Genomic DNA, 57,088 nt, shown 5'->3' on the forward strand with positions numbered 1-57,088 from the left:
GGCTGCTCGGGGTGGCCGAACCCACGCTGGCCGCCCTCGGCGTCTATCCCCTTCTCATGGGTCTGTACGTGGTGATCACGTCGGTGAAGGCCTCGGTGACCGTGCTCCTCATCGGATTGGGGCACAACCGCACCGTCCTGGTGCTGAGCCTGGTCACCACCGCCCTCGCCGTCGTCCTCACCCCTGCCCTGGTCCTGGGGGCCGGCCCCCTGCCCGCCATGGGCCTGAACGGCGCCGGTGTCGCGGCGCTGATCGACGGGTCCGTCACGGTCTGCCTCTCCCTGTACCTCTCCCGCCGAAGGACCGTCCTGCGTGGGCACCGGGTCGGCCTCGGCGCGCCCCGGCCCGGTGGTGTCCGGGCGATCGCCCGGGTGGGTCTGCCCACCGGATCCACACTGTTGATCAAGTTCGCGACGCTGAGCGTGCTGGCGCTGGCCGTGGCCCGAACCGGCCCGGCCGACGCCGCCGCCCACCAGCTGCTCGTGGTCGTCTCCACCTTCGCCTTCCTCGCGGCGACGGCCACCGGACAGTCGTCGATCCCCTTCACCGCCCGCGCCGCCGCCAGGGGTGACCGCGCCGGGGCCCGCCGGTCCGTCCTGGCCGCCCACCTGGTGGCCCTTCCCGTGGTCGTGACGAGCGCGGCGCTGGTGTGGGCCGTCCCCGGGCCGATCATCGGACTGCTCACCGACGACCCGGAGGTGGCGAGGACGGTGACCGCGCTGCTTCCGGTGCTCTTCGCGGTGGTCGTGGCCGACGCCACCCAGGCCCTGTCCGGTATGGGCCTGCTGGGCGTCAAGAACGCCAGGCCCTCGATGTACGCGTTCGCGGTCTGCTACGGGCTGCTGACCCTGGTGGCGGTGCCCGCCGTGGAGGCCGGAGGGCTGCCCTTGCTGTGGACCGCCTACGCCGTGGCCACGGCGGGGCTGGTGTTCGCCCAAGGCCTGGCGTTCTGGCGCACGTCCGCGCGGATCTGAGGCGGCGCCTCCCTCCCCGGGGTTCGGGGCGGCACCACGTATGTGGCACCGCCCCGAGGGCATGGGTGGGGTCTCAGCGGTGGGTGGCCAGCCAGGTCCTCACCAGGCCGGCCAGCTCATCGAACTCCCCCGGCCCGGCCGGCACCTGTTCCCCGGAGTGAGGTGCCTGTCCTGGACGGTGGAACAGGTAGGGGCGTACTCCGCGCACCCCGTCGTCATCGACACACCAGCCCTGTTCGGAGGGGTGGGGCTCACGCGGTCGCGGTACCCGCACCGGCCGGGGAACCGGGCGTGGGTGTCGGGCTGCGGCCAGAGCGCTTCCCGAACGTAGCCTCTGCACTCCAGGCACAGCGGTCCCGGTGCCAGGCAAGGACCTGGGGTGCTCCCGTACTCCCGAGCGAGACGCTGGCAGTGGGCGCCGTTCTTGTCGCCGGGCGTCCACGGAGCTGCACAGCACCGCGGCGAGCACCGCCCCGAACAGCCACTGCACCTGCTGTGCCCATCCTCGGACGGGTTTGCGGTGCCGACCGCTAGGCTTCTCCACGATCTCCTCCTGCTTGCTTCAGGTGGAGATTCAGCCCTGGCCCGGTGGTGCGAACACCGGGCCGGGGCGCCTCCACTTTCTCTGTCATCTGTTGTGTGCTGCGCGGATGGGTGTCATTGGCCCCGGGTTCGTACGCCACCCGAAACCGCGCTTCCCACCTCGGCGGCACGTAGGGGTAAGGTCAGTCGCTGCCGAGGGCTCGGTGGGGGTCGATCAACGCCCACATGGTCAACGGGCCTCCCCAGGCCCCGGTCCACCACCACTTCTCTGACAATGCGGCCACCAGGTGCAGCCCTCGCCCATGCACTCTCGGTTCCTCGGGGTGGCCGGTCAGGTGGGGCCTGGTGATCTGCTGTCCGGCCTTCGGGCCGTCATCGGTCACCCCCAGCAGTACGACCTCGCCGGGCATCGTCTCCACTGACACCCGCACCCGCCCGCACCGGTCGCCCGAAGCCGTGTGCTGTATGGCGTTGGAGACGAGTTCACTGAGGGCCAGCATGACCGGCGCGGCGGTCTCCTCATCCAGCCCAGTGGCCCCCGTACACCAGGCCCGCACACTCCCGACCTGCTCTGGCCTCCCATCGAAGTAGGCGATGGATACTCCCAGCCGCTTGCTTCGTCCCCGTACCGGCAATCCACCCGCCGGCCGCCGTTCCTGGTTCCGGCCGTACCTCGGTTTTGGGATTTCGCGCCCATCGGGCGGCTGTCCCGGCGGTGGGATATTCGAGCAGCTCATAGCCAGTTCCCCTCAGTCACGCAAGTGTCGAACGCGAGGAGCCGGGTCCCGGCAGTGGCCATGGGCTGGGCACATGCGGCAGGGCACCGAACGTGATCCCTGGGGCGCGGCTCGTCACCACCGACGATGCACTACAGGAAATTTCCCGGCAACAACTTTCCAGAAATTTCCTGTAGACTTTTGAACCTGTCCATGGTGGGACCATCCGGCCGGGATACTGAGGGAGACGAGCGCCGCATGACCGTGGAAGGGATCCGCCCGATGCCCCAAGAGCAGCACGGCCCCATCGCCAGCCGCCTCCTGCTCGGCAAAGCACTTCAGCAGCTCAGGGACGAGGCCGGGATGAGCGGGGCCGAAGTCGCCGAGCAGATGGGCTTCGGTGCGGCCAAGCTGTCGAAGATCGAACGAGGTCAGGCCCCCGTCTCCAAAGCCGACCTCCACCTGTTCTTCCAGGTCCTGAAGGTCAGCGAGGACGTACAACCCACCCTGCTCGAACTCGGAGCCCAGTCACGTCGGCCACGACGCAACCGCACCACTACGTTCGAACAGGAACTCCCCGGCAAGAACTTCGAGAAGTACCTGGGGCTCGAAGAGATCGCGATCGGCATCAAGGACTGGCATCCCTACCTGATCCCAGGTCTCCTGCAGACCCCTGAGTACGCCCGCACCCTGATCTCCGCCAACCCGCTGTTGCTCCCCGACCAGGTGGACCACCTCGTTCGGCTCCGCATGGAACGCCAACGAACCCTGCACCGGGAAACGGATCCTCTGCGCCTGTGGTCGATCGTGGAGGAGTACGCGCTGCGACGTGTCCTCGGCAGCAAGCAGATCCGCGACGACCAACTACGCCACCTGCTGAAGATGGGACAAAAACCCAACATCAACATCCAGGTCATCCCCGACTCCGCCGGCGCACACGCCGGCCTCGACGGAGCCTTCGCGATCCTCGACGCCGGGAACCACCTGCCTCCGGTGGTCTACATCGACAGTCGGGGCATGAACACCTATGTCGAAGCCATGAGCGAACTGGCCGCCTACAAGGCGAGCTATGACCAGATCCAATCCGCGGCGCTCTCACCGGTACAGTCAGCCGAAGTCATCACGGCGCTTCTGGAGGGCACCCGATGAGATGGACAAAGTCCAGCTACAGCAGTACCGGGGCGACATGCGTCCAGGTGCGGGTACCGCGTGTGGGGGTGACCGAGATCGGCGACACGAAACATCCCGACGGCCCCACCCTCACCGTTCCCGACAACGACTGGGAACACTTCCTCGATCAGGTCGCGAACGCCACCGCCGACTTCGAACGCCTACGTGCCCAATTCCTCCCAGGCGGTGGCTTCACCCTCACCGACACCGCCACCCCGCACTCCCCCGTGCTCACCTACACGAAAGCCGAGTGGGACGCCTTCAAACTCGGCGTCGACGCCGGGGAACTCCGCAGCGGTGACCCGCGTGGAGTTCCCGTCAGTCTCGTTTGAGCTGATCCAGGATGTGCGGCAAGGGCAGGTCCTGGTCGTCCTTGTCCTGTGCCCAAAGGTCGAACACCGTGGCGGCCGCCTCGGCCATCTCTGGGGGGAGGCCGGCGGCGACCAGGCTGTGGGACACCTCCCGCATCTCCGGGGCCCAACGCCATGCTTTTGCCGCCACGCCCTTCAGATACTCCGGCGTGGCCAGAGGGGACTTGGCCAGACGGCGCGCCTCTGCGGTCAGGTGCTCGTCCACCCCATGGGCACGACCCAACGCCTGCGCGACACCAGCCAGAGCGCAGGCAGCCTTTTGATAGGAGCCGTAGGCCATCTTCAGCGCCGAAGCGGCTCCTACCGGTCCCTCCAGCTGGAGCGGGACGACGGCCGTATCAGCGAACAGTTCCGCGACCGCGGCCACCTTCCCTTCTTCTCCGGAGAGGTAGAGGTGGGTGGAGACGGAGCCCCCTGGCGGCGGGCCGATGACGCACCCGTCCACAGCACGTGCGCCGTGAGCGGACATGTCGGTCGCGATCCGTTCCGCGCGTTCGGGGCTGATGGCGTTGGCTTCGACGAAGACACCGGAGAAACCCGCCTCCCTCACCGCATCAGCCGTCTGCTCCGCGGCTGTCGGCGGGCACAGGGAGATGAGCACGGAGGAGCGCTCCAGGAGCTGTCCCAGTGCGGGAACAGCGTCGAGTCCGGCTTGTTCGGCTCGCCGGACGCTCGCTTCACTTCGTCCGGCGGGACACCACAGGACACGGACGCCGGCCTTGGTGAGCTCGTGCCCGACGGCAGCACCCATCTGGCCGGGGTGCAGCAGACCGACAGTGACCGGGCTGGTCATGGCGTATGCCCTCCGGGAAGAGCAGGGGGTGGCGGTGCGCAGAACTCGATGATCTCATCACGCAACGCGGTGGCCAGGGGCGAGGTCCTCACCCGAGGCCGTATCTGTTGGAGTCTGCGTCTCACACTGTCCGTCACGGCAGCTGTAGTTCGTGATCGCGTAGATGTCAGGTCACCTCGGCCACGGTGACGTTGTCTCATCGTCGGTGCACCCGAGCAGCCAACCTCGGGCGGTTCACGCAACGGCCGAGGATGTCGAAGAACAAGGCACCAGCGGCTACCCCCGGTCGTGAGAAGGATTCTGTGGGATCAGAGGCCATGACCCGACACCAATGACCTCGGAGCGGCCACGCCCTCGCTACGTTAAACCGATCCGTCTCCGTGGCCGTTTCCCCGGTCGGTCACAGCGGCGCCTCGGCCACGGTCAAGTCCAGGTCGCGGACCATGACCTCGTTGAGCTGGCGCAGCTGCATCGCGGTCACCTTGGCCCCGCGCAACGACGACAGGCCCGACAGCCCGGACAGGTCGCTCTCCCGCAGGTCCGCACCCGCCAGGGAGGTGTCTTGCAGATCCACACCGAAGGCGCAGTCGTCGAAGACCGCCTTCCGCAGGTCGCACCCCTCGAAGGCGGCCTCCCTGAACGAGCAGCCCACGAACGCCACGTCACCCACGACCCTGACCTGAGCCCAGGTGGCGTAGTCGAACTGGCAGCCCTCGAAGAGCACATCCCGAAGGGACACCCGTACCAGTGACACACCCATCAGCCTCGACGTGCGAAACCGGCACCGGTCGATGGTGACGTCCACCAGGCGGTGAGAGGACAGGTCCACCGACCGGAAGTCGGCGTTGGCGACCCTCTCCTCCTCCAGAGGGTTCGTATGCGGCCACGAGGCAACCGGTGTCTCGTCGTCGCTGGGCAGAAGCACGTTCGCGCCCCGGATCCGGGTTGTCTCCACGGAACCTTCCCCGTTCTACTTACTCCAGTTGTCCCAGGTGGAACGGTTGTCCCAGGGACCACCGTTCTTGTTGTCCCAGGTGTCGCGGTTGTCGAATCGCCCCACAGGGGTACTCGGCCGGAGCCGTTTGATCAGATCGGCGACCCCAGAAGATCGCTCAAGCACGGTCATGACGCTGCTCATCGTTCACACTCCCATCTTCTCGCCCAGCGCACGGGCGAGTTCGATCTTCGAATTGCGGCAGTAGGCGGTCTCGGTGACGGTGAAGTCCCCGTGTTCGAAGTACTTGTTCGAGGCCTGGCCTCCCTGGCAGAACGCGAAGAACTCGCATTCCTGACGGCATCGCCGCGGGCACTGCCCCAGCAAGCCCGGCTGTACCGGGCACTCACCCGCACTGAGATCGACCACGAACCACCTCCCACACAGGCCGAAGAGGCATGGCAGTGGCTGAACGCCTGGTCACACAGCACGGCGAAGAGCCCGCCCTCCCACAACCGGTGCACTGGGTACCCACCGGACAGCGGGACGGGCCCTCATCGTCGGAACTCCTGGAGGTCTTCCCCCAAGAGCTGGCGGGCCTCCGGTTGACTTCGGCCCGTCAGGCGTTGAGCCGCTCCAGCGTGCGCTCCCGGCCCAGCAGTTCCAGCGACTCGACCAACGGCAAACCGACCGTGCGTCCGGTCACCGCGGGGCGACGCCGAGATCAGACCGACCGGTTCCTGAGGGTCGGCGGTCGCGTCCAGGGAGGGGGCGCGACCGCCTCTCGGTCTCAGTCCCCGGCCCGGACACGCTCGAAGACCCCGGTGAGGCCGTCCAGGAAGGCCGACAGCGCCAGTTCGAAGCTCGCCTCGTCGATCTCGGCGGCGTGCTCGGCCAGGCGGTGGGCCTGGGACAGGTTGGGGTAGCGGTCCCGGTAGACGCGCACGTCGTCGTCGAATCCGCGCGCGAAGGAGTTCGTGGCGGCCCCCACGATCAGGTACTTGGTGGACGCGCCGATCATCGTCGCGTAGCGGGGCGGCCATCCTGCGCCCACCAGTCCCCCGTGGACGGCGTCGGCGCGGCGCAGTGCCTCCTCCCGGCGTCCGGGCCCGGCGGCGATCACCGGCAGCAGGTGGGGGTGGGCGGCGAGGGCGTCGCGGTAGGACCGGGCCCAGACGGTGAGCCCCTCGCGCCAGTCACCACCCTCGAACCCCGAGACGTCGATGTGCGAGGTGACCTCGTTGGCGACGTCGCTGAGCAGCTCCTCCTTGGTGCGGTAGTGGCTGTAGAGGGAGGCCGCCTGGACGGCGAGTTCCTGGGCGAGTTTGCGCATGGACAGCCCGTCCAGCCCGTCCCGGTCGATGAGCGTGAGCGCGGCACGGCGGATGGCCGGTTTACTCAGGATCGGTGTCTTGGGTCGGGCCACGGAAGGGTCTCCTCCTGCGCTGCGGCGGACGGGCCGGTCCCTCCGGCGTCCGGCCCGATCATCGCATGCCGGTCCGTCGTGTGCTCCTTCGGTCGCCTCGGCGGATCCGGTGGGCCCGCTCTCCACCTGCCGGACGACCTCTTGCGTGCATGGGTCCTGACACCGTACTCTCAAATAACCGAACACCGTTAGGTTACTGGGGAGGCAAGACCGTGATCGACTTCTCGTTGAGCGAAGAGCAGCGCGCAGTCCGCGACTGGGTGCGGACCTTCGTCGAGCGTGAGCTGATGCCGCTGGAGAACGAGGTGCTGCGCCGCGAGCGCGAGGGGCACCCTCCCGGTCTCAACTCCGAAGAGCGCACCCGGCTACGTGAACTGGCCCGCAAGTCCGACTTCTGGGGCGTGGAGACCCCCGTGGAGTACGGCGGCATGGGACTGGACCCCGTCACCGCCGCGATCATCGAGATCGAGCTGGGCAGGACCTTCCTGACCTTCAAGTTCGGCGGCGAGGCCGACAACATCCTCTACCACGCCAACGAGGACCAGAAGAAGCGCTACCTGCTGCCCACCATCGCCGGTGAACGTCGTTCCTGCTTCGCCATCACCGAGCCCGGCGCGGGCTCCGACGCCAAGGCCATCCGCACCCGCGCGGTCCGCGACGGCGACGAGTGGGTCATCAACGGTGAGAAGACCTTCATCACCGGTGGCAACGAGGCAGACTTCGCCATGGTCTTCGCCGTCACCGACCCCGAGAAGGGCGCCAACGGGGGCGTGACCTGCTTCCTGGTCGACCGCGAGGCCGGCTGGACCTCCGAGCCCATCGACACCATGGGCGAGCGCCGCCCCGCCGCGCTGATCTTCCAGGACGTGCGGGTGCCGCACGAGAACATCCTGGGCGAGGAGGGCAAGGGCTTCGCGCTGGCCATGCAGTGGATCGGCAAGGGTCGCTACCTGCTGCCCGCCCGTGCGCTCGGCGGCTGCGAGCGGCTGCTGGACATGGCGATCGAGTACTCCAAGACGCGTGAGACCTTCGGCGCGCCCATCGCCGACCGGCAGGCCATCCAGTGGATGATCGCCGACTCCCAGACCGAGATCGAGGCGTTGCGTCTGCTGGTGCTGCACGCCGCCTGGCAGGTGTCGGTGGGGCGGGACTCCCGTCACGCGCAGTCCATCGCCAAGCTGTTCGGCGGTGTGAAGGCCAACGAGATCGTCGACCGCGTCATGCAGATCCACGGCGGCATGGGCTACACCCGTGAGCTGCCCATCGAACGCTTCTACCGTGATGTGCGCCTGCTGCGCATCTTCGAGGGCACGGACGAGATCCAGCGCCGCACGATCGCCCGCGACCTGCTCAAGGGCCACGTGAAGGTGGGCGCAACCTTGGGCTGAGAGCGGGAGAAGGGGCTCGTGCCTCGCGCGAGAGCGCGGCACGGGCCCCTTCACACGTCCGGTACCGGCGAGAACGCCCTCTAGCGGACGCCGACCAGGTCGCAGACGAAGATCAGGGTCTCGTTCGGCTTGATGGCGCCGGGCGCGCCACGCTGGCCGTAGGCCAGGTGCGGAGGGATGACCAGCTTGCGACGGCCGCCCACGCGCATGCCCATGACGCCCTGGTCCCAGCCCTGGATGACCTGGCCCGCACCGAGACGGAAGCTCAGCGGAGCGCCGCGGTTCCAGCTGGCGTCGAACTCCTCACCGCTGGAGAAGGCCACGCCGACGTAGTGGACGTCGACCGTGCTGCCGTGTCCGGCCTGCGCGCCCTCACCGATCTCGATGTCGGTGACCTCCAGTTCGGCGGGCGGCGGTCCCTCGATGAAGTCGATCTCCGGACGCTCAAGCGCCATGGTGTTACCCCTTGCGTTGTCTACGGGAACAGAGGGGCCCAGGCTATCGGCGCGCCGAGGCCGAACGCGCCCGAGCCCGGCGCGGCGGTCTGCCTCCGGCCCCTCACAGGTCCCCCACGGTCGCGGCCACGACGTGCCCGTGGCCCTCGACCTTGACCGGCCCGCTGTCGGCCTGGACGAACACCGACTCCCCTTGACCCAGGGTCATCCCCTGACCGACCTCGGCGATCAGTTCCACCCGCCCCTGAAGGACCAGGAGCACCGCGGGTCCGTCCCCGGGGATGTGCGCGGTGAGGCGTCCCGGCCCGATCTCGTGCAGGGCGAACTCGGGCGCCGCCGAACGGAACTCCCGACGCCCGTCCAGGTGCTCGGGGCGGGCGTAGGGGATGGGCAACACGGAGAAGTCGACCACGTCCAACAGTTCGACCGCGTCCACGTGCTTGCGGGTCAGTCCGGCGCGTAGCACGTTGTCGGAGCCGGCCATCACCTCGATGGCGGTGCCCTGGAGGTAGGCGTGCATGTTCCCCGCGGGGAGGAAGAGCGCCTGGCCCGGCCACAGGGTGACGTGGTTGAGCAGCAGGGCGGCGACCGCGCCGGGGTCGCCCGGGTAGCGGGAGGCCAGGTCCGCGACGATGGCGCGGTGGGAGCCCCCCGTTCCGACGGTCGACCACTCGCGTACGAAGTCGCCGATGAGCCGTTCGCGCTCCTGCTCGGGGAGGGTGAGCAGACGGGTCAGTGCGGTGCGCAGGGCCTCGCCCTCCTCGGGCAGGGCCAGATCCTCGCGCAGCCGGACCGCCAGGTCACAGGCGAGACCGCACAGGTCGGCGTGGGCCGCGGCGGGTTCGCGGAAACCGCACAGGGCCTCGAAGGGTTCCAGGGCCAGGAGGAGTTCGGGTTTGTGGTGGGGGTCACGGTAGTTGCGGTGGGGGGCGTCCAAGGGGATCCCCGCGCGCTCCTCGGCCTCGAAACCGCTGCGGGCACGGGCGGCGTCGGGGTGCACCTGGAGGGACAGGGGCGCCTCCGCCGCCAGGATCTTGAGCAGGAAGGGCAGTCGTCCACCGAAACGCTCGACGGTGCGCCGCCCCAACACCCGGTGGGGGTTGTCGGAGATCAGCCCCGGAAGGGAACGGGGGCCGTCCTCACAGTGGACCGTGCTCGGCGCAGCGTGGTGGGCGCCGAGCCACAGTTCGGCCTGGGGCGTGCCGTCGGGCTCCACGCCCAGCAGCCGGGGAATGGCCGTGCGAGCTCCCCAGGCGTAGGGTCTTACCTGGTTGGTGAGCCTGTGCATCCACCCTCCGCTTTCCCGTCTGCGTGTTCTCACCCCGTGGACGCTCCGCCGAGGTGACGACAGTCTCGCGAAGAGTCTCTTCGCGGTCGACATGGAGCGCCCCGCTCCTTGCGGTAGTGCACACTTCACCTCGCGGGGGTGGGCGGGCGCCCTGAGCGCGTGGAGCCCGACTACGGCAACGAAGTTACCGGGAAGTAAACCATGATCGGGCGCACCTGAACAGCACCGCCCGATCACCTTCCCACGCGCGGCCGCCGAAAGCGGAATTCGCCGCCGCCCGGTCGCGCGCCTCTGCGGCCGGGGCGTCCTCCTTCCGGACGCACCGGGCCGGTACGCGGTACGCCGACGACCGGCTAACGTGCATAGTCCCCCTCCCCCTATGTGCGAGGAGCACACATGAGACTGCGTCAGGGTGGACCTGCGGACCTGCCGGAGTTGTTGAAGACGTTCGACTCCACCGTGGAGTGGCTGGCCGCGCACGGCCGCGCCGGACAGTGGGGAGACCGCCCCTGGTCGCACGACCCCGCACGGGTCGCCCTGGTGGAGGGACTGGCCTCCGACGGCCTGTGGGTGGCCGAGGTCGGCGGTGAGGCCGCCGGATTCCTCACCATCCGGGAACAGGCCCCCGACTTCGCTCCGCCGGTGGACGAGCGCGAGCTCTACGTTCGCCTGTTGTTGGTCCCGCGCGAGTACGCCGGGCGCGACGTGGGCGCCAGACTGCTCGCCTTCACCCTCAGGCAGGCCCGCGCCGCGGGCATCCCACTGGTGCGGGTGGACTGCTGGTCGGGCGGGGACGGAGCCCTCGTCCGGTACTACGAGAGCCAGGGGTTCACCGCCACCGAGCGGGTTCCCGCAGGGGACAAGGAGGTCCAGGTCCTGGAGCGGCGCGTCTGAACACGGCTCCGTCCGCGCCCTGGGGGTGCGGGCGGAGGCAGGGGCGCCTCATCCACGGCGGCGCGCCCCGTCGGCGGCCTCGATGAGACGGTCGATCATCCGCCGGGTCAGCTCGGGGTCGGGTTGGGGGAGTCCGGCGATCGCCGACATGTACAGACCGTCGCCCGCACGCAGGATCACCTCGGCCAGGACGGGGTCGGCGAGTTCCTCGTGCAGGAGTTCGCCCCAGCGGCCGAAGAGGTACTGGACCTTGCGGGTGGCCTCCTCCGGCAGGTCCTCCTGACCGCGCAGCGCGGCGATGACCGCCCAGTACAGCTCGCGTTCCTCCGGGCTGCTCGGTAGCGAGGTGCGCAGGAAGACACGGACCACGCCCTCGTCCCCCTCCACCGCCTCGCGGAACTCCTCCTCCGCCAGGGCGCTCAGGCGTTCGATGAGCCCGCTGAGCATGGCGGCCTTGGACGGGAAGTGGTACAGGAGTCCGCCTTTGGACACCGAGGCCTCACGTGCCACGGCCTCCAGGGTCACTCCGGAATAACCTTCGCGGATCAGGATGTCCTGAAGAGAGTCGAGGATGCGATCGCGGGTGTTCGAAGCATTCACGATTGACACTGTACCGTCTGGACGGTACTGTACCGTCCGGACGGTCGAAGAGTCCCGGCATGTGCCCGGTCGACCACGCTTCCCGTCCTCTTTCCGCCCGGAATCCTCCGCCGGGTCCTTCCCGCGTTCTCGTAGTCGAGTGCCGTACCACGAGCAACACGTAACGAGGTGAGATGAGTTCCGCCATGACCGGAAACGGCATCAACGACGCGGCGCCCACGCTCGCCGGACCGCGCGAGTGGGCGGCCCTGGCCGTCCTGGTGCTGCCGGTGATCCTGATCTCGGTCGACTCGACCGTGCTCGGGTTCGCCGTGCCCGAACTGAGTGAGCAGCTGCGGCCCACGTCGGGGCAACTGCTGTGGATCGTCGACGTCTACGGCTTCATCCTGGCCGGGCTCCTGGTCACCATGGGGTCGTTGGGCGACCGCATCGGTCGACGACGCCTGCTCATGATCGGTTCCACCGCCTTCGGCACGGCCTCGCTCCTGGCCGCGTTCTCCCCCACCGCCGAGGTGCTGATCCTGGCTCGCGGCCTGCTGGGGCTGGCGGGCGCCTCCTTGATGCCCTCCACCCTGTCGCTGCTGCGCAACATCTTCCTCGATCCGCGCCAGCGGCTCCTGGCCATCGCCCTGTGGGCCTCGGGGTTCTCCGGGGGCGCGGCGTTGGGCCCGATCCTGGGCGGTTGGCTGCTGGAGCACTTCTTCTGGGGCTCGGTCTTCCTGATCAACCTGCCGGTGATGGCGCTGATCCTGGTCCTGGTCCCGCTGCTGGTACGCGAATCGCGCAACCCCGAGCCTGGCCGCATGGACCCGCTGAGCGTGGTGCTGTCGATGGCCGCGATGCTGCCCGCCGTGTACGGGGTCAAACAGCTGGCCACCGGCGGGCCGGCCGTGGTTCCCCTGCTCTCCCTGGTGGCCGGCCTGGTCCTGGGTTACCTGTTCGTGAGGCGGCAGACGCGGATCGACGATCCGCTGATCGACGTGCACCTGTTCCGGTACCGGGTGTTCAGCGTGGCCGTGGCCACCAACCTGCTAATCGTGTTCTCCCTGGTCTCGTCGCTGTTCTTCCTGACGCAGTACCTGCAACTGGTGCTGGACGTCTCTCCGATGCGCGCCGGATTCGTGCTGGTCCCCGGCCTGCTCCTGTCGATCCTGGCGGGTCTGGTGGCGGTGCGGCTGTCGCGCCGGCTGAGTCTGGCCTCGGTGGTGGGCGGTTCCCTGCTGGTGACCGCGACGGGCTTCGCGGTGCTGGTGTTCACCCCACAGAGCGGTGTGGCCGCCGGCGTGGCGTTCGTGGCGGTGGGCTTCGCCCTGATCGCCGCGGGGGCCGGATACGCCGAGACCCTCACCAACGGCGCGATCATGTCCGCCGCGCCGCCGCACCGTGCCGGCGCGGCCTCGGCGATCTCCGAGACCGCCTACGAACTGGGCGCAGCGCTCGGTGTCGCGGTGCTGGGCAGCGTGCTGACCGCGTCCTACCGGGCGGGCCTGACCGAGGTGGAAGGCGTGTCCCCGGGCGCGGTGGACACCGCGCGCGAGACGTTGGGCGGCGCCGCGAACACCGCCGCGGATCTGGGAGGCGCCCAGGGAGCGGCGCTGATGGAGGCGGCACGGTCCGCCTTCACCGACGGTATGCACCTGACCAGCGCCATCGCGGTGGTCATCGTCCTGTACGCCGCCGTACAGGCCTGGGTGCTGTTGCGCGGCCGGGGCAACCCGGCGGTGGAGCCGCCCGCGTCGGAGTCCTCTCCGGACAGCGGGGAGACCCCCTCCGTGAAAGCGGCCCCCGCGCAGGCGACCCCTGAGCGGATGGAACAGGCCGGCGGATAGGAAGCCGTGCGCACGGGACCCGGAGGAGATCCTCCTCCGAGCCCCGTGCACGTCGTGGAGTCCGGCGCAGGTCCCCCTCAGGGAAGACGGAGCAGTTCCACCCGCGCGCCCTCCCATCCCGGGGGGACCACCGCGTAGGCGTCGGCCAGGGCGGCTCCGCGCAGGCTGCCCGGCCGATCGTGACCGACCGCGTGGGCCCGATCCCCCTCCAGACGGACCGGCACGAGTCTGGTGTCCCCCTCGTGGGCGCGCACGCGCCCCTCCAGCGCGCTCGGAGGCAGCCCCGTGCAGGGGTCCGGGCGGCCGGACATGGCCGCGAGGAGGGGGATCAGCAGGGTCAACACGGCGACGAGGGCGGCTCCGGGGTTTCCCGGCAGCCCCACGAACACGGTCCGGTCGTCGTGGGCCAGCAACTGGGGGTGGCCCGGACGGCAGGCGACCCCGTCGACCACGATCCGCGCTCCCAGTTCCTCCATGATCGAACGCAGATGGTCGGCCGGTCCCCGTGAGGAGGAGCCGCACACCGCGACCACGTCGGCGTCCGCCTCCGCCACCGCCTGCGACAACGACGCCCGTTCGTCCCCCAGGTGCCGGACCGTCTCGATTCCACCGCCCACACGGTCGACGATGCCGGGCAACATCGGGCCGATGGCGTCACGCACGCTCCCCTCCCCCGGCAGGCCCGAGGTGGTGACCTCGTCCCCGGTGACCAGGACCGCGACACGGGGACGGAACACGGGCAGGGTCTCATGTCCCAGGCTCGCGGCCAGGCCCAGGGCCGCGGGACCGACCACCGTCCCGCGCCTGAGGACGATCTCGCCCGGGGCGGTCTCCTCCCCCGTCCAACGCACGTGCCGGCCCGGCTCGGCGACCCCCTCCACCGTCGTGCCGCGGACCGTGGCCGCCTCGTAGGGCAGGACGCACTCGGTGTCCTTGGGCACCCGCGCACCCGTCGCGACCTCGACCGCCTCGCCGGGCCGCAGCCCCATCGCCGCCGGGGTCCGTCCCGCCAACTGGGTACCGATCAGCCGCCAGGGGCCCAGCCCCGCCACCGCGAAACCGTCCATGGCCGAGGCGTCGAAGGCGGGCAGACCCACCAAGGCGTGTACGTCGGCGGCGAGGACCGCTCCCAGAGCCCGCTCCACAGGGGTGTCACGTGCCGCACAGCCCTTCTGCTCCCCCAGGAAACCGGCGGCCTCGCGCGCCAACGGCCACGGCCGGTCCACCCCGTTCCGGCGGTCGCCACAGCTCCCGCTCATATCGCCTCTCCCCCGTCCCGCCCATGTGTCACGTCCGTCCGCCCCGGCGCCGTGACACCAACGCCGCGACCGTCATGCGGCCATCGGAGTGGCCCTACCCAGCGCGTGAACAGCGAACCGATGCCTCCCGACCCCGATTTGCCGTCTGACGACTTTCCGCTAAAGTTCTTACCAGCAGCACGGCGGGGATCGAGAGTTCCAGGCCGAGCGGCAGGCGGACGTAGCTCAGTTGGTAGAGCATCACCTTGCCAAGGTGAGGGTCGCGGGTTCGAATCCCGTCGTCCGCTCGGAGGAGACGCTGAGCGCCCCGGCGCTTGTCGTGTAACTCGGTGGAGTGGCCGAGAGGCGAGGCAGCGGCCTGCAAAGCCGTCTACACGGGTTCGAATCCCGTCTCCACCTCACCACCGCTTCGTGCGGGCGGTTAGCTCAGTTGGTTAGAGCGCTACCTTGACACGGTAGAGGTCACAGGTTCGAATCCTGTATCGCCCACCAGCATCACCCAGGCCAGAGCTTCGGCTCTGGCCTGAGGCGTTTTTGGGGTCGCTTCGTCAACAGCGGACCCCTTTCCGCGAGCCCGGTTCCAGCGCATTTTCAGGCCCTGGAAAGTGTGCCGGCACCGGGCTCGCGGAAAGACCGGAAAGACCGGTACCGGGGGACACTTCTTCGTCCTCTGCCTCGGCAGGCCCATGAACGCGTGCCACCGGCCCGTGCGGTCAGCGTGACGCGGACACCCGTGCCCTTCGCAGGAGGCCCTGGCCGCGACGACGGTCGCGGGTGCGCAGGCCATAGATCGCGGCGGCCACGGCGACCGCCGCCAGGAACCAGACCGGCCCCAGGAGCAGGTAGGTGAGGGGAACGGTGTCCTGGAACCCCGCGGCCACGCCGGCCTGCATGGTCCCGTAGGTGGGCAGGTACCGCACGATGTCACTGTCGGCGGTGGGATTGGCGACAGGGTTTTGGAGACCCATGTCGATGATGGAGAGCATGATGATGCAGAACATCCCCTCCAGTTCCCCCCTCAGCAGGGCGGCCAGCATCACGCCGATCCCGCCGAAGGCCAGCGCGGCGCCCGCGAGCGCGGCCCACAGCATCACCGGCTGCTCGGGTACCCAGTAGAGGCAGATCACCGCCACCGCATAGGCGCTGATGAGCAGGGAGGCCGTGGTCAACGCGGTGAGCTTGGCCGCCAGCAGGTACGGGCGAGGGTAGCCCGCCGTGGCGAGGCGCTCGTCGAACTCGAAGGAGCGGTAGGTGACGATGAACATCATGAACCCCACGATCAGCGTCACCGCGTTGACGGCGCCGGAGATCTTGCTGACGTGGTTGCCGTGCACGACGACCGTCTCCCCGGTGGCCCGCAGGAAATAGCCCACCTCGGCGTCGGCGATGACCAGGTAGACCAAGGTGATCCAGGTGGGGACGAAGAACACCACCAGTGCCAGGGCCAGGCGATTGCGCAGATGCTCCAACAGTGCGAAGCGCGCGGCGGTGACGTAGCGGGTCCATGCTCGGCGCGTCATCGTCCCCCCTCCGCGGTGGCCGGTGCGGTGGCCGCGATCGACAGCTCGGTCAGTCGACCGTCCCGGAGCCGCCACATCCGGTCGAAGCGTACGGTGTCGAAGGCGATGTGCGAGACGACCAGGACGGAGCGACCGCGCTCGCGCAGTTCGGCCGCCAATTTCCAGAAACGCTCGTAGGTGTCCCAGTCGAAGCCCTGGTAGGGCTCGTCCAACAACAGCAGGGGCGGGTCGTGCATCAACGCCAGCGTGAGGTTGAGTTTTTGCCGTGTACCTCCGCTGAGCGTGGCGACCCGGTGGTCCCGGTAGTCCGCGAAGTCGAGGATCTCCAGCAGTTCGTGGGCGCGACGCAGATGACGCAGGCCGTAAGCGACCTGGAAGAAGCGCAGATGCTGGACGACGGTGAAGGCCGGGTTGAGCACGGGATGCTGCGGGCAGTAGCCCAGCCCGGCCGGGTGGTCCACCCGGCCACGGTCGGGGGAGAGTCTGCCCGCCAGGATCCGCAGCAGTGTGGTCTTACCGGAGCCGTTCTCGCCCACCAGGCCTGCCAGGCAGGCTTGGGGCAGGGCTAGTCCGACATCGCGCAATACGCGGTGCCGCCCGTAGGACTTGTGCAGGCCGGTGACCCTCAGCGGGATGTCGGTGGGGGTGGGATCGTTCACTGTCGTTCTCTCTCGGGGGTGTCCGCCGCATAGCGAGGGCTCCGAACACGCGGCGAGTCGATCGGGTCCGGAGGGGCTACTCGCGTTCACGGTGGACCGCGTAGGCGCCCAAGGCGCGCATCATGATGGAGGCCCACGTGCAGGGGAGCAGGTCGTGGAGGGGTTTCCACGCCTGGTCGACACGGCTTCGGGACTCCTCGACACAGGCGGCGACGGCGCCGCAGGCCTCCAGCTTCGTGGCCGCCGCGGCGATGGCCGCCTCGTCGGCCTCACCGTCACGGACGGTGTGCCAGAGGTCGGTGATCTCGTGGGACGGCAGAAGGGCGACGGCGTGCGCCAGTGGCATGGTGACCTTGCCCGCGCGCAGGTCCTCGGCCATGTGCTTGGTGGCGTCGCGTCCACCGTCGCCGTCGGGGGCGCTGAGCCCGCGCAGGTCCGCGACGTCGTCGGAGATCTGGAAGGCCAGGCCCACCTCCTCGAAGTAGTCCCCCACCGCTTGGATCCGGTCGTCGCGGGCGCCGGCGATCAGGGCGCCGACCTCGGCGACTCCCCGTGCCGGTAGAGCGGTCTTCAACCGGTGGGCGGTGCGCACCCGACGCAGCAGGATCTCGGCGTCCCCTGTCCGCACCGCGGTGTCCATGGCCGCTCGGTGCCCGGCGAGGTCGATCGCCTGGCCTCCGTGGCCCGCTCGCAGCACCCGCAGGTAGACCTCGTAGATCCGTAGCCGCAGGGCGGCGTCATCGGGCAGCACCTCGCGCAGGACGCGGTCCATCGCGAAGTAGGCCGCGGTGCCGGCGTTGATGGCGATGTCCTCACCGAAGACGAGGTGCGCGGCGGGACGCCCCCGTCGTAGCGGTGAGCGGTCTTCGACGTCGTCGACGATCAGGTTGCCCGTGTTCAGCAATTCGAGGGCGCCCAGCAGGGGCCGGTAGAGCTCGCTGTCGCCCCCGAACAGTTCGATGACCGCGGCCAGGAGGTAAGAGCGCCACCCCTTGCCCAGGCCCGCCGTGCTGTGGCGGATCGGTACCACGAGGCTGGCGTGCAGGTCCTGAAGGACCGCCTCGTCGAGGCGCTCGGGACGGTCCTCGGTACCGGCGAGGGCGACCAGCGCGCGCCTGTTGGGGGATGGAGGGTAGAGCCGGTCGACCTCGGCGTGGACGACCGTGCTGACCTTCGTGACGTGCTGCTCGAAATCCTTCAACCGGTCGACGGGAAGGACCTCCCACAGGCCCCCGCCCCGCACCGGAGCCTCCCCCATCGTCCCGGTCACGTCGACCTGCGCCTCCAGCATGCCCATGGGGGCCAGCGCGGAGCGCGCCTCTTGGCGGGGGGGACCAGGCCGCGACGTGCAACCGTAGCCCGAGTCGGGGGATCTCGATGTCGCAGCCCGTGGCATAGGTGTTGAGTGTGGACAGGGAGGTCCATGTCCGCGAGGGACGCAGGGTCGCGGGAGCCTCCATCCGTCGACCGGCCGGCGAGCACAGCATGGCGACGCCGGTATGGGTGGTCGTGTTCTCCTTTCCCGCTCCGTTCCGACCCACGCAGTGGGCGGCGACCTCCCATCCGTTGTCCAGGTGCGCGCGCAACCGCCACCGGGTGACGCCCGTGTCGGCCCGGTCGTCCCAGGAGACGGACCAGGGGTCGTCGAAGGAGTGCTCGAACCAGCCCGTTCCCGTCACACCTTTGTGTCGGTCACCGTCGCGCAGCGTGCCCTCGACATCGAGCCGTGGGACGCGGTGGGTGGCCGTCCACCCGACCTCGGTGCCGTGTCCCGGAGCACCGGCGATCTGCGGCGAGCCCTTCTCCCGGGGGACGATGCGCAGCCGGAAACCGGTGTGCTCCCCATCGGCCTCGACCACGAGGGCTCCGGCCCCGTCCTCGCGCAGCCGCGCGACGCCGCCCCAGTCCAGGTCGAGCCCGTCGGGTCCCTGCCGTGCGGGTCCCGGAAGCATACGGTCGGGCCGGAGCAGGCGGCCCTGGGAGAGCTCCTCCAAAAGAGCCTGGCGGATACGGGGGTCCATCATCCGGTCGGATCGTGTCAGGGAGCCGAGGAGATCCACCCATCCCTGGTCCAGCCAGGACTCCGATCGTGTTCTCCGACCCCGGCGATCGCTCAGGTGCCACACCACCGCATGGGATCCGATCGGTTCACCGATCGCGGAGGGAGTGCCATGACGCGCGAAGGACACCACGAGCCCGAGATCGGAGGCGCCGTCGTCGAGGTGGGCGGTGAACCACCACCGCTCCATGCCGGAGCCGTGCCATGACGGGCCGTGTGCGCCTCCGGTCGCCGCGTCCACGGGCAGCGGCCGTTCGGCACGCCACCACGCGTTCCCTCCGTGAGGACCCGCCCGCCCCACCGGCTCTCGCGCTCCACCCGGTTCTCCCATGTCTCTCCCGCCCACCGCTCTTGCCGCACCGCACACCACGACGCACACGGAAAGTACATGAGCTTTCACTAAGAGAGATAATCAATGGTGCCTGAAGCGCCCGTTTCCACCCCGGATCGTGCCCCGCTTCCAAATTCCGTCCGCGTTCGAACGGCCCGGGGGCACGCGCCGGCGGAGCCCGACGCACGCCCCTTTCCACCTCGGTCCACCGATCACCAAAGACGTCAGACCACCGTGAAGGCCGCGCGGGCGAAGCGCGGATCGGCCTCGGCGGTGGCCTTCGCCCCCGCCAGCGGGCCCGGGACCACCCGGACCACGGGCGCCTGGTCACGGGACCAGGCCTGCTGCGGCAGTCGCCGCAGCGTCTCGGTCACGTCGAAGGAGAACTCCGTGCCGTCGAGGTGCGCTCCATGACCACCGACGTTCTCGAAGAACACCAGATGCCCCACGAAGGCCGGCCCCGCGGGGTCGGTGTCGGACTCGTCCCCTCCGAGAAAGACGAGGAAGGCGGCACACGGCGCCGCGTCGGCGCGCACCCCCTCGAAGGTGAGCACGACCCGCTCAGCGGACTCCATCGCGCCCGCGATGGTGTCCGCGACGCCCACCTCACCGCCGAGTGAGAAGGTGAGCGGCTCCGTGCGCAGATGCGTCACGTCGTCGGTGACCGTGAACGTGGTCGCGGGCGTCGACGGCGGCGCCTCCGCCAGCAGGAAGGCCGACCGCGCCTCACCGGTGCCCATGCCGTCGGTCAGGGACTCGTACTCGTAGGCGTCCTCGGGGAAGTCGAAGAGCGGGCCCTCCAGGACGTGGGGTTCGCCGTTGACGTCACGCAACAGGAAGGGCAGATCGGGTTCCTCGGGGTCGTGCTTGGGTCGCGCCTGGGGCCACACCCGGTCGTCGGGGACCTGGTGCCCGTTCAGCCAGGCCTCCCAGAAGCGGTCGATGTTGGCGTGGTGCAGCCAGAACACCGGATCACCGGCCGCCGTCGGCACCGAGCCCATCAGGCCGCTGATGTTGCTGTGCACCAGCCCGTGCGGGAAGCGCTCCAGCACCTGTGAGAAGCCGGCTCGCTCGGTTCCCCCGTTCCGCGGCGGCCAGAAGGACTCCTCCCGCATCGCGGCGCTCGGATCGACCTGGTCGAAGGCCATGGGGTCCTCCCCCAGGCAGCGGCCGTCCATGCTCACGGGCAGGTACAGCGGGTTGTCCTCTTCCTCCCCACTTCGGGGATCGCGGATCCTGTCCTGCCGGAAGGGCAGCGGAATCCTGCGCCACTCCTCCGAAGCCGCCGGATCCCCATCGGGGGCCAGGTGCGCGTAGTTCCAGTACGGCAACGCCCAGTCGGCCATGTCCTCCTGCCCCAGTTCGGTGACGATGACGTCGCGCACGATGCGTTCGAAGTGGTACAGGTACCAGCGGTGCCAGGGCAGGAAGTACTCGTTCCTGTGCGGGCACTGGCCCCACTCGGGGGGATCCCCCTCCTCGCGCCGGGGCCTGCCGTGCGTGTACCACTGGAACTCCCAGGAGTTCGGCTCGGTCCGTGGTCGCTCCTTCATCCAGCCGACGGCCTTGGCGTACCAGTACAGCTCCGGCGCCCAGGCCCCCGTGTCGGCGTCGAACAACCCGGCCACGTCCTTGCGCACGAACCGGCTCCGTGGCGGCGGCTCGACGCCCTCCTTCCGCCATGGCGCGGCGGCCACGGCCGTCCGGGGCAGCCCCCCGGCGAGGGCGAGGACTCCCGTTCCCGCGAGCAGGGAGCGCCGGGACACGTTCATGTGCTTCCTCCAGGACGGTCGTGGTGGCGCGGACGATCCGCACGGGCGATGGCCGACGATTCCGGCACCTTCGGAGCGGGGCGGCGGAACGGCCGCTCGGGACCGGCGGTGGCGGAGAAGGCGGGCGACCGGGCGGGCCCGGCCTCGAAGAGCGACCGAGCGGCCGGTCCGGTTCCTCGCGCACGGACGTCGCTTTTCGTGTCGGCGATGTCACCCTAAGGGTTGGGATGGCGGATTCCCTGGGAAAACCACCGGAGTACGAGCGGGTTGGACGAGGTTTGACCCACCCGGGGACACGACCACGAGGGACGGTGAACGCACCGACTCCCGCCACGGCGGGGAGGCACGCCCGAGTGAGTCGTCCCCTCGACAGGGCCGACCACCCGAGCCCGCCCCTTCCCACGCGCCGGGCGGACGAGCACGTGCCCCCGCGGCATTGCCACCGGGTTTCGACACCGGGCGCCTGTAGTTTCCCGGTATGGCATACGAACACGCCCCCGCCCAGATCGTCGTCACCACACCCACCGGACGCGTGGGTTCCCGGGTCGTGCGTCTGCTCCTCCAAGCGGGCGTACGTCCGACGCTCCTGTTGCGTGATCCCGGCAGGCTCGACACGGCCACGCGCGAGCGGGTCGACGTCGTCCAAGGCGACCAGGGGGACGTCGATGCCGTCCTGCGCGCCACACGGGACGCCGACCGTCTCTTCTGGGTGAATCCGCCGCCTTCGGGAGACGATCCGATCGCCGACCACACCCGCATGGGCGCCAACGCCGCGCGAGCCGTCGAGGAGAACGGCATCGCGCACACCGTTTTCCTCAGCAGCGTGGGTGCGGAGAAGCGACACGGGGCCGGTGAGATCGACGGCCTGGCCCGGACCGAGGAGGCGCTGAACGCCACCGGGGCCGACGTGTTGCACCTGCGTTGCGGTTACTTCTTCACCAACCTGCTCATGGACCTGGCCTCTTTGCGCTCCGGTGTCCTGCCCACGCCGTGGCCGCTCGACCACTCCATGCCCTGGGTCGACCCGCGCGACATCGGTGAGGTCGCGGCGGCGAGGCTCCTGGCGGGCGACTGGTCGGGCGTCCAGGTGCAGGCCGTGCACGGCCCCGAGGACCTGACCTTCTCGCAGGTGGCGGACGTCCTCGGCCGGGCGATGGAGCGGCGGGTGCGCGCCGAGCACATCCCCGTCGACGACTTCCGCGCCACGTTGCGGGCCGCCGGGCTGGGCGAGGAGCGGATCGAGGGCCTTGTCGGGATGTCGGTCGGCTTGAGCGGGGACTTCGTTCCCGAGAACGAGCGCGACCTGCTCACGACCACGCCGACCACACTCGCCGCCTGGGCGCACGCCCATCTGCGCCCCCTGCCCTGAGGCACACGCCCACCGCGCCCGGACGGGCGAGGAGGGCACCCCCCCGACCCGCCGCCCTGTCATCGTGATCCGGGTCCGGTCCACCGGACTGATCGGACCCGCCCCCGCACGAAGGAGGGACCCCGTGAGAACGCGAGCCCGTACCACCGACACGTGGGAGGCGGTGCCGGCATGACCGTGTTGGACGACCGGGCGCTCAACCGCGCCATGCTCGCACGGCAGTTGCTGCTCGAACCCGCGGACATGTCGGTCCCCGACGCCGTGGCGCACCTGTGCGGCCTCCAGGCGCAGGAACCGCAGGAACCGTTCGTCGGGCTCTGGTCACGGCTGCACACCTTCGCGCCGTCGGAGTTGTCGGGGCAGCTGATCGATCGGCGTGTGGTGCGCACCCACCTCATGCGCCGCACCGTGCACCTGCTCACCGCCGAGGACGTCCTGGCCTGGCGGACCCGCTTCGACTCCATGCTGTTCCAACGGACTCTCGGGGTCCATCGAAGAGAGCTCCAGGACGTGGACCTCGACGCACTCTCGTCCGCGGGCCTGGCCGTGATGTCCGACGGGCAGCCCCGCACCATGGCCGAACTCGTGCGGGCCGTCGCCGGCGACCCACCCGCTTCGAGGAGGCGGGCCTTGGCCGACATGCTGGTCCCCGCCCTGCTCCCCGTCGCACAGACACCTCCGCGCGGTCTGTGGCGCGCCAGGGGCGGGGTGCGCAACGTCCTGCTCTCCTCCTGGCTCGGCCGGGAGATCGCCCCGCCCGCTCCGGACGGCTCCGACCCGGTCGGCCGGACCCTCGTGCGGCGCTACCTCGCCGCGTACGGTCCTGCGACCTCGACCGACCTTCGGTCCTGGTGCGGTCTCTCCGGCCTGCCGGCCGCCGTGGCCGCGGTACGCGAAGAACTGGTCTCCTTCCGGGACGAACGGGGCCGGGAGCTGCTGGACCTTCCCCGGGCGCCACGTCCCGACCCCGGCACTCCCGCCCCCGTGCGCTTCCTGCTCGCGTTCGACAACGCCGTCCTCGGCTACCACCACCGCGGCCGGATCGTCGACGACGCCCACCGTGGCCTCTCGGTCGCCGGTGAGCGCGTGGTGCTGGTCGACGGCCGTGTCGCCGCGACCTGGACGACCGAGTCCGACACCGTCGTGGTCGCTCCCTTGAGGCCGCTGTCGGAAAAGGAGCGTGTGGACGTGGTCGAGCAGGGTGAGCGGCTGGCGTCGTTCCTGTCCGAGGGGAACACCGACCGTGTACGGGTCGACGCCTCCCCGGGCTGAACGGTGGCCCGCCACCGGCGGGCCTGCCTCCGATCAGGGGATACGGTGTCCGGCCGCGCGGGTGAGCTCGTACCATTCGGCGCGGGTCAGGGGCAGATCGGACCCCTGGGCCGCTCCGGTCACCCGTTCGGGGGTGGTGGTGCCCAGGACGACCTGCATGCGAGCGGGGTGACGAGTGATCCACGCGGTGGCGATCGCGATGGGCGGCACGCCGTACTCCTCGGCGAGTCGGTCGATGACCGCGTTGAGTTCGGCGTACTTGGGCGAGCCGAGGAAGACGCCGTCGAAGAACCCCGCCTGGAACGGCGACCACGCCTGGACGGTGATGTCGTGGAGCCGGGCGTGGTCGAGCGCCCCACCCCCGTCGATGGTCGCCGACTGCGGTTCGCCGAGCATGTTCGAGGCCAGGCCCTGGGTGATGATCGGGGCGTGGGTGAGGGACAGCTGGAGCTGGTTCACCGCGATCGGCCGGCGCACGTACCTGCGCAGCAGGTCGATCTGGCGGGGCGTGTGGTTGGACACCCCGAACGCGCGCACCTTCCCGGCCGTGGCCAGGTCGTCGAACGCCCGGGCGACCTCCTCGGGTTCGACGAGGGCGTCGGGGCGGTGCAGCAGGAGGACGTCGACGCGGTCGGTGTCCAGGGCCCGCAACGACCCCTCGACGGACGCGACGATGTGCTGGTAGGAGTGGTCGAAGTAGGGGCCCTCGCCGACGATGCCCACCTTGGTCTGGATGGTGATCTCGTCACGTTCGGCCGGGGTCAGGCGCATCGCCTCGGCGAAGCGCCGTTCGCACTCGTGCAGGGTCCGGCCGTAGATGTCGGCGTGGTCGACGAAGTCGACCCCGGCGTCCCGGGCGGAGCGCACCAGGGCGCGGATCTCGTCGTCGCTCTTGTCCGCGATGCGCATGAGGCCGAGCACGACGTTCGGGGCGGTGATGTCCGTCCCCGGCAGGGTGAACCTCTTCATTGGACTCCTTGGGTTCATGGGCGTCTGGCCCTGGGATCGCGGTCGTCATGGGACCGGGGCGAAGGTCCGACGGAGGCGGGCGGTCTCGCGTATCGCGCCCTTCCTCGCGTGGGCCTTCCACGGGCGCGCCCTTCCCCTCTCCTCGGCCCACGACCCCCGTCACACAGGGGATCCATGTCCTAACATGTCACTCCACACCCCCGGAAAGGTACCTCCATGTCACATACTCCCCCCGTCACCGGTGACGATCGCATCAACACCTCCGAACCGCACTCGGCACGTATCTACAACTACTGGCTGGGCGGTAAGGACAACTACCCCGCCGACCGGGCGATGGGCGACCAGATCCTGTCCGTCCTGCCCATGATCGGCGAGATGGCCGTGCAGAACCGGGCCTTTCTGCGACGCACCGTGCGCTTCCTGGCCGTCGAGCGGGGCATCCGCCAGTTCCTGGACGTGGGAACGGGCCTTCCCACCGCCGACAACACCCACCAGGTCGCCCAGTCGGTGGCGCCCGACTCCAGGATCGTCTACGTCGACCACGATCCGCTGGTACTGACACACGCCCGGGCCCTGCTGACCAGTACCCCCGAGGGACGCACCGACTACGTCGAGGCCGATCTTCGCGACCCCGACACCATCCTGCGCGAGGCCTCCCGCACCCTGGACCTGGACCGCCCGGTGGCGCTCACGTTGCTGGGGGTGCTCTTCCACATCCCCGACGACTCGGCGTACACGATCGTTCGGCGGCTGATGGACGCGCTTCCCTCGGGAAGCCATGTGGTGCTGACGCACTCCACCAACGCGGCCACCGGGGAGGCCATGGAGGAGGGGGTGCGCCAGTGGAACGCGGCCTCCTCCAACCCGATCACGCTGCGCACCCTCGAACAGATCGAGCGGTTCTTCGACGGCCTGGAACTGGTGGAACCGGGGGTGGTGTCCATCCCGCTGTGGAGGCCGGAGGAGTCACGGATCGGCAGCCCGAGGATCATGGACGAGTTCGGCGCGGTCGCACGCAAGCCCTGATCAAAGCCCGGGCGGTGGAGGCTCAGGCTCCGCCCAGGGTGACGCCGGGCAGACGGGTGGCGACCCACTGGTCATCGGAGTCCTGGCGCATCTCCAGGGTGCCGTGGTCCTCGTCGGGATGGAGCAGGGTGACCGTGGCGATGGGCACGTCTCCTCCGAGGTCGGTGTCCATGACGATCTCACCGACCTCGACGTCCTCGCCTCCCCCAAGGGACTCCGAATACGAGACGAAGGCCGTGACACAGTCGTCGGCGCCTTGGGCCTCCTCCAGCACCGCCCGTGTGGCCTCGTCCATCAGCGCGCAGCCCGCCTCGCCGTCGGCCGCCTGGAGGGAGGCGACGAAGCCCTCGGCCGCGCGCGACACCTCCGCCTCGTGCTCCCCGCCCGTCCCGGTGTCGGCCTCGACGGCCTGTTCGGGGGCCTCCTCCTCCCCGGAGCAGGCCGTGACGGACAGCACCAGGACCAAGGGCAGTGTGAGCAGCGGGGATCGCTTCATGGGGGTACCTTTCGCGGGAAGGGGCGTCTCGCCCGCACCATTGTTACCGCATCACCCCGCTCCGTGACCAGTGGTGTGGAGGGCGGCCGGCCACAGTGACCCCAGCGTCACCGTCGATGGTCGACGATGACGCTGGGGGCAGGATCGCCGTGGGTCGGGTCCCCACGTCACCCCGGTACCGACCGGCGCCCGTACTCAGTCCCGTGGGGCCAGGGCGCGCACGACGGCGGCCGGGTCCTTGCCCGACGTCCCGATCGGCGCGATCACCGGCGTGGTCACCCCGTTGTCCGCGTAGGCCCGGATGCGTTCGCGACAGTACTCCGCGGGCCCGTGGACGATCAGCTCGTCCACCACCGAGTCCGGGATCGCGGCCAGTGCTCCCTTACGGTCGCCCTCCTCCCACGCCTTCCACATCGGGTTCAACTCCTCGCGCCCCAACCACTCGTGGAAGGCCCGGTAGACCGGGACGTTGAGGTAGGCGGAGATGGCCCAACGGCCGATCCCGCGGGCGGTCTCCGCGTCGGTGTCGGGAATGGCGAAGATCCGCGCGACGATCTCCTTGTCCTCCCCGTACTGACGCACGTAGGGGGCGACCGTGCGCACGTCCTCCGCCGAGAGCCAGTTGATGATGGCGCCGTCCGCCTCACGTCCCGCGAGCTTGAGCATGCCCTGGCGCAGAGCCGCGACGAACAGCGGCGGGGCCTGGTCGGGCACGGCTCCGAGCGTGAAGCCCTGGACACCGAAGGTGTCGTATTCGGCCTTGACCTTCTCTCCGGTGAGGGCGGATCGCAGGAAGCGCACGGTGTCGCGGACCTTCTTGTACGGCTCTTCGAAGGGGATGGAGTTCCACCGCTCCACGATCACGTTGGAGGAGGTCCCCACGCCCAGGCAGAACCGGCCCGGAGCGGCGGCGGCCATGGTGGCCGCGCTCATCGCCAGGGTCGCGGGGCCACGGGTGTACACGGGCACGATCGCGGTGCCGAGACGCAGTTCGGGGGCCCACACACTGGCCAGGGCCAGTGGTGTGAAGGCGTCCGTGCCGTTGGCCTCGGCCGACCAGGCGTCGGTGTAGCCGAGGTCGGGCATCCCCTCGATGATGGCCCGTTGATCGGGGAGCGCAACGCCCTCCAGCGGAATGGTGATGCCCCAGCGAGTGGTCATGGAGACTCCCTGTCAGTGTTGGAACCGAATCCGATTCTCCTGCCGTGCCGACAGCACCGTACCGCCCGGTCGGTCTGTTGTCTTGAGGCGCCCTCTCCCTTCTTCTCTTCCTCCGACACGTGAGCCTCTCCTGGGACGTGCGCGCCCTTCGGGGCGTATGTTCGTAGGGCCTGCGTCCGTCGGCCTCCCGTGGGAGGTCCGGCCAGGCGGCACGAGAGCACCCAGACGAACGAAGGAGGCCCCTTCGTGGCCACGCCACCCTCCCCCTACGACTTCCTGCCCCGGATCGCGTCGTTCACCGTCACCAGCAACGATGTGGCCGACGGGCAGACCCTGCCCAAGGCCCAGGTCAGCGGGATCATGGGCGCCGGAGGAGAGGACGTCTCACCACATCTGTCCTGGAGCGGGTTCCCCGAGACCACACGCAGCTTCGCCGTCACCTGCTTCGACCCGGACGCTCCCACCGCCAGTGGTTTCTGGCACTGGGCGGTGGCCGACATCCCCGTCGACGTCACCGAGTTGGCGCCTGGCGCGGGAGACGGTTCCGGCCTGCCGGAATCGGCGATCACCCTGCGCAACGACGCCGGTTCGCACCGGTACATCGGTGCGGCCCCGCCACCCGGACACGGTCCGCACCGGTACATCTTCGCGGTGCACGCCGTGGACGTCCCGAGCCTGGGACTGGACGCTTCGGCGAGTCCGGCCTTCCTCGGCTTCAATCTGTTCTCGCACGCGGTGGGTCGCGCGATGATCGCCCCGGTCTACGAGCAGAAGTAGACGGGTGCCGGGGAGGAACCTCCCACCGTCGGCGGGTGCGTCCCCCGCGTCGAGGGCGGGTGCGCGGCGCCGCCGCGCACCCGCCCTCGGCCCTTTCCTCCCGGGGGCTGATGAGTACACGCGCGAGAGGGCCCCGTGGTTCACCCGGCGACCCCCATCGGCCAATTACGAGCCATCGGATGTCCCGCGGTCTAGGCTCGTTGCATCCCCCGCATGTCCGCCGTACACGTTTGGAAGGGGTTCTGCCGGTGCCACAGCAGTCTGTGAGGAAACCGACCGTCGTGGTGACGACAGCGGGGTCCGCTCCCACTCCCGGGACCATTCACCACCTTCGTGCGCAGGGTTTCCGCGTGGTGGCGACCGATGTGGACCCCACCGCCCCGGGGCTGTACCTGGCCGACCGCGGATACCTGGTGCCGCCGGGGGACAGTGAGGCCTTCCTGCCCCGGGTACGCACGCTGTGCGCCGAGGAGGACGCCGTCGCCGTCATCCCTCTGGTGGACGAGGAACTGGTCCACGTGGGCGAGCTCGCCAAGGACGGAGTGGAGGTGCTGCTACCCCGGCTGGACTTCGTGACCACCTGCCTGGACAAGTACGTGTTGATGCAGGAGCTGGAGGACGCCGGGATCGGTGTGCCCCGCACCTGGCTGGCCTCGGAGTGGCCGAGTCGGGCGGCGGACTCCCCCTCCGGCGAGCTCATCGTCAAACCACGCAGCGGCCGGGGAAGCCGCGGGGTGGTGGTCGTGGAGTCGATCCACGAGATGGCCCGGGTCGTGGCGGAGTGCGGTTACGCGGCCGACGAGCTCATCGTGCAGGAGAGGATCCCCGGCCCCGAGTACACGGTGTCGGTGGTGGTGTGGCGTGATGGCGACGTGCAGGCCGTGGTGCCCAAGGAGGTCGTCCTCAAGCAGGGGGTCACCAAGTACGCGGTGACCCGACGTCACCCCGAGATCACCCGTACCTGCCGGGCGGTGCAGTCCGCTCTACGTGCCGACGGTCCCTTCAACGTGCAACTGTGCCTCGATCACAACGGCAGACCCAGGGTGTTCGAGATCAACCCGAGGTTCTCCTCCACCGCGTCCTTGACGGTGGCCGCCGGGGTCGACGAGATCGCCGGTCTGCTGAGGCAGGCCGTCGGGGACGGTCCCCGTCTGACCGACGACTGGCGTGAGGGCGTGGCGATGGTGCGGAGATGGACCGACGACTTCCTCGACGAGTCCGATTTCACCTCGCACGGCATCTCACCGACCCCCCTGGGAGCCGCGGGACTGACCCGTCAGCTGCCCACGGGCGGTCAGCCCCCCGTCGTGCCGGTGCGTGCGTGGTGACCGGCCCGGTGTCGGACCCGCTCCACCTCACCGAAGCCCTCGCCTCGGTGGTGGTGGAGGTCGGCGGTCTGCTCCGCCGGTGGCGCTGCGACGCCTCGGCCCGTAGCGGTGTGTGGGAGGGGGACCAGTTCAAGGCACGGGCCGATGTCATGGCGCATCGGGCCCTGTCGGAACGCCTGTCCTCGATCGACGGACGGATCCCGGTGGTCAGCGAGGAGGACGCCACGTCGCTGCACGGTCACCGACCGTTCCGGTACTGGTTGATCGACCCCATCGACGGAACCGCCAGCTATGTCCACGGGTTCCCCGGGTACGTCACGCAGGCGGCGCTGATGGTCGACGGTCGCCCCGAGATCGCCGCGGTGTTCGCACCCGAGACCTCGACCCTCTACACGGCCGTACGGGGTCGGGGCGCGCACCGGGACGGGCACCCTTTGCCTGCGCTCGAAGGCGCCCCTCCCGGGTACGGCGTGCTCACCGACAACACCCCCGAGCCGAGGGGGATCGCTCTGCGGGTCCACGAACGCTTCGGCTACGACAAGTACCTGGAGAGCGGGAGCATCTCCCTCAAACTGTGCCTCGTCGCGGACGGCTCGGCGCATCTGTTCGTCAAGGACGTGCCGGTCCGCGACTGGGACGTGGCCGCGCCCTCTCTCGTTCTGGAGGAGACGGGGGGACTGGTCACCCGTCTGGACGGGAGCCCGTTCCGTTATCGGGGCTCCTACGAGCACACGGGGTTGGTCGGCGGCGCGGACCCGGCCACCTGCGGGATCGTCGCCCGATGGTTATCCGACTGACTCCACGCTCCCGCTCCGCGCTCCCCGGGGAGACGGTCGGCGAAGGACTCCGCGACCCTTCCTACGGCTGCGGGGATCGGCTTTCCGTGTAGCCCTTTTCCGCGCCGGACGTGACGCGTATCGTGTGGTCACCAACTCGCGCCTGGGGGTGGGAAGTGGAGGACGAGCGCCTGCCGCTGAGCCGGATGCGCGTCTCGGACGCCGAACGGGACCTGACGGTGGACCGCCTCACCACCGCGTTCGTCGAGGGGCGTCTGGACCATGAGGAGTACGACCGTCGGGTCGGTCTGGCGCTGGGGGCGGTGGTGTTGGGCGACCTGCGTGCGCTGACCCGGGATCTGCCCTCTGCCCAGGTGCTGCTTCCCACCTTCGGTCCCGTCTGGGGTGATCTTCCCGTAGGGCGGGACTCTCCTTCCCCGACACCGCACACCGTCCCCGAACCTCGCAACGGTCGGGAAACAGGCGAACCCGGTGACGTCTCGGTGTTGTCGACCCCGTGGGGGGAGTGGGGCGATGAGTGGCGCTGGTGGTCGGCCATCGCGGCGGCCCTCACGAGCGTGTGGGGCCTGGTCAGTCTGCTGGGAGGCGAACTCGTGCCGTACTGGCCGCTCGTCCCCTTGGGGATCTGGGCCGCGGTCCTGCTCGCCTCCGCCATCTGGCCCAGCGAGGAGGAGCCGCCCTGAACCGGGTCAGCCCACCGCGTGGAGCCAGCGCACCGGGGCGCCGTCGCCCGCGTAGCGGAAGGGCTCCAGTTCCTCGTCCCAGGCGCGGCCGGTGAGACGGTCGATCTCCGAGGCCAGTTCGGTGCCGTCCGCCGTGGCCCGTTCCATGGCGAGTCGCAGACGGCCCTCGGGAACGAGGACCTCTCCGGCCGCGCTGGTGAGGGCCGTGAACATGCCGAGGGAGGGCGTGTAGCTGTAACGCATGCCGTCGCAGCCCGGCGACCCCTCCTCGGTCACCTCGAAACGCAGGCGCTGCCACGCGTTCAGCGCCGAGGCGATCGCACTCGCGGTCCCCGGCCGGCCCTGCCAGTTGAGCTCGGCACGATGGTTGCCGGGTGCCGCGGGCTGGGCCACCCAGTCGAGTTTCACGGGTACTCCAACGACGCCCGCGACCGCCCACTCGACGTGTGGGCACAGCGCCGCGGGCGCTGAGTGGACGTACAAGACGCCACGTGCGGACACCGAACCTCCTGTTACGAACGAGTGCGCTTCCCCGACGCCCTCGTACCACGAGAAGGTTGCATACCCGCCTGAATACTTTCGCCCCATTGTGCCCCAAGGGCACCTTGAGAACCAGCGTTCACACTGCTCTTTTCCAGCGTTCCTATCACGACCAGGGGCCCTGGACACTAGCGTGGGCCACGGCGAGCGGGAATCCGATCATAGTGGGGGCGGGTGTGCCAGACCAGTCACATGAGGGCATCCGTGATACCCGAACACCTCCTCAAACCGTACTTTCGACCTTTTTTGCACAGAAAGCACTCCCACCTTCCTCGGTTTCGGCCACTTCCGGCCACGTAAGGGCCGGCCCCGATCCGAGTGGAACCTCACAGAAGACGGGCAGACGAAGCGAATCCGCTGCCTCCCGCACCCTCCGGAACGGGCCACGGGCGGGGACCGAATCCAACCCGCGTCCGCTCGCAGGGCCGAGCGCTCCCACCAGCGACGCGGAACTCGTGCGGCGGGCCTGTCAGGGAGAACACGGAGCGTGGGAGGCGATCGTGGACCGTCACCTGCCCGTCGTGAACGCGATCGCCCTCTCCTACCACTTGTCGGGCCCCGACAAGGAGGACGCGGTCCAGACCGTGTGGCTGACCCTCAACCAACACCTGCCCCGGCTCCATTCCCCCGAGAGCCTTCGTGCCTGGCTGCGCCGGGTCACACGTGACGCCTGCGAGCGCCAACGCCGACAGAGCGCGCGTCTGCGACCGGTGGACCCCCACAGTCTGGATGCGTCCGACGAGGCCTCGGACCCCGAGACCGAGTACCTGCGCAAGGAGGAGATCGAAGAACTCCACCGCGCCGTCCAGCGACTCACCGACCCCGGGGAACGGCGGGCGGCACTGCGCTATCTCGCCGAATGCGCGCAGACCACTCCCTCCGTTCCCGGCTCCCCCGAAGAGCGGGCGGACCCGAGAACCGCCGCGAACCAGCGGCGCCGTATGCTCCGCAGACTCCGCCGCCTCCTGGAGGAACCGACGTGGGACATCTGACCGATCCCCTCCCGCCCTGGGCGTGGGCCGGACGCGCGACCGCCCTGGCCGCCTTCGACCGCGGCGACGACGAAGCCGCGATCGCTCGACTGACCTCGGAGACGGTCCCGACGGCCGTGACACACCGCTCCGTGGACGAGGGCCGACACGGCATGGTGGTGGCCGCCCTGCGGTTCGAACACGAGGACCTCATCGTCCACCTTCGGGTCCATGTGGACGGCCGGCTCCGTACGGTGACCGGACTGGTCTTCGGGGAGTACGACCACGCGCTCCTACGCCTGCGTCGCCCCGACTCCCACGAGAGCCTGTACGTCGGGGAGGACGGTGGGTTCACCGTGTCGGGCCTGGCCAAGGGGCCGCTCAGCCTGTCCCTGCACCGGTCGGGTCGGCCTCCCATGATCACCGAGTGGTTCACCGTCTGAGCGGACGGCCGACTCCCCGAGGTCCGCGCACCGGTCGACCTCCTCGAACGTCGAGGGAACACGACTCCCGATCGTCCGGTGGTCACAGAACAGGACTCTCCACAACCGGATTATCGGCGGGTACGAACGCACGCTCGATCATGTTCCTTCGCCTGCCTTCGTCCCGATTCGCACCCACCACGCCCTCCCCCCGTTCCTGCCCGCCCTTCCCGTACGCTCCTGAGCGCTGCTATTCCTGGAACCGGTACACCCCTCGGCGAAAGGCACCTTCACGTGTCCCCCTCCGCCCGACCGGATCCCCTCTCCCCCGTTCCCTCTTCCCCTGTCGAAGTCGACGGAGTCGAACACTCCGCGCCGCGCTCCGGCAGGGAGCTGCTCGCCAAGGTCACCCGCGGAGTGCGGTTGGCGCAGGGCGGCATGCTCGACCAGACCCTGGCCCTGCTCAGCGACGCCCATCGGCGGCTGCGCGACCACCCCGTGGCCGAGTCCGCGACGGTGATGCCGGGGGTCCTGCTGAACCTGGGACTGGCACAGACCCTGCGCGGTCGTTTCGAGGAGGCCGAGGAACACCTGCACACGGCGCGTTCCCTGGCCGAGGAACGCCGCCTGGAGCTCATGGGCCTGGTCGTCCGTCAGAACCTGGGATGTCTCAGCCTCTACCGGGGCGACACACCCACCGCCATCGCCACCTTCCACGGCCTGGTGGGGCTCCTTCCTCCCGAACGGAGGGAGGCCCTGCACGTGGACCTGGCCGAAGCCCTGCTGGCCGAGGGACTGGTGGAGGAGGCGGCCACCGCGCTGGCCGACGGAGCGGGGGACGGGGAGTCCTCCGGGTCGGCGAACACCATGTTGGTGGAGGCCAAGCTGCGCCTGCTCCGGGGCGACCACCACCGCACGGTCGAACTCACCCGCCGGGTGCGGCACATGTTCGGGGCGTCCTCGATGTGGTATCGGCCAGCGACCCGTCTCGAAAGGATCGCCCTGCGCTCGGCTCGGGCGCGCGCGTCGGCCCCCGTGCCCCGGGCGCACACGGCTCTGACCGTCAGAAGGCCTTTCGCCGCACCCGAACCCCGCGGTGGGACCGCCCCGCAACGGGCGTTGAAGACGTTGGAGGGCGCGGTGTCCCTCGCCCCGGGGCCCTGGCTCGCTCAGGCGCGCGAGGACCCCGACGTGATCCGAGCCGGGTTGGAGAGCGCGCTGGAGGCGGGGGACGCGAAAACCGCGCTGGAATGGGCGGAACTGGCCCGGACCTGGGCGGTCGCGCGCGTACCCGGTCCCGACGTGCGCACACCGACGACCGCCTCGCTGTCCCGGCTCTATCGTCGGGCGCTCGTCCAAGGACACGCCACCGCTCCCCTGGTCAGGGCTCTGGAGTCCGCCCGCTGGCAGGCCCATCACGAGAAGCGCGCCGCGCGGCCGACGCACGGCCCGCGAAGGGTCCGCACCCTCCCGCCTCTGGCGGAGGTGTTGCCGGAGCGCCTCGGCGACCGGGCCTTCGTCCGATACACACAGACCCACGGTCAGGCGTGGGCACTCGTGGTCGCCGACGGACGCGTGCACGCCCGTGCGCTGGGCCCGGTCACGCGGGTGGCGCGTCTCCTCGCCGGATTCGTCCACTCCGTGTCGTTCCCGGGGATCGGGGCCGCTCCCGATCCCCGGGCGGCGGCGGAGGCGGTCTCCCGCGCCCTGGTGACGCCGTTGTCGCCCCTGCTCGGAGAGCGCCCGTTGGTGGTGGCCGGCGACCCCTACCTCAAAGATCCACCGTGGGGCATGTTCCCCGGGCTGCGGGGGCGCCCGGTACAGCTGGTGCCCACCGCCCGGTTCTGGTTGGACCGCGTGTCCCATGGCACGCCCCGTTCCCGAGGGCGGGTACTGCTGGTGGCGGCGCACGAGCCGTCGGGGGCCGGACACGAGGTGGCCGAGCTGAGCCGCCTCCTTCCGGGGGCGCGTGTGCTCACCGGCGGACGGGCGGGACGTCTCGACGTGTTGGCGGCCTTCGGCCAGGCCGATCTGGTCCACCTGGCCGGGCATGGACGGGTCCCCGACCGTTCGCCCATGCTCGCCTCGATCACCCTGCACGACGGTTCTCTGCTCGCCTACGACCTGGTCTCACCACCCCGGGTGCCGCACACGGTGATCCTGTCCACCTGTGGGAGCGGTCGGGGTTTCGCCGGCCGCGCCGGGGCTCCTCTCGGCTTCGTCGGTGCGCTGCTGGCCGCCGGGGTCCGTACGGTGGTGGCCAGTCCCGTTCCCGTCGAGGACCACGGGACCGGAGGGGCGATGTCGCGCTTCCACCGTGCGCTCCTTTCGGGGACACCCCTGCCCGAGGCGGTGGCCGCTCACCTCGGGCCATGGGGTTTCTGCTGTTTCGGAGCCTGACGCCCCGCCCCTACCAGCCGCGCTCGCGCCACTCGTCCAGGTGCGGGCGCTCCGTGCCCAGGGTGGTGTCACGACCGTGTCCGGGGTAGACCCAGGTGTCGTCGGCCATCACGCCGAACACGTGCTTCTCCACGTCCCCGAGCAGGACACGGAAGTCTTCGTCGGACCAGGTCCGGCCGACACCACCGGGGAAGAGGCTGTCGCCGGTGAACAGATGGGTGTGGCCCTCGGGGTCGTCGTAACGCAGGGCGATCGAACCGGGTGTGTGCCCGCGCAGGTGGACGACGGTCAGGAAGCAGTCCCCGACGGGGACACGGTCTCCGTGGACGACCGGCTCGTCCACGGAGACGGGGAGTTCTTCGCCGTCCTCGGGATGGGCGACGGTGCGGGCACCGGTCTGGCCCACCACATCGGCCAGGGCCTGCCAGTGGTCCTGGTGGCGATGGGTCGTGATGACCCTCGTCAGTCCGTCCTCACCGATCAGTTCGAGGATCCGGTCGGGTTCGGCGGCGGCGTCGATGAGCACGGCCTCACCGGTGCTGCGGCAACGCAGCAGGTAGGTGTTGTTGTCCATCGGGCCGACGGCCATCTTGGCGATCGTCAGATGCGGTAGTCGTCGCAGGTCGGCGGGACCGCCGACCCTGGTATCTCCGGAGTAACTCACACGACCATTGTGGCCTCTCGTGGGGAGCGGACGAACCGGGGCCGCGCACCGGGCGATCCGAACGGGAGAGGAGCCCGCTCCCCCGCCCGGCCCCGCGGAAGGGAGGCATGGGCCGCCCACGGCCTCCCTCCCACCGCTGCGATGACGGAGCCACGGAGCGGGGAACGGCGGGAGCGGCGTCAGCGGGCCCAGCGGGGCGGGCGCTTCTCGAAGAAGGCCGCACGGCCCTCGGCGGCGTCCTCACCGGCGAAGAACTCCGATGACAGTTCGCCCATCCTGCGGAAGGCCTCGGGACGACGCTCCGGGGCGGCCAGGTCACCCGAACCCAGTTCGTTCAGGAGTTCCTTGGTCCGCGACAGCGCTCGGGGCGCCGACGCCCGCAGTCCGTTCAGGACCTCCTCCACCGCGCGCTCCATGTCCTCTTCGGGCACGGCCTGGGTGATGAGCCCCGCTCGGGCCGCCGCGGAGGCGTCGAACAGTTCGCCGGTGAGGAAGAAGCGACTGAGCTGACGCGAGTGCATCCGGGCGGACAGCGGCACGGAGATGATGGCGGGGACCACGCCGATACGCACCTCGGTGAAGGCGAACGTGGCGCTCTCGGGCGCCAGCGCGATGTCGGCCGCGGCCACCAGCCCGATGCCCCCGGCCCGGGCCGCGCCGTTGAGCACGGCGATCACCGGTTTGGGGGCGCTCATGATCTGCTCGAAGATCTCGGGGAGTTCGGGCGCCGGTTCCACCGGGTCGCCCCTCAACGCGGCTCCGACCTCCTTGAGGTCGGCTCCCGCGCAGAACACCGGTCCGGTACCGGTGAGCACGATGCCGCGCACCTCGTCGTCGGCCACCGCGGCGGCGAGGGCCCCGGACAGCTCCGAGCGCAGCCGCGCGGACAGGGCGTTGCGGTTGCGGGGGGAGTCCAGGGTGATCGTGGCGATGGCCCGGTCGGTGCTCAGGCGCACCAAGGACGTGTCGGGCGTCGTGGGCTGATCCTGCGTCATCGGGGGCGGGCCTTTCTCCTGGTGCGTCCCCGCGTGGGGGAGGATCGGAGCGCGCGAACGCCGGTCGCGGCGCGCGTACGCGCCGAGCTTGTGGCCGGACGCGTCCGGTTCGCGTGTTGTACGCGGTTCCCCACCCTAGACCCGCCGTGTCGTCGGGACACCACGCCCCTCCCAGGCCCGACCGTCTGTCCTCCCGGGACCACGTGACCCATGTCCGTGCCCACCGTCGTCGGGCCCCGCTTCTTCGCCCCTCAGCGGCGGGTGGTCGCCTCCGACAGCGCGTCGGCGAAGTGCGTCATCGCCGAGACGGCGGCGGTGCCGTCCGCGGCCTCGCTCACACGCAGGGTGAGGGGCTCGGCCGTGACCGCACCGGTGTATCCGTGGTCGAGTTCGCACGTCTCGTCCGCGCAGGAGGCCGGTTCGAGGTCGATGTGGGCGATCGCCCCCCAGTTCACGGACAGGTTGATGCTCAGCACCAGTTCGCTGGGGGTGCTGCCGGGGGTGTACTGGGCGGGGTTGGGCACCACCCGGGTCAGCGCCACCGATTGGATGTTGCCCAGCTGGATGCTGTCGGTCGTGGTGGAGGCGTGCGAGGTGCCGCCGGGCTCGGTAGGCGGGTGCTCATCGGTGTGGCACACCACGAGCCGGGTGGCGGTCAGCAGCATCACCGTGATGTGCCGCCGCATCTCCATGGCAGGGTCGAAGGTCGCCTCGTGGTGCACGATGAACGACTCGGCGCTCTCGCTGCCCAGAGCACTGGAAACGGCGTCGATCACCAGCGCGGGGTAGTACCCGCTGCGTTCGATCTCCAGCCGCCAGTCCGTGGACACGGCACGTGTTTTCCTCATACTCCTATCCTGCCTCCTTCCCGTGACACTTTGCGACCGGTACGGAAAACGGGAGGCCCATCCCCTGATCAGAACGTCACCCCGCGCAGTCGTCGGGGCCCGACGTCGGGCCGTACCTCGGGAGCCTCACGCAGCCACAGGCGCGCACCCAGCACATGGGCCCCGGTCGCGTTGACCAGGACCGGGTCCAGGTCGACGTAACCGATCTCGGGGAAGGCCTCCACCAGTCGCGACACGCGGATGAGCAGGTCCTCCAACGCCTCCACGTTGGGCTGCTCGGCCAGGGAGGTCGCCCCCGCCGGCAGTCCGAACAGCAACGGAGCCGCACGTACGGAGTGGATGATGTCGGCCGCGTCCATGTCGGTGAGCGGCGCCAGGCGGAAGGCCCGGTCATCGAGCAGCTCGGCGGTCACGTCCGCCAGGCCGAAGGAGACCACCGACCCGAAGGACTGGTTGTCGCCCGCCCGGATCACCGTGGGCACTCCGGGGGCGACCATGCGTTGCACGACCAGTGAGGCCTCGCCGTCGAATCGCTCGTGCAAGGAGGTGAAGGCGCTGCGCACGTCCTCGGGGGTGCGCAGGTCGGCGCGCACGAACGTGCCGCCCGCACGCAGGCGCAGGTCGGGGGAGTCGGCTTTGACCACCGCCGGATAACCGAGTTCACCGGCGGCCACCACCGCCTCCTCCGCGGACGACACCGGGATGTCGGGGTAGGCGTGGATGCCGTAGCAGGAGAGCAGCTCCCGGGCGTCCTCACTGGAGACCGCCGTCTCCTCGTCGTAACGGCGTTCGCCTCCGAACCAGGCGATCCGCTCCTCGTCGGGGGCGGTGTTCCTCAGAGCGCGGTCGATGACGGACCGGGCCCGAGCGCGGTCGATGTCGGGGAGTTCGGGGTGACGACCCGCCTTGCGGTCGCGCCATTGGGCGTAGCGGGTGGCGTAGGCCAGGGCTCGTACGGCGTCCTCGGGGGAGGGGTAGGAGGGGACCGAGCCACGCGCCGTCTGTCCCCGCTCACCGAGGTGGCGCAGCTCCTCCGGCATGCCCTGCCGGGCCAGGTAGGTGGTGACGATGGGCTTGGTCGAGCCCAGGGAGCGCGCCCGCAGGACCCGGGCGACGTCGTCGGAGATGGGGTGCAGGGCGGGGATGAACACGACCACGACCGAGTCCACCTCGTCATCGGCGAGCGCGGACTCCAGAGCGTGGTCGAAGTCCTCGGCGGTGGCCTGCGGGCCGAGGTTGACCGGGTCGTGCGGTTTGAGCCCCTGGCGTACCGCCGCGTCCTTGACCAGCAGCTCCAGGGAGTCGGAGTTGCCGATGATGCCCACACGGGGCCCGACGGGCAGCGGCTGGTAGGCGAACACCTGGGCCGCGTCGAACATCTGCGTGATGTCGTCCACCCGCACCACGCCGGCCTGCTGGAACAGGGAGGTGACCGCGTAGTCGGGAAGGGCGAGCCCGCCCGCGGCGTGGCCGGTGGGGGTGGCGCGCGCCGAGCCTCCGCTGCGCACCGCCACGACCGGCTTCTGCTTGGCCAGGCGGCGGGCCAGACGGGTGAACTTGCGTGGGTTGCCCAGCGACTCCAGGTATTGCAGGACCACCTCGGTGGCGGGGTCCTCCTGCCAGTACTGCATGAGGTCGTTGCCGGACACGTCGGCGCGGTTGCCCGCCGAGACGAAGGTGGACAGGCCCATCCCGCGTTCGGCGACGCGTTGCAGGATGGCCCTGCCCAGGGCTCCGGACTGGGAGAAGAAGCCGATCGTGCCTGTGGGCGGCAGATCGGGTGACAGGGTGGCGTTGAGGGAGACCCCGGGGTCGGTGTTGGCGATGCCCAGGCAGTTGGGCCCGACCACGCGCATTCCGGCGGCCCGCGCCGTGCGTACCAGGTCGTCCTGTCGGGCCCGCCCCTCGGGGCCGGCCTCCCCGAACCCGGAACTGACCACGACGAGTCCGTGCACGCCCTTCTCCGCGCACTGCTCGACCACGTCGGCCACCGTGTCGGCGCGCACCGCCACGACGGCGAGGTCGACCTGGTCGGGGATGTCCAGGACGGAGGGGTAGGCGCGTACGCCCACGACCGCCTTGGCCTCGGGGTGGACCGGGTACACGGGTCCCTGGAACTCGCCGTTGAGCAGGTTGCGCAGGGAGGTCTGGCCGATGGTGTGGGCCGCGCGACTGGCACCGATGACCGCGACGGAGCTCGGGAAGAGCAGACGGGCGATGGAACGCGACTCCGCGCGCTGTTCCCGGTCGCGCATGACCTCGGTGGAGACGTCGGTGGGCTGAAGGTCGAGTGTGAGGCGAATGACACCCTCGTCGAAGGTCTGCTGGGCGGTGTATCCGGCCTCGCGGAAGACGTTGATCATGCGCCGGTTCTCCGGCAGCACGTCGGCGATGAAACGGCGTACCCCGCGTTCTCGGGCCGCCGCGCCGATGTGCTCCAGCATCACCGAGGCCAGGCCCCGGCCTTGGTGGGCGTCCTCCACGACGAAGGCGACCTCGGCCTCCTCCGGCCCCACCTTGTCGTAGCGCACGACGGAGACGAGGGAGTCGGAGATGGTGGCGACCAGTGCCACACGGTCCTCGTAGTCGACCGTGGTGAAACGTTGGACGTCGCGATCGGAGAGCTTGGGGTAGGGCGCGAAGAACCGGTAGTAGATGGTCTCCGGAGAAAGCCGGGAGTGGAAGTCACGGAGCGGGTCGGCGTCTTCAGGGGTGATGGGGCGCAGGTGCGCGGTGCCTCCGTCGGTCAGGACGACATCGGCTTCCCAGTGGTTCGGGTAGGACTGCACGAGTGCGAGACTAGACGACAAACGACCGAATCCGGGGAAAGTCCGTCCGGGCGCGGCTAAAACCCCGCCCGAAGGTAGGCTCGGTACGTCCTCCGACGCCTGCCGGGACTCCCGCGAGCTCGTCCCCTGGCGACTCGGGGCCCGGTATCAGGTCCGGAGGCGGTGTGGCCGGGGTGCTGTCACTTCGTTACACGCCGCTGACGGTTCACCTGTTAACGTCGTGCGAGCACGGATTCTCATAACCCTCGGCGGTGGTTGGCGAAATGACACGAGTGGTCGTGATCGGTGACCTGATGACCGATGCCGTCGCGCGCGCGTTCTACCCTTTGGCCCGCGGTAGCGACACTCCGGCGTCCGTGATCATGTACGGCGGCGGTTCCGGGGCGAACATCGCCTCGTGGCTGGCCGTGGAAGGCACCGAAACCACGTTCGTCGGCCGTCGCGGCTCCGACATCACCGGACGTACCCGTGAGATGGAACTCATGGGCTACGGCCTGGATTCGCGCATGGTGATGGACCCCGAACGCCCCACCGGGACCTGTGTGGTGATGATCACTCACAAGGGCGACCGCACGATGCTGAGCGATCCGGGAGCCAACGCCCGCCTACAGCCCGAGGACCTGCCCCGCGACGTGTTCGGCCCGGACGGGCACCTGCACCTTTCGGGATACACCCTGATCAACTCCGACTCCCGCCGCGCCGCCAGGGTGGCTCTGCGCATGGCCCGGGAGAGCGGCATGTCGATCTCGGTGGACGGCGGTTCGCACGCGCCGCTGGAGCGCGCGGGCGCGGAGAACTTCCTGGAGTGGACCCAGGGTGCTCGCCTGCTGTTCGCCAACACCGACCAGGCGCGGGTGCTGACCGGACGCGACGAGCCCGAGGCCGCCGCCAAGGTGTTGACCGCCTGGTACCCGAACGTGGTGATCAAGCTCGGGGACAAGGGCGGCCTGTGGGCCTCCAAGACCCGGGAGGACTGCGTGACCGCGCCCGCCGAACAGGTGGATCCCTCTCCGGGTTCGGTCGGGGCGGGCGATGCGTTCATCGCGGGGTTCCTGCCCGCGTGGCTGGCCGGGCGTCACCCGAAGGAGGCGTTGGCGCGGGGTCATCAGTTGGCGGCCCGTGCCCTGCATCAGCCGGGCGCCCGACCGGACCTGGGCGACGGACAGCCGGTCCGTCGTGGCGCGCCCCGAGGCCAGCGCATCCGCTAGATGGCCGATGCGGTGCGGGGTGGCGCGCATCCAGTGGCGTTCGGAATCATGCCGCAGCAGGACCTGGGCCACCGCGACGCAGACCGGTTCGGCGTCGGTGAGCAGCCGGTTGGGGCCGCGTTCGACGGGTTGTTCGCGTGAAGGCAGGACGTGGTCGTCCAGATGGACGTAGAGTGCGGTCAGAAGGGCGTCAAGGTTGGTCGTCACACACCGATCCTCAACGCCCTTCGCCATGTGCGCAGGGGTTTCAGGAAACTCCCATCAACGATCTGAGCGACGTTCCTCGACGCGGCCCGGGCGTCCGGGCCGCGCCTCTCGCGCGCCTCCTTCGTGCTCCCGGTCCGTGTTCGGCCCCTCGGGAGGTCGGCCTCGTACGGTGCGAGGGCGCCTCGGTGGGGCACCCGAGGTCACCCTCCCGCGGTGGCCAGCGTGAGCGGCAGCACCGCCGGAGCCCCGGCCTGACGCAGCAGGGCCGCGCCGACGGTGAGACTCCATCCGGTGTCGGTGAAGTCGTCGACCAGCAGCACCGGTCCCGGGGTGCGCCGCTGGAGGTCCGCCATCCGGCTCTTCAGCCCCTCTCCCGCCACCAGTGCCGAGTACACCTGTTCCAGGCGCATCGCGCTGTTGTGCCTACGGGGTCCGGTACCGCTCTGGGTGCGGTACTCCAGCGCACCCACGGGTTCGAGCCGCCCGAGTCGGCACAGCCGTGAGGCGAGGTCGGTGATCATCCCCGGACGGGTGAGCGAGGGCATCGTCACCACGCCGACGGGGCGTCGACTCCAGTCCCAGGCCGCCAGGACCCGCACCACGCCCTGGAGCAGGTGTTCGTCCACCGGAGCGTCGGAGGAGTCCTCGGCCAGGACACGGCGCAGGTCCTCGCCCCATCCGATGTCGGTGAAGCGGCCCAGGGCCCGCCCCTCCTCCGCCCGTAGCTCCTCCTTGATCCGCCCCGACAGGTTCACGCCCAGGGTGTTCATCCCCGTCGGCCACTGGCGGCGCGGCGTGATCGGCGTGCCGGGACGGTCCAGGTGCTCGGCCGCCGCCTCACGCCGGGCGGGGTCGACGTCGGTGTTCCAGTACTCCCCCGTGCACACGTCACAGCGACCGCACGGCCGTGCCTCGGGGTCGTCGAGCCGGCGCCGCAGGAACTCCATGCGACAGGTGTCGAGATCGAGGTAGTCGAGCATGGCCCGCTGCTCGCGCTCCCGCTCCCGAGCGACGGCGGCGTAGCGTTCGGCGTCATAGGTCCACGGACGCCCGGTGGCCTCCCAGCCTCCCCGGACCCTGCGCACGGCCCCGTCCACGTCCAGCACCTTCAGCATCTGCTCCAGTCGGGTGCGGCGCAGGTCCACCCGGGTCTCCAGGTGGGCCAGTGACAGTGGCCGGTCGGCGGTGGAGAGCACGTCCAGGGTCTGGCGCACGGTCTGCTCGGGTGGGAAGGACAGACCCGCGAAGTACTCCCAGATCCGGGTGTCCTCACGCCCCGGCAGCAGCACCACCTCGGCCCGTTCCACACCACGTCCGGCGCGGCCGACCTGCTGGTAGTAGGAGATGGGGGACTGTGGCGCGCCCAGGTGGATTACGAAGCCCAGGTCGGGTTTGTCGAAGCCCATGCCGAGCGCGCTGGTGGCGACCAGGGCCTTGACCCGGTTGGCGAGCAGGTCGTCCTCGGCCTCACGTCGCTCGTCGGGGTCGCTCTGGCCGGTGTAGGCGCGTACGTCCACGCCCTGCTCGGTCAGGAATCGGGCGGTCTCCTGGGCGGCGCTCACGGTGAGCGTGTAGACGATGCCCGAGCCCTGGATCTTGGGCAGGTGCTCGGCCAGCCAGCTCAGTCGGGCGGTGGAGTCGGCCAGGCGGACCACGGCCAGGCGCAGACTCTCGCGTTCCAGGGGGCCGCGCAGCACCAGCGTCTCCTGGCCGGCCTCTCCCGAACGGAGTTGCTCGGCCACGTCACGGGTGACGCGTTCGTTGGCGGTGGCGGTGGTGGCCAGCACCGGAACGCCCTCGGGAAGGTCGTGCAGCAGGGAGCGGATACGCCGGTAGTCGGGGCGGAAGTCGTGCCCCCAGTCCGACACGCAGTGGGCCTCGTCGATGACGACCAGTCCCGCCCCCGCGGCCAGTTCCGGCAGCACCCGGTCCCGGAACTCGGGGTTGTTGAGACGTTCGGGGCTGACCAGCAGCACGTCGACCCGGCCCGCGGCCACCTCGGCGTAGGCGCTCTCCCAGTCGGTGATGTTGGAGCTGTTGATGGTGCGTGCGTGGATGCCCGCCCGCTCGGCGGCGGCGATCTGGTTGCGCATCAGCGCCAGCAGCGGAGAGACGATGACGGTGGGTCCCGCGCCCCGCGCGCGGCCGAGGGCGGTGGCCACGAAGTACACCGCCGACTTGCCCCACCCCGTGCGCTGGACGACGAGCGCCCTGCGCCGTTCGGCGACCAGGGCGCGGATGGCCGTCCACTGGTCCTCTCGCAGCCGTGCGGAGTCTCCGGCCAGTGCGCGCAGGTGTTCCTCGGCGCGTTCGCGCAGCGCGTCGTCGGCGGGATCGGCGGAGACGGGGTCGTCAGGGGTGGGTGTGGCCATACGTTCCTTGGTACCAGAGTCGAGGGACACCGAAGCGGTCGTCCACAGGGTCGGTTCCCGACACGGCACGGTGGGGGCGGCTCTCCTCCCCCGGCTCCGAGGCCTCTCCCGTAACAGTATGGAAACTTTACAGTTTCCCGCCATTGCCATGTGACGTGCTCGAATGAACACTCCTTGTCAGGCCCCGGCCGTGGGAGCGCTCCCGTTCCCGGGGCCGCCATGTACTCCAACGAAAGGGATGAGGACATGCGATTCCCCCCTGAGGAACCGTCGCCACGTCGCGTCCGCGCGGGCGACAGGTCCCTCCGACGCCTACGGACCGGCGCTCTGGCGGTCACGGCCGCCATGGCCGTCGCCGTGCCACTGGCGCTCACCGCCACCCCGGCCTCCGCCGCGCAGGTCCCGGTCGGCTCCGGCAGCTACAGCGACGCCCTCCCCGCCGGCGCACCGGGTCCCTCCGACCTCAACGGCGCCCCCGTCGACCCCAAGGTCACCGACGACTACGAGGGACACGCTCCCACCAACGAGTGGTGGTCCTCTCTCATCTTCCAGCGTTATCCCGACAACCCCTACGGAGAGAACCTCTTCGCCCACCCCGCCAGCTTCCGCCCCCACGCGGGCGGCCTGGAGATGGGCTACCCGAAGGACCACCGGCTCGTCGGTGACGGGCTCAAGTACGAACATCCCCACGTCGCGGACCTGTCCTTGGGTGCGGTCGGGCTGAACTCCCCCGACACCCGGGTCGCCGACCACGGTGACTGGACCGTCACCGCTCACTGGGAGGGGGGCGGCCCCACCCTGCGCGTCACGATCGGTCAGGGACTGCCCTTCGCCTACGCCGAGACCGACGGCGGTGACGCCCAGGTGAGCTTCTCCGGCACACCCGAGGTGTGGCACGAGGAGGGTTCGGTGGTGGGCGCGAGCGTGGGCGGCCGCCACTACGCCCTCTTCTCGCCCTCCGACGCCCCCTGGGTCCGTTCCGGAGGCACCTTCACCGCCGCCACCGGCGACCACGGTCACTACTCCGTGGCCGTCCTGCCCTCCCCCGAGGACCTGGACCTCTTCGCCCCGTACGCCCACTCCTTCGTCACCGGGTCCGTCGTCGAGTACGACTACGACGAGGCCGCCTCCACCCTGACCAGCACCTACCGGGTGGAGACCGAGGCCCGGGAGGGCGGGGAGACGGGCACCGTGATGGCGCTCTACCCCCACCACTGGGACAACGCCACCAGTGATCTGACCGACCTCTCCTACGTCTCACCGCGCGGTGAGATGCGCGTGGTCGAGGGGCCGGCCTTCACCACGGAGCTGACCACACACGGTGTCCTGCCGAGCCTGCCCACGGTCGACAGCGCCGACCACGACCGCATGCGCCTGCTCATCGACGAGGTTCTCGCCGAGTCCGAGCTCTTCCCCGAACCCGGTGACACCTACTGGGACGGAAAGGCCATGGGACGCCTGGCCCAGCTCGTCCCCATCGCCGACTCCCTCGGACACACCGAGGCCCGTGACGAGATGCTCGACCTGCTCAAGGGGCGTCTGGAGGACTGGCTGACGGTCGGCGGCACCCGCCACTTCGCCTACGAGGCCGACTGGGGCACCATGCTCGGCTACCCCGACAGCTTCGGCGCGGCCACCGAACTCAACGACCACGACTTCCACTACGGCTACTTCGTCTCGGCCGCGGCCGTCGTCGCCCGCTACGACAACGGATGGGCCTCCGAGGACGCGTGGGGAGGCATGATCCGCCTCTTGATCCGCGACGTGGCCGCCACCGACCCCGACGACGACATGTTCCCGCGTCTGCGTTCCTTCTCGCCCTACGCCGGCCACGGCTGGGCCTCCGGACACGCCGGGTTCGCCGCGGGCAACAACCAGGAGTCCTCCTCCGAGGGCATGCACTTCGCCGCGGCCACCGCACTGTTCGGAGCGCTCACCGGCGATGAGGAACTGCGCGACCTGGGCGTGTACCTGCACACCACCCAGGCCTCGGCCATCGCCCGTTACTGGCAGAACCACGGCGGGACCACCTTCCCCGAGGAATTCGGGCACGACGTGGTCGGCATGGTCTGGGGCGACGGCGGCGACTACCGGATCTGGTGGGACGGCGGCGTCGAGGAGCACTACGGCATCAACTACCTGCCCATCACCGCGGCCTCTCTCTACCTGGGACACGACCCCGAGCACGCGGGGGCCGTGTACCGGTCCCTGGTGGACCGACTGGGGCACGAGCCCGAGATCTGGCGCGACATCCACTGGGAGCACCGCGCCCTGTCCGACGGAGACGACGCCCTGCGCATGTTCGAGGAGCAGTGGCGCACCTACGAGCCGGAGGCCGGCGAGTCCAAGGCGCACACCTACCAGTGGGTCTCGACACTCGCCGAGGTGGGCACGGTCGACACCTCCGTCACCGCCGACACCGCCCACTACGCCGTCTTCACCGACGGCGGCGACCGCACCCACACCGCGTTCAACCCGGGTACGGAGCCGATCACCGTCTCCTTCTCCGACGGTGTCGAGCTGCGTGTGGAACCGCGCTCCCTGGCCTCCACCACGGGCGTGGGCGGCGGCGGTGACCCCGGTGAGCCGGGAGAGCCCGGTGAGCCGGGAGAGCCGGGCGACGGGACGGTGGGCGACGGTCGCCTGTACCTGACGCCCTCCGCCCTCTCTGGCACCGAGCACGGCTCGGTCGCTGAGATCACCGTGCCCTCCGCGGGAGGGCGCAACCAGGACGGCCTGCCGCCCTCGGACCGGGTCGTCCTGCGCGTCGACGGGCTGACCGGCTCCCACACCGGCGGCGGCACGGAGTTCTCCCTGCCGGTGGACTCCGGCGGCTCGATCGCCAACGCGGTCCAGATCCGCGTGGTCTACGACCTGGACGGCGACGGCACCGACGACCGGACGGAGACCTACCACTACTTCGCCACCGACGATCTCGACGGCTGGGAGGAGTACACGCACGGCCGGGGAACGGCGAGCACCGAGGGAGCTCTCGGCGACCTGACCGGCGGCTCCGTCCGCGTCGAGCTGTGGAGCGCCCTGGGCGACCAGGACTCGCGGGTCCTCGTCGGCCCCGGGGACGGTGCCTGGGTCTCGATCCCCTTCACCGACTGACGTCCGACACTCCGACAGGGTGGTTTTCGCCTCGTTCACGGGGCGAAAACCACCTCTTCAGAGCAGACAAAACCCACCCGGCGCACGACTCACACGCCTCCGGCCACGCGTCCGTGTACGTTTCAGTCTCTGGCACAGGCCAGAATTACGGACATGGCCCGTACTACTTCCCGTCCCCCCGAGGATCTCGCCGAGAAGATCATCGACATCGACGTCTCCGAGGAGATGCGCGGCAGTTTCCTGGAGTACGCCTACTCCGTCATCTACCAACGCGCGCTGCCGGACGCGCGCGACGGCATGAAACCCGTACAGCGGCGCATCCTCTACCAGATGAACGAGATGGGGCTGCGGCACGACCGCGGCCACGTCAAGTGCGCCCGTGTGGTCGGGGAAGTGATGGGTCGGCTCCACCCCCACGGTGACAGCGCCATCTACGACGCCCTCGTGCGCCTGAGCCAACCCTTCGCCATGCGCGTGCCCCTGGTCGACGGCCACGGCAACTTCGGTTCCCTGGGCGGCGACGACGCCCCCGCGGCCATGCGCTACACAGAGGCCCGTCTGGACCGCGCCGCCGAGCTGCTGACCTCCTCCATCGACGAGAACGTCGTCGACTTCAAACCCAACTACGACGGTCAGGAGACCGAACCCGAAGTCCTGCCCGCCGCCTTTCCGAACCTGCTGGTCAACGGCGCCTCCGGAATCGCGGTGGGCATGGCCACCAACATGGCCCCCCACAACCTGGGAGAGGTCATCGCGGCGGCCCGCCACCTCATCGCCCACCCCGACGCCACCCTGGAGGAGCTCACCGAGTTCGTACCGGGCCCCGACCTGCCCACCGGCGGCACCATCGTCGGACTGGACGGCGTCCGCGACGCCTACCGGACCGGCCGCGGCACCTTCAAGACGCGTGCCACCGTCTCCATCGAGAAGGTCTCCGCGCGTCGAACGGGTCTGGTGGTCACCGAGCTGCCCTACAACGTGGGGCCGGAGAAGGTCGTCAGTCGCATCAAGGAACTGGTGCAGTCCAAGAAGTTGCAGGGCATCTCGGACCTGAAGGACCTCACCGACCGCAACCAGGGCCTGCGCCTGGTCATCGAGATCAAGAACGGTTTCAACCCCGAGGCCGTCCTGGAGGAGCTGTACCGCCTGACTCCGATGGAGGAGTCCTTCGGCATCAACAACGTCGCGCTCGTCGACGGCCAGCCCCAGACCCTGGGTCTGCGCGAGCTCCTCGAGGTCTACGTCGCCCACCGTCTCGACGTGGTGCGCCGCCGCAGCGAGTTCCGCCGTACCAAACGCCAGGAGCGTCTGCACCTGGTGGACGGGCTGCTGGTGGCCCTGTTGAACATCGACCGGGTCATCGCCCTGATCCGCGAGGCCGACGACACCGCGGCCGCGCGCGAGGCGCTCATGGGCGCCTACGACCTGTCCGACGTGCAGGCCCGCTACATCCTGGACACCCCGCTGCGCCGCCTGACCCGTTTCGACCGGTTGGAACTGGAGACCGAGAGGGACAAGCTGAACAAGGAGATCGAGGCGCTCACCGCGGTCCTGGAGTCGGACAAGAAGCTGCGCCGCCTGGTCTCCAAGGAGTTGGGCGAGGTCTCCAAGGCGTTCGCCACCCCGCGCCGTACCCGGTTGCGCGAGAGCGACGGGGTCGCCCGCAACGCGGTGATCCCGCTGGAGATGGCGGACCAGCCCTGTCATGTGCTGATGGGCGTGGACGGCATGATCGGCCGGAGCAAGGGCGCCACCGTGCCGCGTCTGTACGAGGGGCTGCGGGTACCGCACGACGCGGTCCACGTGTCCGTCCCGACCACCTCCCGCTCGGACGTCGGCCTGGTCACGGACCTGGGCCGGATGATCCGTGTCCCGGTGGTCGAGCTCCCCGAGCTTCCCGACGAGGGCAAGGAGGCCCCGCCGCTGGCCTCCGGTCTGGACGTGACCGAGTTCGTCCAGCTCGACGGGGACGAACGCGTGGTGTCGGTGGTGGCGATGGACGCCTCCGGGCCCGGTTTCGTGGTGGGAACGCGCAGCGGTGTGGTCAAACGGGTGGCCCCCGACTACCCGCCCAACAAGGACGACTTCGAGATCATCACGCTCAAGGACGATGACCGCGTCGTGGGCGTCACCCAACTCTCCACCGGAGAGGAGGACCTGGCCTTCGTCACCTCCGAGGCACAGCTGCTGCGCTTCTCGGCCTCCACCGTACGGCCGCAGGGACGACCCGCGGGCGGCGTGTCGGGCATCCGCCTGTCGGAGGAGGCGCGAGTGCTGTGGTTCGGCGCCGTGCCCGCTCCGGAGGACTCGGTGGTGGTCACCGTCTCCGGTTCCGCCGGCGCCTTGGACGGCACCCAGGCCGGTTCCGCCAAGGTCACACCGTTCGAGGCCTATCCGGTCAAGGGGCGGGCCACCGGTGGCGTACGCTGTCACCGCTACCTCAAGGGCGAGGACACGCTGCTGCTGGCCTGGATCGGCCGGTCCCCGGCTCGTGCGGCGCGAGCCGACGGAAAGCCGGTCCGACTGCCCGATCTGAACGACCGTCGGGACGGGTCGGGTGAAACTCTTCCGCGCGCGATCGTTACCGTAGGCAGTGGGCAGACCGATTCGGGGATCACCCGCCCCGAGTCCGGAACCTGAGCACTTCACGCCATACCGTGTGCACCGGAAGACCTTCCGGTGCACACGGGCCCATGCGCGACCATGGGACAAGGAAGCGGATCCACGTGAGCGACACCACCTCCTCCACAGACGCCTTCGCCGACCTCATCGCGGCCAACGAGTCTTATACGAAGACCTTCTCTTTGGGTGGTCTCAAACCGATCGCCGCGCGCGGACTGGGCCTGGTCACCTGTATGGACTCCAGGATCGAGCCCCTGGACGCCCTGGGCCTGAAGCCGGGCGACGCCAAGATCCTGCGCAACGCGGGCGCCCGCGTGACCGATGACACCCTGCGGACCCTCGTCCTGGCGGTGTACCTGTTGGGCGTGGACCGGGTGTTGGTCATGCCGCACACCCGCTGCAAGATGGCCTCGGTGGAGAACGACCAGGTCGTCCACGACACCATCTGGGAGGAGTACGGGGTGGACACCCGCAGTCTGGACTTCCACACCGACAACGACCAGCTGGGGGCTCTCCACCACGACCTGGAGCGTATTCGGCACCATCCTCTGCTGCCCGCCGATCTTCCGGTGACGGGCGCGATCTATGACGTGGACACCGGCCGGGTGACCCCCACGGGTCTGTGAGGGACCCGTTCCACCAGGTTCGCGGCGGTCCCGCACGTGTGACGACCCGCGTCTTCGGGGATCCCTTCAGTGTGCGTACGGACGGTGGGCGTTCCCGCCCACCGTCTCCGTACCGCGCCTCCGCCAAGGAATGCGGCCGGTACCCCCGCCGTTGTGATCCGGGACGGCCCCGTGGCCGTCGGAAGGAGCACCGTGGAAGAGAACACCTACGACACCTTCAATCGCGCTCGCATGTTCATGGAACTGGGCGACCCCATCTACGCCGCCCGTACTCTCGAACCGATCGTCGAGAAAGAGCCGGAGAGCCGCTCCCTCCTGGAGCTGCTGGGTCGCGCCTACTTCCACTCCGCACAGCTCAACAAGGCCGAGCGGACCTTCCGCAGGATCATCGAGCTGGACCCGGTGGACAACTGGGCGCACATCGCGCTCGCCCGTACGCTGGAGCGACAGAACCGCAGTGAGGAAGCGGCCACCTATCGCCGTATGTACGCGGTGATGTCCGGTGGTTCCTTGGACTGAGGGAGCGACCGGAGACAACGGGACGCGAGGCCGGGATCCCTCTCGGGGACCCGGCTCCCTCCCCGACGCCGGAGCGAACCGTCGGAGGCGTTCCTTTCCGAGACTCCGGCCTTTCGGGCCTCTGGGAGGACCACGCCTTCGGCGTCTCCGGTGACCTCGTGGGCGTCCTCGCCCGAAGACCGGGCGCGGCCCACCGAACAGGCTCTAGTCTTCTGGGCATGTCACCCTCACCGACCGAACCGGGCGACGGCGCCCCCTGGGTGGACCGCTGCGACGCGAGCGTCCGCTCCTGGGCGGACGAGGCGGTACGCCGCGTCGTGGCCGACGCCAACCGCTCAGCCGACACCCATCTGCACGTGTTCCCGCTTCCTCCGGAGTGGGGCATCGACCTCTACCTCAAGGACGAGTCGGTACACCCCACCGGCAGCCTCAAGCACCGACTGGCCCGCTCGCTGTTCCTGTACGGGCTGGCCAACGGCTGGATTCGGGAGGACACCACCATCGTGGAGGCCAGTTCGGGCTCCACCGCGGTGTCGGAGGCCTACTTCGCACGACTCATCGGCCTGGACTTCATCACGGTCCTTCCCCGCAAGACCAGTCCGGAGAAGATCGCACTGATCGAGCGGTACGGCGGGCGCTGTCACTTCGTGGACGCCCCTCCCGCGATGTACACCGAGGCCGAACGGCTGGCCGCCGAGACCGGGGGCCACTACATGGACCAGTTCACCTACGCCGAACGGGCCACCGACTGGCGTGGCAACAACAACATCGCCGAGTCGATCTTCCAGCAGCTGGGGCTGGAGCGGCACCCCTGCCCCGAGTGGATCGTGGTGGGAGCGGGTACCGGCGGCACCTCCGCCACCATCGGCCGTTACCTGCGGTACCGACGCCTGGGCACCCGCCTGGCGGTGGTGGACCCGGAGAACTCGGCCTTCTTCCCCGGCTGGGTGACCGGCACGACCGACTACGCCACCGGCATGCCCTCCCGGATCGAGGGGATCGGTCGACCCCGTATGGAGCCGAGCTTCGTCCCCTCCGTGATCGACCTGATGATGCCCGTACCCGACGCGGCGAGCATCGCGGCGATGCGCCACCTGAACGACGTCACCGGACTGTCCGCCGGGGGTTCCACGGGCACCAACCTGTGGGGGGTGTGGCACCTGGTGGCCAGGATGCTCCGCGAGGGCCGCCAAGGCAGTGTGGTCACCCTGATCTGTGACGGCGGTGAGCGCTACCAGCACAGCTACTACAACGACGACTGGATCGCGGGCAAGGGCCTGGACCCCGCCCCCTACCGGAAGGCCATCGACCGCTTCCTGGCGGAGGGGGTCTGGGAACCGCCTCGGGCCCCCTGAGGAAGGGCTCAGGTGTCGATGCGGGCCACGTCGAGTTCCTGTGCCCCCTCCTGGATGAAGCGGCGTCGCGGAGCCACCTCGTTGCCCATCAGCAGGTTGAACACCGAGGCGGCCTCCTCCGCCTGTTCCACCCGTATGCGGCGCAGGGTGCGGTGGCGTGGGTCCATCGTGGTCTCGGCCAGCTGGTCGGCGTCCATCTCCCCCAGCCCCTTGTAGCGCTGCACCGGATCCTTCCAGGCGATCTTGCGCTTCTCCAGATCCAGCAACGTGCGGTTGAGCTCGGCGTCGGAGTAGGTGTAGATGTAGCGGTCCTGGGGCTTGGCGCCACGCTTGCGCCGTGGGTTGGCCAGCTCGATGCGGTGCAGCGGGGGGACCGCCGCGTACACCCTTCCGGCCTCCAGCATGGGACGCATGTACCGGTAGATGAGCGTGAGCAGCAGGCAGCGGATGTGCGCCCCGTCCACGTCGGCGTCGGCCATGAGGATGATCCGGCCGTAGCGGGCGGCGTCGATGTCGAAGGTACGGCCCGATCCGGCACCGACCACCTGGAGGATGGCCGCGCACTCGGCGTTCTTGAGCATGTCGGCGACCGAGGCCTTCTGCACGTTGAGGATCTTGCCCCGGATCGGCAACAGCGCCTGGAACTCGGAGTCGCGGGCCAGCTTGGCCGTTCCCAGAGCCGAATCCCCCTCGACGATGAACAACTCGCTGTGCTCCAGCCCCTCACTGCGGCAGTCCACCAGCTTGGCGGGCAGCGCCGAGTTCTCCAGGGCGTTCTTGCGACGCTGGGTCTCGCGCTGCTGACGTGCGGCGAGACGGGCCTTGGCGGCCCCGACCACCTTCTCCAGAACCGCCCGGGCCTTGGCCTTCTCCGCCTTCTTGGTGGAGGTCAGGAACTCGCGCAGTTCCTTGCCGACCACCTGGGAGACGATCCTGGCCGCCGCCGAGGTACCGAGGATCTCCTTGGTCTGCCCCTCGAACTGGGGTTCGGGCAGGCGGACCGTGACGACCGCCGTGAGCCCCTCCTGGGTGTCGTCCTTGATGACGGGGTCGTCGCTGTTCCTGAGCAGCTTGGTCGCGCGCAGTTGGTCGTTGATGACCCGCACCAGGGCACGCTCGAAGCCGTTGATGTGGGTGCCGCCCTTGGGCGTGGCGATGACGTTGACGAAGGAGCGCACGGTGGTGTCGTAGCCGGTGCCCCAGCGCAGGGCCACGTCCACGTCCAGACGCCGCTCGATGTCCGCGGGCACCATGTGCCCGGCCTCGTCCAGGACGGGCACGGTCTCGGTGAAGCTGCCGCTGCCCTGGATGCGCAGCACGTCGCTGATCGGCTCGTCGGGGGCCAGGAAGGTACAGAACTCGCTGATCCCGCCGTCGAAGCGGAACTCCTCCTCGTGGGGGGACTCGCCCTCGGTCCGCTCGTCGCGCACGGCGATGGTCAGCCCCGGTACGAGGAAGGCGGTCTGCCGGGCCCGCTCCAGCAGGGACTCCCGGGCGATCTCGGCGTCCTTGAGGAAGATCTGTGTGTCCGGCCAGAAGCGGATGCGGGTGCCGGTGATCTTCTTGGCCACCTTACGGACCTGTTCCAGCCCCGAGGCCGCGGTGAACCCGGCGTCGGGACCGGCCGCGTCGAAGCGCCCGGGGATCCCCCGGCGAAAGCTCATCGCGTGGGTGTGGCCCTGTCGGTCGACCTCCACGTCCATCCGAGAGGACAGAGCGTTGACCACCGACGCGCCCACGCCGTGCAGACCACCCGAGGCGGTGTAGGAACCCGAGCCGAACTTGCCGCCGGCGTGCAGCTTGGTCATGACCAGTTCCACACCCGGAAGGCCGGACTTGGGCTCGACGTCCACGGGGATGCCCCGGCCGTCGTCGCTCACCGACACCGACCCGTCAGCGTGCAGGGTGACGTCGATCCGCCCACAGAAGCCACCAAGGGCCTCGTCCACCGAGTTGTCGATGATCTCCCACATGCAGTGGGTGAGGCCGCGGCTGTCGGTGGACCCGATGTACATGCCCGGCCGTTTGCGCACCGCCTCGAGACCTTCGAGGACCGACAGGTGTCGGGCGGAGTAATCCTCGGGGTCGTGGACGGCTGCGGTCAAGGCGGTCACTCGGACTTCTCCTGCGTTTTGAGGGCTGTCGGGGCGCTGATGCGGTGCGTGCCCTTTGTATCGCGCCGCACTGACATAGGGAGGCGGCGTGCCGGTCACTCGCTACCGCCGGGGATTCAGCGGGAGGACGGAGCCCGCCCCGCGCGAGACTACCACCTCCGCTGGATGCGACCTGGACACTCCACTTGTCCTCCTAGGGGGATGCGAAACCTCGACGCCGGGTACAACCAGACCAGAAGCGACGTCGAGCCAGAAAGGCCTTGCCAGGGCATCAACCAGACAGATTCCGCTGTCGGCGTACAAGGGATCAGGTTGGGAAGGTCCTGGTCGGGTTAAATGTTGTCAGAGGTGACTAACGCCGAGTATTGAGGATGGCGAAGTGACTGGAACCCTTGCCCCCACCCAACCGCTCACGGCTGCTGACCGTTGCGACCGCTGTGGTGCACAGGCCTATGTCCGCGTGCTGCTGAACTCCGGCGGTGAGCTCCTGTTCTGCGCTCACCACGCGCGCAAGCACGACGGCTCTCTCCGCAAGATCGCCTCGGACATCCAGGACGAGACCGACAAGCTCAACAAGAGCTGAACGAACGAGCGTTAGCCACACGAACGGGAACGAAGGCGGCGGTTCTGACGAACCGCCGCCTTCGGCTCGTTCAGGGCAGGACCCGGTTGTGATACTCCGAGACCCCGACGAACCCGGAACGCTCGTATGACCGCAACGCGGAGACGTTGTCGGCGACCACGCACAGATAGGCCCGGCGCGCGCCCCTGTCGTGGGCCCAGCCGAGCAGGTCGGCCAGAAGCCGGCCCGCCGTGCCCCGGCCGCGCGCGTGCGGTTCGGTGAACATCCCACAGACGCCCACCGACTCCCCGTCCAGCACCGCCGCGCCCCGCCCCAGACCCCGTTCCGCCACTCCGTAGGCGGTGCGGACCTGTCCGAGGATGCGCCTCTCGGGCCGATCCGCCCACGCCGGGCCGGGAGAGTCGTCGATCCGGGAGGTTCCCGGACCCTCGGGGCGCTCGTCGAGCTCACGGGCCAGGACCAATGTGGGCTCCACCACCCTGTAACCGTGGTCGGCCAGACGCCGATCGACCGCCTCCTCCCCCGGCCACACCTGTACGCAGGGACGCAGCCCACGAGTGGAGTAACGAGAGGTGACCTCCGACACGTCCGCGTCGGGATCCACGACCAGCGCACAGTTGGCCCGTTTGGTGATCCCCTCCGCGAACCCGAACCACCAGCCGCCGCGCCTCTCCTCCTCGAAGGGCGGCCAGTCCCGCCTCACCCTTCGCGCCCACTCGTGCACACGTGCCCCTCTCCCCTGACGAAGGGGCTCATACTAGTGAAAAGACCGTCGCGGTCGTGCCTCTTCGACGGCACGCCCCACCGATCCGCCTCACCCCGCGCCCTCCTCCGGCCGGGGGCGTGCGCGAAAGCCCTACCATGGGCGGGCCGTCACACGTCCGTGCCCACCTGGAAAGTCCCGACATGTTCATCCTGCTACCGCCGTCCGAGGGGAAGGCCACATCCGGAGAGGGGCCCTGTCTGGCCCTGGACGCGTTGACCCTCCCCGAACTGGCCGGGGCCCGCGAGAAGGTGATGGAGGCCCTGGTCGATCTGTGCGCGGGGCCCACGGACACGGCCCTGAAGACCCTGGGCATCAGCGTGAGACAGGCCGACGCGCTCAAACGCAACCTGGATCTGACCGCCGCACCCACGTTGCGTGCGGCGGACCTGTACACGGGCGTGCTCTACGACCGTCTCGGCCTGCCCGAACTGCCGGAAGCCGCGGGGCGGGTGCTGGTCTTCTCCGGCCTGTGGGGCGTGCTCGGCCCCGCCGACCGGGTCCCTCCCTACCGCCTGTCCATGGGTGTGAGGCTGCCGCCCCTGGGCGGTCTGGGCGCCTACTGGCGGCGTGCGCTCTCCGAACCCCTGAAGGAGATGGTCGCGGGCCGACTCCTGGTCGACTGCCGGTCGGCCTCCTACGTCACCGCCTTCGCGCCGGTCGACCGCGTGGCCGTCAAGGTGCTGCGTGAGCGCCTCGTGGACGGAGCGGTCCAGCGTTCGGTCGTCAGCCACATGGCGAAGGCCGCTCGGGGCGACGTCGCCCGTTCCCTCCTCCTGGAGGGTGTGGACGCCGACACCCCCGAGGAACTGCTCTCCGCCCTGCGGGACCTGGGGTACACGGCGGAACTTCCCGACCCACGCACCCTCAACGTGATCGTCCGCGACTGAACCTCTCCCCAGGCCCACGCACGGCACGGGGGTCCACTCGACCATGGGAGACGTTCGGTCACACGACAAAGGAGCGGCGCGCCCGCCACTCCCCGTCACATAACGACTCGGTATCGCGACTTTATGCCTTACCTACAGCGTGTACGGCAGCATGGTCCTCGTCGGATGGATGACACATCGCCCCGAGGAAGGCCTCGGAGCACGGCAGAGGTCCTGGAGCACCACGG

50 protein-coding genes, 3 tRNA genes and 2 pseudogenes (1 of these 55 cut by a window edge) are annotated in these 57,088 nt (G+C 69.7%); 27 read left to right on the top strand and 28 right to left on the bottom strand.

The genetic code is table 11. The features are described from left to right. On the top strand, window positions 1-974 hold the 3' portion of the coding sequence (locus tag PFX91_RS01365) for an MATE family efflux transporter (protein ID WP_285728789.1). 409 nt of this gene lie to the left of the window's left edge; only the last 974 of its 1,383 coding nucleotides appear in the window; its start codon lies beyond the left edge, outside the window; it ends in the stop codon at window positions 972-974. 73 nt (window positions 975-1,047) lie between these two features. Here the strand turns inward: PFX91_RS01365 and PFX91_RS01370 are convergent, their stop codons facing one another. Continuing rightward, the gene (locus PFX91_RS01370; RefSeq protein ID WP_285728790.1) at window positions 1,048-1,518 is read right to left on the bottom strand and encodes a hypothetical protein; all 471 of its coding nucleotides are present in this window, start codon (window positions 1,516-1,518) and stop codon (window positions 1,048-1,050) included. A gap of 181 nt (window positions 1,519-1,699) precedes the next feature. Further along, entirely contained in the window at window positions 1,700-2,254 is a 555-nt protein-coding gene (locus tag PFX91_RS01375; RefSeq protein ID WP_285728791.1) for an ATP-binding protein, read from the bottom strand. Between the two features lie 237 nt (window positions 2,255-2,491). Here PFX91_RS01375 and PFX91_RS01380 point away from each other — a divergent pair, with 237 nt between their 5' ends. Both PFX91_RS01380 and PFX91_RS01385 read left to right on the top strand, forming a co-directional pair. Then, entirely contained in the window at window positions 2,492-3,382 is an 891-nt protein-coding gene (locus tag PFX91_RS01380) for a helix-turn-helix domain-containing protein (protein ID WP_285728793.1), read from the top strand. After that, complete coding sequence (locus tag PFX91_RS01385) at window positions 3,379-3,735, top strand: DUF397 domain-containing protein (RefSeq protein ID WP_285728795.1); 357 nt, start codon at window positions 3,379-3,381, stop codon at window positions 3,733-3,735. Before PFX91_RS01380 ends, PFX91_RS01385 begins: the two co-directional genes overlap by 4 nt. Here PFX91_RS01385 and PFX91_RS01390 read toward each other — a convergent pair. The 6 genes and pseudogenes from PFX91_RS01390 to PFX91_RS01415 all read right to left on the bottom strand — a co-directional run bounded on the left by PFX91_RS01390 (window position 3,722) and on the right by PFX91_RS01415 (window position 6,927). Beyond that, on the bottom strand, window positions 3,722-4,567 hold the full coding sequence (locus PFX91_RS01390) for an NAD(P)-dependent oxidoreductase (protein ID WP_285728796.1): 846 nt from the start codon (window positions 4,565-4,567) through the stop codon (window positions 3,722-3,724). The genes PFX91_RS01385 and PFX91_RS01390 overlap by 14 nt on opposite strands. Before the next feature lie 400 nt (window positions 4,568-4,967). After that, a complete protein-coding gene (locus PFX91_RS01395; protein ID WP_285728798.1) occupies window positions 4,968-5,522 on the bottom strand; it encodes a pentapeptide repeat-containing protein in 555 nt (184 codons plus the stop codon). A gap of 15 nt (window positions 5,523-5,537) precedes the next feature. Beyond that, entirely contained in the window at window positions 5,538-5,693 is a 156-nt protein-coding gene (amcA, locus tag PFX91_RS01400) for a multiple cyclophane-containing RiPP AmcA (RefSeq protein WP_285728800.1), read from the bottom strand. Between the two features lie 15 nt (window positions 5,694-5,708). After that, window positions 5,709-5,930, bottom strand: a complete 222-nt coding sequence (locus PFX91_RS01405) for a hypothetical protein (protein WP_285728802.1) — start codon at window positions 5,928-5,930, stop codon at window positions 5,709-5,711. A 190-nt stretch (window positions 5,931-6,120) separates the two neighbouring features. Next, a pseudogene (locus tag PFX91_RS01410) lies at window positions 6,121-6,216 on the bottom strand (hypothetical protein); the annotation flags it as partial. A gap of 75 nt (window positions 6,217-6,291) precedes the next feature. Beyond that, on the bottom strand, window positions 6,292-6,927 hold the full coding sequence (locus PFX91_RS01415) for a TetR/AcrR family transcriptional regulator (RefSeq protein WP_285728804.1): 636 nt from the start codon (window positions 6,925-6,927) through the stop codon (window positions 6,292-6,294). Window positions 6,928-7,139: 212 nt separating this feature from the next. Between PFX91_RS01415 and PFX91_RS01420 the strand changes: the two genes are divergently transcribed. Then, window positions 7,140-8,315 (top strand): acyl-CoA dehydrogenase family protein, encoded by a 1,176-nt coding sequence (locus PFX91_RS01420; RefSeq protein WP_285728806.1) that lies wholly within the window; start codon window positions 7,140-7,142, stop codon window positions 8,313-8,315. Between the two features lie 80 nt (window positions 8,316-8,395). On the opposite strand, the gene PFX91_RS01425 is transcribed toward PFX91_RS01420, so the two are convergent. Beyond that, window positions 8,396-8,770: an FKBP-type peptidyl-prolyl cis-trans isomerase gene (locus tag PFX91_RS01425; protein WP_285728807.1), complete on the bottom strand. Its 375-nt coding sequence runs from the start codon at window positions 8,768-8,770 to the stop codon at window positions 8,396-8,398. 103 nt (window positions 8,771-8,873) lie between these two features. Further along, entirely contained in the window at window positions 8,874-10,058 is a 1,185-nt protein-coding gene (gene manA, locus PFX91_RS01430) for a mannose-6-phosphate isomerase, class I (RefSeq protein WP_285728809.1), read from the bottom strand. A gap of 396 nt (window positions 10,059-10,454) precedes the next feature. Between manA and PFX91_RS01435 the strand changes: the two genes are divergently transcribed. Further along, window positions 10,455-10,952: a GNAT family N-acetyltransferase gene (locus tag PFX91_RS01435; protein WP_285728810.1), complete on the top strand. Its 498-nt coding sequence runs from the start codon at window positions 10,455-10,457 to the stop codon at window positions 10,950-10,952. 48 nt (window positions 10,953-11,000) lie between these two features. On the opposite strand, the gene PFX91_RS01440 is transcribed toward PFX91_RS01435, so the two are convergent. Beyond that, window positions 11,001-11,552: a TetR/AcrR family transcriptional regulator gene (locus PFX91_RS01440; protein WP_285728812.1), complete on the bottom strand. Its 552-nt coding sequence runs from the start codon at window positions 11,550-11,552 to the stop codon at window positions 11,001-11,003. Between the two features lie 173 nt (window positions 11,553-11,725). On the opposite strand from PFX91_RS01440, the gene PFX91_RS01445 reads away from it, so the two are divergent. Next, a complete protein-coding gene (locus PFX91_RS01445) occupies window positions 11,726-13,381 on the top strand; it encodes an MFS transporter (RefSeq protein WP_285728815.1) in 1,656 nt (551 codons plus the stop codon). Window positions 13,382-13,458: 77 nt separating this feature from the next. Here the strand turns inward: PFX91_RS01445 and PFX91_RS01450 are convergent, their stop codons facing one another. Next, entirely contained in the window at window positions 13,459-14,640 is a 1,182-nt protein-coding gene (locus PFX91_RS01450) for a molybdopterin molybdotransferase MoeA (RefSeq protein WP_285728816.1), read from the bottom strand. Between the two features lie 214 nt (window positions 14,641-14,854). On the opposite strand from PFX91_RS01450, the gene PFX91_RS01455 reads away from it, so the two are divergent. From PFX91_RS01455 to PFX91_RS01465, 3 genes are all read left to right on the top strand, one after another. Next, window positions 14,855-14,927: transfer RNA gene (locus PFX91_RS01455), tRNA-Gly, on the top strand. Between the two features lie 41 nt (window positions 14,928-14,968). Further along, a tRNA-Cys gene (locus tag PFX91_RS01460) sits at window positions 14,969-15,039 on the top strand. 16 nt (window positions 15,040-15,055) lie between these two features. Further along, a tRNA-Val gene (locus tag PFX91_RS01465) sits at window positions 15,056-15,132 on the top strand. 221 nt (window positions 15,133-15,353) lie between these two features. On the opposite strand, the gene PFX91_RS01470 is transcribed toward PFX91_RS01465, so the two are convergent. From PFX91_RS01470 to PFX91_RS01485, 4 genes are all read right to left on the bottom strand, one after another. Next, window positions 15,354-16,160 (bottom strand): ABC transporter permease, encoded by an 807-nt coding sequence (locus PFX91_RS01470; protein WP_285728818.1) that lies wholly within the window; start codon window positions 16,158-16,160, stop codon window positions 15,354-15,356. After that, window positions 16,157-16,819, bottom strand: coding sequence for an ABC transporter ATP-binding protein (locus PFX91_RS01475; RefSeq protein WP_285728820.1), 663 nt, complete (start codon window positions 16,817-16,819; stop codon window positions 16,157-16,159). The genes PFX91_RS01470 and PFX91_RS01475 overlap by 4 nt, the downstream gene beginning before the upstream one ends. 76 nt (window positions 16,820-16,895) lie before the next feature. Continuing rightward, a complete protein-coding gene (locus PFX91_RS01480; protein WP_285728821.1) occupies window positions 16,896-18,116 on the bottom strand; it encodes a polyprenyl synthetase family protein in 1,221 nt (406 codons plus the stop codon). A 1,317-nt stretch (window positions 18,117-19,433) separates the two neighbouring features. Next, window positions 19,434-20,981, bottom strand: a complete 1,548-nt coding sequence (locus PFX91_RS01485; RefSeq protein WP_285728822.1) for a tyrosinase family protein — start codon at window positions 20,979-20,981, stop codon at window positions 19,434-19,436. 478 nt (window positions 20,982-21,459) lie between these two features. Here PFX91_RS01485 and PFX91_RS01490 point away from each other — a divergent pair, with 478 nt between their 5' ends. Beyond that, window positions 21,460-22,350: an NmrA family NAD(P)-binding protein gene (locus PFX91_RS01490; protein ID WP_285728825.1), complete on the top strand. Its 891-nt coding sequence runs from the start codon at window positions 21,460-21,462 to the stop codon at window positions 22,348-22,350. A 171-nt stretch (window positions 22,351-22,521) separates the two neighbouring features. Further along, entirely contained in the window at window positions 22,522-23,622 is a 1,101-nt protein-coding gene (locus tag PFX91_RS01495; protein ID WP_285728827.1) for a winged helix DNA-binding domain-containing protein, read from the top strand. 33 nt (window positions 23,623-23,655) lie between these two features. Here PFX91_RS01495 and PFX91_RS01500 read toward each other — a convergent pair whose 3' ends face one another. After that, entirely contained in the window at window positions 23,656-24,591 is a 936-nt protein-coding gene (locus PFX91_RS01500) for an aldo/keto reductase (RefSeq protein WP_285728828.1), read from the bottom strand. A gap of 216 nt (window positions 24,592-24,807) precedes the next feature. On the opposite strand from PFX91_RS01500, the gene PFX91_RS01505 reads away from it, so the two are divergent. Then, window positions 24,808-25,617, top strand: a complete 810-nt coding sequence (locus PFX91_RS01505) for an SAM-dependent methyltransferase (protein WP_285728830.1) — start codon at window positions 24,808-24,810, stop codon at window positions 25,615-25,617. 22 nt (window positions 25,618-25,639) lie between these two features. Here the strand turns inward: PFX91_RS01505 and PFX91_RS01510 are convergent, their stop codons facing one another. Together PFX91_RS01510 and PFX91_RS01515 are read right to left on the bottom strand one after the other, a co-directional pair. After that, entirely contained in the window at window positions 25,640-26,113 is a 474-nt protein-coding gene (locus PFX91_RS01510; protein WP_285728832.1) for a hypothetical protein, read from the bottom strand. A 195-nt stretch (window positions 26,114-26,308) separates the two neighbouring features. Then, on the bottom strand, window positions 26,309-27,274 hold the full coding sequence (locus PFX91_RS01515; protein WP_285728833.1) for an LLM class F420-dependent oxidoreductase: 966 nt from the start codon (window positions 27,272-27,274) through the stop codon (window positions 26,309-26,311). A 246-nt stretch (window positions 27,275-27,520) separates the two neighbouring features. Between PFX91_RS01515 and PFX91_RS01520 the strand changes: the two genes are divergently transcribed. From PFX91_RS01520 to PFX91_RS01535, 4 genes are all read left to right on the top strand, one after another. Then, window positions 27,521-28,051, top strand: coding sequence for a YbhB/YbcL family Raf kinase inhibitor-like protein (locus PFX91_RS01520; protein ID WP_285728834.1), 531 nt, complete (start codon window positions 27,521-27,523; stop codon window positions 28,049-28,051). A 281-nt stretch (window positions 28,052-28,332) separates the two neighbouring features. Beyond that, a complete protein-coding gene (locus PFX91_RS01525) occupies window positions 28,333-29,379 on the top strand; it encodes an ATP-grasp domain-containing protein (RefSeq protein WP_285728835.1) in 1,047 nt (348 codons plus the stop codon). An 8-nt stretch (window positions 29,380-29,387) separates the two neighbouring features. Further along, window positions 29,388-30,176, top strand: coding sequence for a 3'(2'),5'-bisphosphate nucleotidase CysQ family protein (locus PFX91_RS01530; protein ID WP_285728836.1), 789 nt, complete (start codon window positions 29,388-29,390; stop codon window positions 30,174-30,176). Between the two features lie 155 nt (window positions 30,177-30,331). Then, complete coding sequence (locus tag PFX91_RS01535) at window positions 30,332-30,859, top strand: DUF1707 SHOCT-like domain-containing protein (RefSeq protein WP_285728838.1); 528 nt, start codon at window positions 30,332-30,334, stop codon at window positions 30,857-30,859. A 6-nt stretch (window positions 30,860-30,865) separates the two neighbouring features. On the opposite strand, the gene PFX91_RS01540 is transcribed toward PFX91_RS01535, so the two are convergent. Further along, window positions 30,866-31,360 (bottom strand): DUF3145 domain-containing protein, encoded by a 495-nt coding sequence (locus PFX91_RS01540; protein WP_285728839.1) that lies wholly within the window; start codon window positions 31,358-31,360, stop codon window positions 30,866-30,868. 560 nt (window positions 31,361-31,920) lie between these two features. Between PFX91_RS01540 and PFX91_RS01545 the strand changes: the two genes are divergently transcribed. From PFX91_RS01545 to PFX91_RS01555, 3 genes are all read left to right on the top strand, one after another. Continuing rightward, window positions 31,921-32,391, top strand: a complete 471-nt coding sequence (locus PFX91_RS01545; protein ID WP_502888226.1) for an RNA polymerase sigma factor — start codon at window positions 31,921-31,923, stop codon at window positions 32,389-32,391. After that, a complete protein-coding gene (locus PFX91_RS01550; protein ID WP_285728843.1) occupies window positions 32,379-32,813 on the top strand; it encodes a hypothetical protein in 435 nt (144 codons plus the stop codon). Before PFX91_RS01545 ends, PFX91_RS01550 begins: the two co-directional genes overlap by 13 nt. A gap of 273 nt (window positions 32,814-33,086) precedes the next feature. Then, window positions 33,087-35,192, top strand: a complete 2,106-nt coding sequence (locus tag PFX91_RS01555) for a CHAT domain-containing protein (RefSeq protein WP_285728845.1) — start codon at window positions 33,087-33,089, stop codon at window positions 35,190-35,192. Between the two features lie 10 nt (window positions 35,193-35,202). Here PFX91_RS01555 and PFX91_RS01560 read toward each other — a convergent pair whose 3' ends face one another. The 4 genes from PFX91_RS01560 to PFX91_RS01575 all read right to left on the bottom strand — a co-directional run bounded on the left by PFX91_RS01560 (window position 35,203) and on the right by PFX91_RS01575 (window position 40,488). Further along, window positions 35,203-35,856: an MBL fold metallo-hydrolase gene (locus PFX91_RS01560; RefSeq protein ID WP_285728847.1), complete on the bottom strand. Its 654-nt coding sequence runs from the start codon at window positions 35,854-35,856 to the stop codon at window positions 35,203-35,205. Window positions 35,857-36,035: 179 nt separating this feature from the next. Then, window positions 36,036-36,851 (bottom strand): enoyl-CoA hydratase-related protein, encoded by an 816-nt coding sequence (locus tag PFX91_RS01565; RefSeq protein WP_285728848.1) that lies wholly within the window; start codon window positions 36,849-36,851, stop codon window positions 36,036-36,038. A gap of 251 nt (window positions 36,852-37,102) precedes the next feature. Next, window positions 37,103-37,681, bottom strand: coding sequence for a DUF5998 family protein (locus tag PFX91_RS01570; RefSeq protein ID WP_285728968.1), 579 nt, complete (start codon window positions 37,679-37,681; stop codon window positions 37,103-37,105). 86 nt (window positions 37,682-37,767) lie between these two features. Beyond that, complete coding sequence (locus PFX91_RS01575; RefSeq protein WP_285728849.1) at window positions 37,768-40,488, bottom strand: bifunctional acetate--CoA ligase family protein/GNAT family N-acetyltransferase; 2,721 nt, start codon at window positions 40,486-40,488, stop codon at window positions 37,768-37,770. Window positions 40,489-40,760: 272 nt separating this feature from the next. Between PFX91_RS01575 and PFX91_RS01580 the strand changes: the two genes are divergently transcribed. Next, complete coding sequence (locus tag PFX91_RS01580; RefSeq protein WP_285728969.1) at window positions 40,761-41,696, top strand: sugar kinase; 936 nt, start codon at window positions 40,761-40,763, stop codon at window positions 41,694-41,696. Here the strand turns inward: PFX91_RS01580 and PFX91_RS23220 are convergent. Both PFX91_RS23220 and PFX91_RS01590 read right to left on the bottom strand, forming a co-directional pair. Continuing rightward, window positions 41,694-41,903: pseudogene (locus tag PFX91_RS23220) on the bottom strand (IS982 family transposase); the annotation flags it as partial. The gene PFX91_RS01580 and the pseudogene PFX91_RS23220 sit on opposite strands and share 3 nt — an antisense overlap. A 200-nt stretch (window positions 41,904-42,103) precedes the next feature. Beyond that, window positions 42,104-44,275: a RecQ family ATP-dependent DNA helicase gene (locus PFX91_RS01590; RefSeq protein ID WP_285728851.1), complete on the bottom strand. Its 2,172-nt coding sequence runs from the start codon at window positions 44,273-44,275 to the stop codon at window positions 42,104-42,106. A 345-nt stretch (window positions 44,276-44,620) separates the two neighbouring features. Between PFX91_RS01590 and PFX91_RS01595 the strand changes: the two genes are divergently transcribed. The 5 genes from PFX91_RS01595 (at window position 44,621) to cds1 (ending at window position 52,511) form a co-directional block, all read left to right on the top strand. Further along, complete coding sequence (locus PFX91_RS01595; protein WP_285728970.1) at window positions 44,621-47,389, top strand: glycosyl hydrolase; 2,769 nt, start codon at window positions 44,621-44,623, stop codon at window positions 47,387-47,389. A gap of 153 nt (window positions 47,390-47,542) precedes the next feature. Continuing rightward, window positions 47,543-50,029 (top strand): DNA gyrase/topoisomerase IV subunit A, encoded by a 2,487-nt coding sequence (locus PFX91_RS01600; protein ID WP_285728852.1) that lies wholly within the window; start codon window positions 47,543-47,545, stop codon window positions 50,027-50,029. Window positions 50,030-50,082: 53 nt separating this feature from the next. After that, window positions 50,083-50,637 (top strand): beta-class carbonic anhydrase, encoded by a 555-nt coding sequence (locus PFX91_RS01605; protein WP_502888227.1) that lies wholly within the window; start codon window positions 50,083-50,085, stop codon window positions 50,635-50,637. Between the two features lie 192 nt (window positions 50,638-50,829). Next, window positions 50,830-51,156: a tetratricopeptide repeat protein gene (locus PFX91_RS01610; protein ID WP_285728854.1), complete on the top strand. Its 327-nt coding sequence runs from the start codon at window positions 50,830-50,832 to the stop codon at window positions 51,154-51,156. 218 nt (window positions 51,157-51,374) lie between these two features. Beyond that, a complete protein-coding gene (cds1, locus tag PFX91_RS01615) occupies window positions 51,375-52,511 on the top strand; it encodes an L-cysteine desulfhydrase Cds1 (RefSeq protein WP_285728855.1) in 1,137 nt (378 codons plus the stop codon). Window positions 52,512-52,519: 8 nt separating this feature from the next. Here cds1 and PFX91_RS01620 read toward each other — a convergent pair whose 3' ends face one another. Then, complete coding sequence (locus tag PFX91_RS01620) at window positions 52,520-54,625, bottom strand: DNA gyrase/topoisomerase IV subunit B (RefSeq protein WP_285728856.1); 2,106 nt, start codon at window positions 54,623-54,625, stop codon at window positions 52,520-52,522. 379 nt (window positions 54,626-55,004) lie between these two features. Here PFX91_RS01620 and PFX91_RS01625 point away from each other — a divergent pair, with 379 nt between their 5' ends. Continuing rightward, window positions 55,005-55,208: a DUF7455 domain-containing protein gene (locus PFX91_RS01625; protein WP_285728857.1), complete on the top strand. Its 204-nt coding sequence runs from the start codon at window positions 55,005-55,007 to the stop codon at window positions 55,206-55,208. 70 nt (window positions 55,209-55,278) lie between these two features. On the opposite strand, the gene PFX91_RS01630 is transcribed toward PFX91_RS01625, so the two are convergent. Next, window positions 55,279-55,932: a GNAT family N-acetyltransferase gene (locus PFX91_RS01630; protein WP_285728859.1), complete on the bottom strand. Its 654-nt coding sequence runs from the start codon at window positions 55,930-55,932 to the stop codon at window positions 55,279-55,281. A gap of 182 nt (window positions 55,933-56,114) precedes the next feature. Here PFX91_RS01630 and yaaA point away from each other — a divergent pair, with 182 nt between their 5' ends. Continuing rightward, on the top strand, window positions 56,115-56,861 hold the full coding sequence (yaaA, locus tag PFX91_RS01635; protein ID WP_285728861.1) for a peroxide stress protein YaaA: 747 nt from the start codon (window positions 56,115-56,117) through the stop codon (window positions 56,859-56,861). Window positions 56,862-57,088: the final 227 nt, after the last annotated feature.

Source organism: Nocardiopsis sp. ATB16-24, from assembly GCF_030271535.1.
Classification (GTDB): Bacteria; Actinomycetota; Actinomycetes; order Streptosporangiales; family Streptosporangiaceae; genus Nocardiopsis.

What these genes read in the sequence shown, in the direction of transcription:
- PFX91_RS01375 (WP_285728791.1), bottom strand. Translation starts at nt 2,254, where the DNA reads ATGAGCTGCTCGAATATCCCACCGCCGGGACAGCCGCCCGATGGGCGC.
- PFX91_RS01480 (WP_285728821.1), bottom strand. Translation starts at nt 18,116, where the DNA reads ATGGGCATGCTGGAGGCGCAGGTCGACGTGACCGGGACGATGGGGGAG.
- PFX91_RS01470 (WP_285728818.1), bottom strand. Translation starts at nt 16,160, where the DNA reads ATGACGCGCCGAGCATGGACCCGCTACGTCACCGCCGCGCGCTTCGCA.
- PFX91_RS01595 (WP_285728970.1), top strand. Translation starts at nt 44,621, where the DNA reads ATGGCCGTCGCCGTGCCACTGGCGCTCACCGCCACCCCGGCCTCCGCC.
- PFX91_RS01505 (WP_285728830.1), top strand. Translation starts at nt 24,808, where the DNA reads ATGTCACATACTCCCCCCGTCACCGGTGACGATCGCATCAACACCTCC.
- PFX91_RS01565 (WP_285728848.1), bottom strand. Translation starts at nt 36,851, where the DNA reads ATGACGCAGGATCAGCCCACGACGCCCGACACGTCCTTGGTGCGCCTG.
- PFX91_RS01485 (WP_285728822.1), bottom strand. Translation starts at nt 20,981, where the DNA reads ATGAACGTGTCCCGGCGCTCCCTGCTCGCGGGAACGGGAGTCCTCGCC.
- amcA (WP_285728800.1), bottom strand. Translation starts at nt 5,693, where the DNA reads ATGACCGTGCTTGAGCGATCTTCTGGGGTCGCCGATCTGATCAAACGG.
- PFX91_RS01425 (WP_285728807.1), bottom strand. Translation starts at nt 8,770, where the DNA reads ATGGCGCTTGAGCGTCCGGAGATCGACTTCATCGAGGGACCGCCGCCC.
- PFX91_RS01490 (WP_285728825.1), top strand. Translation starts at nt 21,460, where the DNA reads ATGGCATACGAACACGCCCCCGCCCAGATCGTCGTCACCACACCCACC.
- PFX91_RS01605 (WP_502888227.1), top strand. Translation starts at nt 50,083, where the DNA reads ATGCGCGACCATGGGACAAGGAAGCGGATCCACGTGAGCGACACCACC.
- manA (WP_285728809.1), bottom strand. Translation starts at nt 10,058, where the DNA reads ATGCACAGGCTCACCAACCAGGTAAGACCCTACGCCTGGGGAGCTCGC.
- PFX91_RS01450 (WP_285728816.1), bottom strand. Translation starts at nt 14,640, where the DNA reads ATGAGCGGGAGCTGTGGCGACCGCCGGAACGGGGTGGACCGGCCGTGG.
- cds1 (WP_285728855.1), top strand. Translation starts at nt 51,375, where the DNA reads ATGTCACCCTCACCGACCGAACCGGGCGACGGCGCCCCCTGGGTGGAC.
- PFX91_RS01445 (WP_285728815.1), top strand. Translation starts at nt 11,726, where the DNA reads ATGAGTTCCGCCATGACCGGAAACGGCATCAACGACGCGGCGCCCACG.
- PFX91_RS01500 (WP_285728828.1), bottom strand. Translation starts at nt 24,591, where the DNA reads ATGAAGAGGTTCACCCTGCCGGGGACGGACATCACCGCCCCGAACGTC.
- yaaA (WP_285728861.1), top strand. Translation starts at nt 56,115, where the DNA reads ATGTTCATCCTGCTACCGCCGTCCGAGGGGAAGGCCACATCCGGAGAG.
- PFX91_RS01590 (WP_285728851.1), bottom strand. Translation starts at nt 44,275, where the DNA reads ATGGCCACACCCACCCCTGACGACCCCGTCTCCGCCGATCCCGCCGAC.
- PFX91_RS01515 (WP_285728833.1), bottom strand. Translation starts at nt 27,274, where the DNA reads ATGACCACTCGCTGGGGCATCACCATTCCGCTGGAGGGCGTTGCGCTC.
- PFX91_RS01390 (WP_285728796.1), bottom strand. Translation starts at nt 4,567, where the DNA reads ATGACCAGCCCGGTCACTGTCGGTCTGCTGCACCCCGGCCAGATGGGT.
- PFX91_RS01380 (WP_285728793.1), top strand. Translation starts at nt 2,492, where the DNA reads ATGACCGTGGAAGGGATCCGCCCGATGCCCCAAGAGCAGCACGGCCCC.
- PFX91_RS01495 (WP_285728827.1), top strand. Translation starts at nt 22,522, where the DNA reads ATGACCGTGTTGGACGACCGGGCGCTCAACCGCGCCATGCTCGCACGG.
- PFX91_RS01385 (WP_285728795.1), top strand. Translation starts at nt 3,379, where the DNA reads ATGAGATGGACAAAGTCCAGCTACAGCAGTACCGGGGCGACATGCGTC.
- PFX91_RS01435 (WP_285728810.1), top strand. Translation starts at nt 10,455, where the DNA reads ATGAGACTGCGTCAGGGTGGACCTGCGGACCTGCCGGAGTTGTTGAAG.
- PFX91_RS01600 (WP_285728852.1), top strand. Translation starts at nt 47,543, where the DNA reads ATGGCCCGTACTACTTCCCGTCCCCCCGAGGATCTCGCCGAGAAGATC.
- PFX91_RS01510 (WP_285728832.1), bottom strand. Translation starts at nt 26,113, where the DNA reads ATGAAGCGATCCCCGCTGCTCACACTGCCCTTGGTCCTGGTGCTGTCC.